The following is a 57,671-nucleotide window of genomic DNA, read 5'->3' on the forward strand; positions in this document are numbered from 1 at the left end:
CCTTGCCCTTAGCTAGTGATTCCGACTACATCGGCTCACAGAGGACTTTCACCTCCTAGTTAGCGCCCATGCCGGGCGCACCGCGGAACGGCCCGAGCCAAAGAGCGGTCTCGAACCTCGGTTGAAGCCTCGCAAAACCCGCGAGGCTCCAACACGTCCGGTGGTGTAATTGCTAAAGCAATAACGCCACTTTCGCTACAAATGAATACTCTCAGCTCTTCCAACTAGTTTTTTTATAATAGGAACGTCCAATTGTGATCTTTTTTTATTTAACTTAACTAAAGGTATCAGATACTTCCAAAATTTTTGGAAGTATCTGATACCTTTTTTTGATTCGTATTAAGATTTGCGACAATACATGTTACAATCGACATATGTTATATAAAGCATATGTATTGGAGGATTCAAATGAACTATTGGATTTTAGCTTTAACTTTTTTGAGTGTTAATTTAGACTTTTTCTTCATGCTGATTTTTCTACTAAAGAAGTACAAACTATCACACGTTATGATTGGCTATCTTTTAGGAAATATCATTTTGCTGACAGCAAGTTTTGTTATTGGAAAAACTCTTGCAGCCTTCCTTCCTGAATGGATCTTAGGGACTCTGGGAATTTTGCCCATCTATTTAGCTTTCCACGATAATGATGACGACAATAGTCAACATACCAATCACAATTCGGAGACTTGGAGTACTTTAGTTACCTATTTATCAGTCTGTGCCGGCTGTAATCTCTCCATTTTCTTGCCCGTTTTAGTTGGAGAAACAATTTCTAACTTTTTCATTACGTTATTATTTATCGGTGGCCTAACTGTTATGGTCGTTTTATTAATTAAACTTATCGCTAATATTCCAGCAGTCTCTACTATTATGGAAGCTCATGGTGAAAAATTAATGAAAGTTTGTTACGTATTGATTGGACTGTACGTCTTCTGGGACAGCGGTTTGATCAGTCACTTAATTGCTCTGTTTTAATGCTGTATACTATACTTAAATACTAAAAGGACATACAACAATGGATAAAAATGAACAAGTGAAATTGATTGATTCCAGAGATTTGATAGAATCCGAACGAATTTTTAAATTATTGAGCAATCCCAATCGATTACGAATGCTAAAGCTTTTGGAAGATAACAAATTAAACGTCAATGAAATTGGTCATATCTTGGATATTGAACAGTCCGTTGTTTCCCATCAGTTGGCAATTTTGAAAAAGCACCAACTGGTTAGTTCTGAAAAACAAGGGAAATTCAATTATTATCGCTTAGATGATCCGCACATTTTGGATGTTATAAATGAGATGTTGGAACATGCTGACCACGTTGTTCGTGGGAAAAAGCATGGTGAGTAGAAAATACCATTAATTCTAAATGAATTGATGGTATTTTTTTAGGTTATCAGCAATAAGTAATTACATATTCAAGTAAAAACATCTAATTTTATTAAGGCCACAGTTATATTCATTCACCAAATGTACATTATTTCAGCTTAAATCAGGCAAACATTGACTTTTTGTAAGCGCAAGCATATTATTCAATATGTAATTACTTAATAAATTATTTGGAGGGCTTAATTATGCTTGAATATACTTTAAATGAACTTGAAAGATTGGTTGATCACACTAACTTGCACGCCTTTGCTTCAGATGCTGACATGGTGCAACTTTGTGACGAAGCTAAGGAATATCACTTTAGAATGGTCGCTATTAATCAGGTACAATCCAAGGTTTGTTATAATGAATTGAAGGATACTGACATTGATATCGGTGCGGCCATTAGTTTTCCACTCGGCCAAACAACTGTTGAGTCTAAATTATTTGATATTAAAAATGCACTTGAGAATGGTGCTAACGAAATTGATTATGTAATTAATATTACGGAAGTTAAGAATGGAAACTTTGCATATGTCAAAGACGAGATGGAACGTATTGTTAAACTTTGCCACGATAATTCAGTCTTAATTAAGGTCATCTTTGAAAATACTTACCTGACAAAAGATGAAATCAGACATGTTGCCGAAATTGCTAAAGAAGTTAAGCCTGATTTTATTAAGACTTCAACTGGTTTTGGCCCTAGTGGTGCTAAAATTGCAGATGTTAAATTGATGAAAGAAGTTGTTGGCGATACCGTTTCTGTTAAAGCCGCTGGTGGTATCAGAAATTCTGACGACTTTTTGGCTATGATTGCTGCTGGTGCTGATAGAATTGGTACAAGTAGTGGGATCAAGATTATCGCTGCTATCAAACAACGAATGGAATTTGACCACGTCAGCTCAATCAAAATTGATAGAAAATATCAAAAAAATATGAAATAACAGGAGATTTGCCTCATGAATGGTGGGAATTTACCAAAACACACATTAATCGAAAATGATTTACTATCAAAAATCAGTGATGGTACTTACAAGCCAAACACCTTGATTCCCAAGGAAACTGAGCTTATGGAGATCTATGACGTTAGCCGCCCCACCGTTCGTCAAGCAATTCAAGCGTTGGTTGATAAGGGATTACTAGCAAAACGTAAGAAACGTGGCACGATTGTTAAGCAAAATAAAATTTCTCAAGAATTCACTCACACCATCGAAAGTTATGATGATGATGTAAAAAATAAGGGTCTAACTCCCAAAACTCACGTAATTTTATTACAGAAGGAATTGCCTAATAATGAGGTCTGCGAAAATTTAAAAATCGATAAAAAGGACTACGTTTTCAAACTAGTAAGATTACGTTATGCTGACAATCAGCCCGTTGTTTTAGTAACGAGTTATATTCCATACAAAGTCTTCCCTGATTTGGATAAATTCGATTTCAACGACGTTTCGTTGTATTCCACTTTGGATTCTCACGACTGCCCAATCATCCAAGTTCGTCGAAAACTTGAAGTATTATCAGCCGATGAAACGACCGCTGACTTGTTAAATATTGATGAGAATGATCCAATTTTCTACTTTCATACAACTGGTACAACTAAAAATGATATTCCCGCTGAATACTCAATTGCCAAATATCGTGGCGATATTAATTCGTTTGAAATTTTTATCAAGAGGTGAGAGTTTAGGTATGCCGTTTCCAAATCTGAGAGTATTCATCTGTTGCGCGGTACGGCCCGAGCCAAGGAGCGGTCTCGGACCTCGGTTGAAGCCTTACCAAAAACCGGTAAGTCTCCAACACGCCCGGTGGTGTAAGAGCTAAAGCTCTAACGCCACTTTCGCGACAGCTGAATACTCTCAGATCTTCTCCAACTAGTTTATTTTTTTTAGAAACAATAAAATACGAATCCATCGTTATATCGTTATTTACTTATTACTCAAAAAAGCAGAAGTTATTTTTTCACTTAGGAAATCTACCAAGTGAAAAATAACTTCTGCTTTCTTATTACCAATTTCTGAAATAAACAAATTAATCAAATTGCCTTAATACTCGGAAATTGTACCGTTTCGTTACGTTTTTTTTATAAATTTCCTAGAGCAAAAACAACTGGAATCGTTATTAAACTTAAAATGGTCGACAAACTCATCAGAGAAATAGCTGGTGCCGTATCTCCATTGGCCTGCAACGTGAACAAAACAACTAATCCAGCTGCTGGACATGCTGCCATTACAATCGTCGTGTAAAAGGCAACGCCAGATACACCGATAACTTTTAACAATACTATTCCAATGATTGGAAATAATAAATTTCGTAATAAAATTGTTAATCCTATTTCCTTATTTAACATGTCACGACTGAATTTGATATTGGCCAAACTGTTACCAATAACAATCATCGACAATGGCGTATTGATTGAGCCGACGTACTTGATAACTTGGTTAGGAACACTTGGTATCTTGATTGAAAAAATAAATATCAGGATTCCCAAAAAAATAGCAATAATATTCGGATTTAGAAGTACTTGTCGCCAATCAGTCTTTTCAACCGTCCCATTGTCACTGTCATTAAACAAAGAAACTCCTTGAGTCCAACTGAAAATATTGAACGCTGCCAAAGATACGACCGCAAAGAAAACTCCTTCGGAACCAAATAACGCACTGATCAAAGGAATCCCCATGAAACCCGCGTTTGAATAAATACTGCCATACTGCGTTATCCGTCGTAAATTCTTATCTTTTAAACGACCAAATATTAATTTGACCACAATAATTTCAATAATATAGAGTAAAAACACACCAGCAATCGCTAACAAAAATTGTTTGATTCGACTACCTGAATATGGTTGTTCAAACGCATTTATAATCAAACATGGTGAAACGATATATAGCAAAACGTTTGTCAGATCACTCGAAGTCTGTGAATGCATGAATTCTAATTTGTTAATTAAAACCCCCACCAGCATTAAGCAAAACATCAAGACGATTTGATTGATCAGTTGTCCAATATTCATATGTATACTCCCCTTAGTTAGTTCATTATACAAATATTTCATGCCAAAAAGATAGTTTGCTGAAAATTAATTAAGCATCCCGACTCCACTTAACCTAGGAATACTAAAAAAGCAGTTGTTTTTCACCCCATGGAATTTCCAAGTGAAAAACAACTGCTTTCTTATTACCAATTGTTGAAATAAACAAATTAATCGCATTACTAAAGGTTGAAAAATGAAAAATTAATATAGCCATTGTTGTTACAAACCTAAAGTTAATTTATTTAAATAAGCGGAAGTTTTCATTTTACTGTTCCGCTATTAAAAACAAACTAGTTGGAAGAGCTGAGAGTATTCATTTGCAGCGAAAGTGGCGTTATTGCTTCAGCAATTACACCACCGGGCGCGTTGAAGACTCGCGGGTTTTGCGAGTCTTCAACCGAGGTCCGAGACCGTACTTTGGCTCGGGACGTTCCGCGCAGCAATTGAATACTCTCAGCTCTGGAGACGGCATGGTTAAATTCTATACACGACGACGGCTAGTTGCTGGATATCCTAATTGTTCCCGATATTTAGCAACAGTTCTTCTGGCAATTTGCAGATTATCTGCCGTTAACATTTCAGATATTTTTTGATCACTAAGTGGTTTAGTTTTATCCTCATCATCCAAAATACCCTTAATCTTATTCTTAACTTGATCAACTGATTTTTCTTCACCAACAGTAACTTTACTTCTGCGTGAGAAGAATTGTTTCAACTCAAAGATACCAAAGTCAGTCTGGATATATTTTCCATTAATTGTTCGACTGACAGTTGACTCGCTCATTTGTAGTTTTTGGGCAACGTCACGAATCAACAGCGGTGCCAAAGAATCAGTCTCTTGCATAAAGAATTTATACTGTTCCTTAACGATACATCTACCGATAATTGAGACCGTTTCAATCCGTCTTTGCAAGTTATATTCCAGCGTTTTGTACTGATTGTATTTATCATGAATATACTTGTTTACGTCTTCATCAGTTGACTTAGCTAATCGATCGTATGTTTCCTCAGCAAAAATTAATTGTGGCTGACCATATTTTGTGATTGCCAAACTCAATTTATCGCCATTCTTCTTAACTGCTAGCTCGGGTACAACATATTGTTCATTTTGCGAAGTATAACGTTGGCCGGGATTAGCTGACAATGATTGGATAAAATTAACATCCTCTTGCAATTCCGAATTGGACAGTTTCAACGCACGTTTTAATTTCTTCCATTCATGTTTAGTAAATAATTCAAAATTATCGCTCAACATTGACATGACGGCTTTATCCGCATCATCGGCTTCAGCTTGTAAATACAAGCATTCTTGTAAATCACGGGCTCCAATCCCTGGAGGATCAAGTTGGTGCAAAAGTGTTTTCGCATCAAGCAACATGATTGGTGTAATATCGTCGACTTCCTCAAAAATTTCATCGTCCGATAAAGTCAGATAACCATTAGGATCAAGTTGTTCAATTAAATAAACTACTAAATCACGTAATGGTGTCTTACGCATAGTCAGCTGAACTTGATCAAGTAAATATTCAAATAATGACTGTTGTTCATCCTTGATTTGATAGCCATTACCACCCTCGTTATCGATAAATGGCATATCCAGATTTACATGTACATCGAAGAGTGGATTTTCCAAACTCTGTTCACTCAAATAATCGGCCAAATCAATTGCATCCGATTGTAAAATCAAAATTGATTGTCGCATTCCTTGTGTTAAAGACAACCCTTGAACTTGTTTTTGGTTTAAATTCTGTTTAAGTTCCATCAGGTTCCCTCCCCTCTATAAATTAATAAATTAAAAATCATAAGACAACTTATCTGTTTAATTAGTCGATAATTTCTGTAACCTAAAAGTTGAAATATAAAAAATTAATACAGTCGCTACTGTTACAGGCCTAGAGTCAATTTATTTAAATACTCAGAAATATTTGTTTTATTATCCCTGTTATTAAAAAAATAAATTAGTTGGAAGAGCTGAGAGTATTCATTTGCAGCGAAAGTGGAGTTATTGATTTAGCAATTACACCACCGGGCGCGTTGGAGACTCGCGGTTTTTGCGAGGCTTCAACCGAGGTTCGAGACCGCTTCCCAGGCTCGGGCCGTTCCGCGCAGCAAATGAATACTCTCAGCTCTGGAAACGGCATACTTAACTAAACTTTAGTTAGCTCTAAAAAAACGTTTTCATTACACTTACCACTATTATGATAGCGCTTTTTTATTAATTTGTATTTACTCTTCAAAAATTTTATTGTCTAATGTTACGTTTCACATCGATAAATGAACTGAGTCCACTGGAATCAAGGCGGATCAGGCGATCACGAAACTCATTTCGATCTAACGTCATCCGATTCTCATTATAAATTCGAAATAACATCAGCGTGTTGCGAATCAAGAAATTGGCACAGACGAAGGCATCCAATTTGGAAATATCAAATGTTTCAAAAATAGCTTGAGAAAATCCTTTTGCAACCTTAGTTTCGACCTTTCGTGACAAAAAGCTGTAATCATCTGAGGTCATCATAAGCGTATAGAATTCTCGTGACTCTTGAAAAAAATCCAGAATTTTATCAAATATATAACCTGGTTCCGCTAATCCTTGCCGCAGTGGCTTTTCAACCATCAACTGTAATAATTTCTCGGCAATTTCATCAACAACAGTATCCGAAAAGTCTTCAATCGAATCGTAGTGTAAATAAAATGTTTTGCGATTGATCTGTGCCTTTTCCGTCAATTCCTTCACGGTAATGTTGCGATAGCTTGTAGTACTAGCCAATTCCCGAAAGGCCTGTTGCAATGCTTGATTAGTTTTTTGAACTCGTAGATCAACTTTTTTCATTATTTTCATCCCTTCAAATTTTCGATTTTGATTTTATTACACACATTGTGTATTTATGTTGTGGACTTGATTTTTTATTGCGTTATTATTTAGTCCACAGTTGTGTATTATCTTTTTTCAAAGCAACTATAACATATTTTGCTTAGGAGATTAATAATGATTAAAGAAGAATGGAAATATTTACTCAAGCACAAATTAATGGTCATTGTCTTTGCAGTTATGATCTTTATTCCCTCGATTTATTCGGTCACTTTTTTAAAATCAATGTGGGACCCTTACGGAGAATTACAAAATCTACCCGTAGCCGTTGTTAATCATGACCAAGATTTGAACTATCAAGGAACTAAATTGGCCGTTGGTCACGATTTGGCTAAGAGTCTCGACAACTCCAAAGCTATGGATTTTCATGTTCTCGATTCTAGTGCCACGGCCAGTAAGGGGTTAAAAAATGGTAAATATTACATGGTCATCACCATCCCCAAGAATTTTTCTAAGAATGCAACTACCTTGTTAGATCGAAAACCCAAGAAAATGGTCTTAAATTATGAAACTAGTGCTGGACATAACTTTACCGCCTCAAAAATGACTGCTCAAGCTGCTCAAAAGGCCGCCCAATCAGTCTCAGAGCAAGTCACAAAAATTTACTCAAAAACGATGTTTACAACCATCAAACAACTGTCAAAAGGTATGACTAACGCCGCCAATGGTAGTCAAAAGTTGGTTGCTGGTAATACTAAAGTTGAAAGTGCCAATCAGCAAATCACTACTGGTTTGAACACATTAGCTAGTAGTTCTCTGACTTTTGCCAATGGAGCTCAAACCTTCAATCAAGGTCTCAATCAATATATTTCTGGCGTCAATCAGGCCGCTAGTGGTTCTTCATCCTTAACTAATGGTTTGACTGAACTAAATAATAATTCCACTAATTTAGTAACTGGTGTTAATCAATTGACCACTGGTAGTAATGCTTTAAGCACAGGACTTCAATCCTATACAAATGGTGTCTCTTCACTCGATTCAGCAACTAAAACAGTTAATTCTGATGTTAATGAGTTGGGACAAGGTACTACGAAATTAGCAACTAATTCTCAGACTCTTAGCTCTGGTTTGACCCAATTACACTCTGCCAGTCAAGAACTAACCGATAATCTTCAAAAAGTTAGTGCCGGTCTTAGCGACAATACTACTCAACTGAACAGTTCTATAACTAACTTGAAAAAGGAATTATCTGATAACAATACGACCCAAGCCCAAACAACTAAACAGGATTTAACCAATTTACAACAGGCAGTCAGTGATCAAAATGAATCTAGTTTATCTACTAAGGTATCCCAAGTGGCCGATCAGCAAGGCTTATCAGCCACTCAAAAAGCTGCTATTTTAACCGCTGTTAATAGTTCTAACAGTGACACCCTTACCAAAGCCACAGATGCCTTAAGTACTGACCTCAACAGCTTAATGACAACTCAAGCCACAACAATTAACCAACTGAATACTTTTCAAAACTCTGTCGGTGACTCTCAAAATAACTTATCCACAGTTATTGCACAACTTGGCAGTAGTTCTAATCAACTGACGAATCAACTAGGTACAGCTGAAAACGGTATGGCTCAGTTGACGACTGGCCTCGGTAATGTCAACACAAATACTTCCAAATTAGTTCAAGGTACGACTCAATTAAGTTCTGGTACGAATAGTTTAGTCACTAACGGTGTTGCCCTAACTAGTGGTGCCGATACATTAAACAATGGTCTTGGCGAAATGAATACTCAAATACCCAGCCTCACTTCTGGTGTAAGTCAGTTAAACAGCGGTGCCAAGGCCTTAAACAGTGGTTTGACTAAATTAACTGCAAACAGTTCTAGCTTGACTGGAGCTTCGCAGCAGTTAACTAATGGTGCTGATCAAATTGCGAATGGTTCCCAAACTTTAAGCACAGGTTCTACACAACTTGGATCAGGACTAACTCAAATCACTGCAGGTAATCAAGCGCTAACTCAGCAGCTTACTAAGGCGGGGCAAAAATCCAATCTAAAAACCTCCAAGTTAACTTACGCTCAAATGGCTCAACCAACCACGACAAAGCATACTGAACGTGACAAAGCCCCAAATAACGGTACCGGCATGGCGCCATACATGTTATCAGTTTCCTTATTTGTCGGTGCATTAGCCTTTAATTTAATATTTGATATTTATACACCACGTAAATTCCCTAGAACCGGTATTGCTTGGTGGGCAAGTAAATTTTCAATAACCAGTTTCTTTGCCTTAGGTGAATCAATTATCCTCTTCATCCTTCTAAATTTGATTGATGGTTTAACACCAATTCATCCACTAGCAACGTTTGGCGTCCTATTCTTAACAAGTTTAACTTTCATGTCGATTATCTACTGGTTAAATTTGGTCTTAGGGAAAGTTGGATCATTTTTCAGTATGATACTGTTGGTCTTCCAACTCGGCGGCTCAGCTGGTACTTATCCAATTCAATTATCCAATCATTTCTTCGAAGCAATCCATCCCTACTTACCAATGAGTTATAGTGTCGATGGTTTAAGACAAAGTCTCATGATCGGTGACTCCTCTCGACCAGATATGTTAGTACTTTTAGCCATCACCTTATGTTTCTCGATCTTTAGTGTTCTCTTCTTCATTAGAAGAAAATCACATCTAAATGAAATTGATTTCACCAAAGAGGCAGCCGAACATTCTATTGTTTAACTAAAGGTTGAAAGGTTAGATAAGGATGCCGTTTCCAGAGCTGAGAGTATTCAATTGCTGCGCGGAACGGCCCGAGCCAGAGAGCGGTCTAAGGCTGCTGAAAAACTCCTGAATTTTTAATTTTAAAAAATCAATTCCCATAAAACAGTTATTATTGAGTACAAAAGTGGGTGAAATTACCCAAAATAGTGCTTCAAATAAAACGAGAATGGTGGATTAAATTTCTCTAATTTAGTTTTTCAGCAGCCTCGAGCGGTCTCGAGCCTCGGTTGAAGCCTCGCAAAACCCACGAGTCTCCAACACGCCCGGTGGTGTAATTGCTGAAGCAATAACGCCACTTTCGCTGCAATTGAATACTCTCAGCTCTTCCAACTAATTTATTTCTTTAATAACAGGAACAATAAAACGAATATTTCTGATTATTTATAAATTAGCTCTACACCTGTAACAACAAAAGTCATATTAGTTTTTCACCTTTCAACCTTTAGTTGTTTAATTTAGTTTGAGGCATTGCCGTCCCCGGAATCGAGAAGAAGCTTTCGATTTTTAATCAATATCTCCTGAATGATAACCGGCACGCCTGATTCAATATATAAAAAGTCCTTAAATAACCAGATAACATGTCTAGTGATTTAAGGACTTTTTTCTTGCAAGTTTGAAATTGGTATATATTAAAAATACTATCATACCAGTATAAAATATTAAATGGTTCAGTTATTTTACTTTCCTATATATGCAGTCATATACTCTAGGCGTAATAACGAATAGCGTATTACATTTAAAATAATAATTTACTCCATTATTAACTGGAGGTCTGAAAGATGAAATCAATTAAAAGAGAATTTTTTGCTGCTACCTTGATAGCTATTGCCATTCTTGGTTTATTTACTGCCTTCCTACTTCTACTATCTCCCGGCTTACAAACAGCTAAAGCTGCCACGACTTCACCGCCAACTACAGCCACGACAATTTCGTCGCCGAAGGCAATTTCACAAGCAACCACTGGCACGCCGAAAAAAGAATTAAATGTCGCAGGTTTAACCGGTAATGATGCCACTATTACTGATATGAATGGCAATCCTGTCAAACCATCCGATAACTTATATGCTTGGATAAATTTCAATATTAGTTATGACTGGAGTATTCCAGATGGCGTTCCAATTGATTCAGGTGACACAGTTTCATTCGAATTACCTAGTGGTATTACTACACCTGGTGATATGTCATTTCCAATTTATGATTCCAACAACGTTGAAATTGGTGTTGCTACACTTAAGGCCGGAGCTAAAACTGGTACAATCACTTTCAACGATGCACTTGAATCAACCACCGCTAACCGTCACGGTACTATATCTTTAGTTGCTAAAGGTACTAATACCGGTGATGGCAACGAAGGAAACAACTGGATGTTTAACAAAAATGGTTGGATTGCAGGTTTTACTCCTAAACTAGCTCCTAGCGAGTTGGCCTGGAACCTTGCTTTTAACCCTAATGAACAAACTTTGCACAACGTCGTACTCACTGACACACTTGGTCCAAACCAAGAATACATCCCTGGTTCATTGACTGCTATGACCGGATACTTCGGTACTAGCGGCTTTGTCAGCAGTGGTGAGCCTCTATATCCTGTCGTGACAACCGAAGGTAACAAAGTCATCATTACATTCCCTGAGGATGTAACTACTGCTGTTGATATTTATTATCGTACTAAAGTTACTGGTACCAATCCTAACGGTACGACAACTTGGACTAACAGCGCTACTATGGGATCCAGCGAAGGTAATTATTCCGTTGACTCCTCAACTTCTTGGGGTGGTTCAGGTACCGGTGGTGGCGAGCTAAAAGTTGGTTCAATCACAATCACTAAAACTGATGCTACAACTAACCAAGCTTTGTCCGGTGCTGAATATGAACTAAAAGATGCCCGTGGTAAAGTCATAATTTCTAACGCCGTAACCGATGCAGATGGTAAAGTAACCATCAATGATTTACCATACGGTACTTATACGTTGCTAGAAGTTAGAGCTCCTGATGGCTATCTTCTAAATACCAACACACACGTCTTTACCATTCCTGACAATGGCTCCGTCAACCTGATGGCTAACGAAAAAGATGATGCTCCTACTGGTTCCGTTGTATTAAAGAAACTTGATCCTAATTCAAACGCTACAATTGCCGGCGCTACTTTCGAATTACAAGATAAAAATGGCAATGTTATTAAACAAGGTATCGTAACTGATGGTAATGGTGAACTAGCTGTCGAAGACTTGCCTGCGGGCGAATATCAATTTGTTGAAACTAGCCCAGCCGCAGGTTACCTTCTAAATAAAACTCCAATCGAATTCACTATTGTAGCTAATCAAACGACACCTGTTACTTTGGAAAAGTTTGACGATCCAACAACTGGTGTTTCTGACACTGGTAACGTTGTTTTAACAAAAGTTGATGCAACACTCAACAAGCTCTTACCTGGAGCTGTCTTTGATTTATTAGATAGCAATGGCAAAGTTATCCAAAGCAATTTGACTACTAATGAAAAGGGTCAAATCGTTGTTTCAAATCTTGAGGCTGGTGACTACTCATTCGTTGAAACCATTGCTCCTGAAGGTTATGAACTCGACAAAACTCCAATTAAATTCACTGTAACTAAAGATATGACTAACAATTTGGAAGCTAAGGATAAAAAAGAGCCTAGCAAACCTGGCGTAGTAGTACCACCTACTGAACCTGGTAAACCAAAACCACCTGTCGTTAATCCTGGTCCTGGTAAACCAAAGCCACCTGTTGTTAACCCTGGTCCTGGTAAACCAAAGCCACCTGTTGTTAACCCTGGTCCTGGTAAACCAAAGCCACCCGTTGTTAACCCTGGTCCCGGTAAGCCAAAGCCACCCGTTGTTAACCCTGGTCCCGGTAAACCAAAGCCACCCGTTGTTAACCCTGTGGAACCTGGCAAACCCGGCGTAACTACACCTCCTGTTGTTAACCCTGTAGAACCTGGCAAACCTGGCGTAACTACACCTCCTGTTGTTAATCCTGTAGAACCTGGTATTCCTTCCGTTACTATCCCTGGAGGATCAACCTCAACTACAAATCCTAACCCAAGTACTGAATTACCATCAACTGGCAATAGTTCTGGATCTGGTTATGGAGTCGGAAAATTCCCACAGACTGGTAACGAAAATGGTCTACTAATGATGCTCGGTGGTTTCTTTATCGCATTGTTTGTTTTATTAAGACATCTGATTAAGAAATTGGCCTAACCATTAAACAAACTATGATCAGTTCTAAGAATTAAGACAAAGAGACACTGTGATTCGATTTTGATCACAGTGTCTCTTTGTCTTAATCAAACACAATATATTTCACTGAACTTGCACTACGCTCTTGAAATATAAGGTCTGAATACTAACTAAAGGTTGAAAGGTGAAAAACTAATATAACCATTGTTGTTACAGGCCCAGAGCTAATTTATTTAAACAAATCAGAATCCTTCGTCTTATTTTTCCTGCCATAAACAAACTAGTTGGAAGAGCTGAGAGTATTCAGTTGCAGCGAAAGTGGCGTTAGGACTTTAGTCCTTACACCACCGGGCGTGTTGAAGACTCGAGGGTTTTGCGAGGCTTCAACCGAGGAACGAGTCCGCACTTTGACTCGAGCCGTTCCACGCAGCAATTGAATACTATCAACTTTGGAAACGGCATACTTAACTAAAATTTCACCCTTTAGATACTAAGGCTCAATTCACTATACTTAATGGCTACACAACATAGACGACTTTAGCGGTTTGATAAGTTATGATGTTTCTTGATAACAGGATATTAATAAGTCCTTATTATCGTTGAACATATTTTTTCTTCAATGACATCTAAATATCTAAGAAGGTAAATATTATGAAATCACTTAACAAAGTAATCCTATTCGCTTCATTGTTAGCAATTGGCACAGGTATAACAAGTATTCCTGCGGTTACCGGAACAGTTCAGGCAGCTTCGAATACTTCAACATTTAAAAATAAAACTCCGGACGGATTCTATTATCGTGTCGGTAAGAATGAACTAGTCAAAGCCAGCGATATTAAAATTGTAACTAAAAATGATCAGTCCGATGCAGATATGATTGAAACGGATACGCCCAACGATTTTCGTCTAGTGGTTACTACCCCCAAAACATCCGTATATAATCTCAAAGGCAAAAAATTAACCAAGCATCTGTCAGAAGGAACGGTCTACTCTATTGGCAATCAAGATGAATTCACCCAAATCACTTATTACAAATCCTCAAAAGATAAAATCGTTCAAGTAAACGACAGCACTTGGCTTTAATAAGATTAGCTAGTACCGATAAAACTTGGTCGGCTTCTGAGCATTAACCCAAAGAGACACTGCAAACCAGAATTGGATTGCAGTGTCTCTTTGGGTTCAACGAAAAAAGTAACGTTTTGTCATTACAAATCTAGAACTAATTATTTAAATAACCAGAAGTATTCGTTTTATTGTCCCCGTCAAAAAAAACTAGTTGGAAGAGCTGAGAGTATTCAGTTGCAGCGAAAGTGGCGTTATTGCTTTAGCAATTACACCACCGGACGTGTTGAAGACTCGCGGTTTTTGCGAGGCTTCAACCGAGGTCCGAGACCGCACTTTGGCTCGGGCCGTTCCGCGCAGCAGTTGAATACTCTCAGATCTGGAAACGGCATACTTAACTAAACTTTCAACCTTTAGCTTTCTAAAAATTAATCAATTTATAAGCAACCAAATTACAATTTTTTTAGAAAAATTTAATCGACTTATTTGCTCAAAATCTACAGTACGTATACAAATTCTGACCGTCAAATCTTTATAATTTAATCTTGTAATAATTTTATTAAAGGAGTTTCATTTTATGAAATATGTTCAAAAAGGTTTACTTGTAGCATCCCTTCTTGCTGTTGGAGCTAGCACTAGTAGCACGCTGACCACTACAGTAGTCCAAGCTCAAGATACTCGCATCAACACCGGTTTATCTGCTATCGGCGATGCAACAATCAAAATCACTTCGGTTCATGCACAGTTGTATGATCAAAATGGTCAGGCTATTTCTCGAACACTTAACTTTGATACTGAATGGAAAGCGGACTATCAAAATACCCTTGATAGTGGCGTTTACTATCGTGTTGCTACAAATGAATTTGTTAAAGCAGCCGATGTCCAAATCATTATCAATACGCCTGGAATCGCTGAAAATAATGATCAAGCTATGGGACAAATTCTTTTACGAGATCACACGGTAACAGTGGCCGCGGATACAGCCCAACTTTATGACATGAATGGTAACCCCATGACACGGGCCTTACCAAAGGATTCGGTTTGGAAAGTTGGAATTCAAAATAACCTCCCAAGTGGAACCTTCTACAGCATTTCAACTAACGAATTCGTCAAAGCCAACGATGTTTATCTTTTCAAGAATAGTCAACCAGTAGCGCAAAATGTTAATAAAGTGACCGTTAATACTGCTGGTCCAGCACAAGTTTACGATCAAACTGGTCAACCAATTGCTGGTTACGCATTAGGCCCTGCAACAGCTTGGATCACTGATAATTTTATTGTTATCGACAAAGTAGGCTATTATCGCGTCGCAAATAACGAATATGTTTGTATTACTGACGTTACGACTAACTAAAAAGTCCTAATTATAGTCTTTCAAAAAATAAAGTTTAGTTATGAGTGCCGTCTCCAGAGCTGAGAATATTAACCTGCTATGCGGACCGGACCGAGCCTGAAGAGCGGTCTCAATCCTCGGTTTGAAGCCTTACCATAAACCGGTAAGTCTCCAAACTCGCCCGGTGGTGTAACAGTAAAGTCCTAACGCCACACCCACAGCCGGTTAATACTCTCAGCTCTTCCGACTAATTTGGATAAAATATTTAAATAGTCAAATTATCTATAGATGAACCAAATTAGGATTTATTATGTTACATGTCTGTTTATGTAATTGGTGATAAGAACAAAGAAGTTGTTTTTACACTTGGAGTTGCGCAAAACCCCAAGTGAAGAACAGCTTCTTTTTTATGACCCTTATTTGCATATTGATACACCCGTAAAATTTTACATTTATAACCAATGTTGAAAGGTAAAAATTAATATAAGCGCTGTTGTTACAGGCCTCGAGCTAATTTATTTAAACAATTAAGGGTTTTCGCTTTATTATTCCCTTCCATCAACAAAACAAACTAGCTGGAATACTCTCGACTCTGGAAACCGCACAATTAATTATCACTTTACATAGCTCTTCATAATAATTTTAATATAGCCAAACTCGCAAAATTGAAATCAACTGATAAATAGGGTAACTTATAATGTAGCAAAGGAGAGTCACCATGACCCAAGAAGAAAACACGTCATTATTAGTAGATTTGGCTCAAGATTATTATTTAAAGCATTTGAACTTGGGTGACATCTCGAAAAAATACAATATTAGTCGCTATAAAATATCAAAATATTTGTCAGAAGCAATCGACAAAAAAATAGTTACTATAAATATTAGTTCCCCCTTTTCACGAAGTTCTGACTTGGAAAGTAAACTCCGCCTGAATTTTCCGCATCATAATTTTTACGTTTTGAAAAATACTGAAGATATTGCTCACGAAAACGATCGATTTTATTCCTTCGCTGCCAAGTATCTCCAAGATTTAATTGATGGTAAGAAAACAATTGGTTTAACTTGGGGCGATACTATTTATCACGTAATCGATTCATTTCAAACTACCGCCAGAGATAACGTAGTCTTCACGCAATTCATCGGTGAGAACGGTAAGCGTAACTCATTATCAGGTACAACGCCCTTAGTTCAAAAAGCTGCCTCCCGCTACAACGGTAAATATAGGACTATTGAAGCACCACTTTACATTCTCAGCTCAGATGTCAGAAATCTATTGGCACAAGAGCCGGCCATCCAACCGACACTTACTGCAGCCCAAGGGCTTGATTTAATTTTCACTAGCGTTGGTACTCTGGATTCTGTTAACAGCATTGGGGCCTGGAATAATAGTCGAGAAATACTCTTTCCAAATGTTGCTCCTGATAAAGTTGCAGCCATGGCTTATGGTCGTCCAATTGATAAATCAGGTAAGTTATTGGTTGATGAGGATAATGATAAAGTTTTTGGATTAAGTCTTAAGAAAATTTTGACAATTCCAAATCGTGTAACAATCGTCAATGACAAGTTCAAATCTTCAGCACTATGCGCAACATTAAAGGGAAACTATTTCACTGACATAATTTTAAACGAACCCACTGCAAACAAATTGTTAGCTGAATTATGATTTACAATTAATAATAAGAAAAAAAGGCTGCCTATTCACTTTCATTTCAAGTGGAAGACAGCCTCTTTTTTGACTCTAAAATGTAGATATTTAATTTACTTAAGTTCTTTTGGAGATTTAAAACACATCAAATCATATGTTCTGCGATTCTACTGCATAAATGTACGTCCAATTCAGTAAATCCATTCTATTTTTCTATACTTTTACCGCCATAAATTCGACTCGCAATATACCCTACAACTAATCCAATCAGCGAGGGAACCACCCAACCAAGGCTCATTTCGGCCAGTGGCAAGTGACTGTTCCAAACTAAAATCTGCTGAACAAAACCATTAGTTTGCAAATTCTTTGGTAAGGCTTCAATTCCGGCAAATAACGCTGGAATAATTGTAAATAACGTTGCTAACCCAAAAATCCACTTTGAATCACCTAGTAAAGGTGTCAAAACTGCAATGATAATCAATACCATCGCTAGTGGATATAAGAACATTAAAACTGGCGTTGAATAATTGATCAGGCGTGTCAATCCAATATTGGCAACTAAAAATGACACAATCCCTGCCACAATCAAGACAACTAGATAGTTGAATTTCGGAAACATTTCTTTGGCCGTTTCACCAACAGATGAGGTCAACCCAATAGACGTTTTCAAACAAGCAATAATCGCAATCAATGCCAATAGGATACTACCAAATGATCCGAAGTAGTAGTTGAAAACCTGTGCTAAAGTCACCCCTCCATTAGTAGCTAAAGGCAATTTATTCACACTCATCGTTCCTATCAATGCTAAGCAAGCATAAATGATTCCCATTAAAATTACGCAAATAAAACCTGAACGAATAGTATCCTTCGCAATTTGACCTGGGTGCTTCACGCCTAATGACTTAATCGTATCAATCACTACTACCCCAAATGCTAGTGAGGCCAAAGCATCCATCGTATTATAACCTTCAGTAAAACCAGCCAAAACCGGACTCTTTGCATATTGCCCATGCGGAACAGCATGCAAACCACCCATAGGTTTTATCATAGCAGTAACAATCAATATTCCTAACAAAACTAAAAATATCGGAGTCAACCATTTACCAACATAAACCATCAGTTTACTTGGCTTTCTAGCTAACCACAATGTGACGATGAAAAAGACAGCTGAGAATATTAACAAACTGATACTTTGCTTCGACTTATCCACAAAAGGTGCCAATCCCAGTTGAAAAGATATTGTCGCCAACCGTGGAATCGCAAATAAGGGGCCCATAGTTAGATAAAGCAGGATTGTAAAAATGTAGGCGAACGGCCGATTAACTTTGCCGGCAAGATCAAAGACACTGTTGCTTCCAGTCATACCCATACTTGCAACTCCAAGCAGAGGTAATCCGACACCAGTTATCAACAGCCCTATAATTGCATAAATAACGTTACTACCCGCCTGTTGCCCTAAGAAGACCGGGAAAATTAAGTTTCCCGCTCCAAAAAACAATCCAAATAGCATTGATCCTATAAAAAATAAATTTCTCCAAGTTAGTTTTTCATTCATTAATTTCACTCTCTTAATTAAAAGTCCATCTAAATATAATAAGCGAGTCTGGCCGTTAGGACAACTGTTATATTCAAATATATTCTGTCGCCTGCCGCATCAGACCGTCAGTAATGCAGTACCGCTATGAGGACCGGTTCGAGCCTGAGGTACGGTCTCGAATCTCGCCTTTGAGCCGAAAACCGCGTCTCAAAGATCGTCCTGTGGAGTAAGCGCTAAAGCGCCAACTCCACTTTCACAGCGGTCTGCATTACTGACGTTCTGAGGCTAGTGTATTTTAAATTAAAATTGTTCACTTATTATTGATATATCCATTTACTGCTTTAAAATTTCTGATTGATGATATTAAGAATGAAAGGCAAACACAAAACTTATCCACAGCATAAACTTTATTCTTTTCCTTAAATATCTAAAGGTTGAAAGGTGAAAAATTAATCTAACAATTGCTATTACAGGCCTGAAGCTAATTTATTTAAATACTCAGAAATCTTCATTTTATTGTTCCGCCCATAAAAAACTAGTTGGAAGAGCTGAGAGTATTCATTTGCAGCGAAAGTGGCGTTATTGCTTCAGCAATTACACCACCGGGCGCGTTGAAGACTCGCGGGTTTTGCGAGGCTTCAACCGAGGTTCGAGACCGAACTTTGGCTCGAGCCGTTCCGCGCAGCAATTGAATGCTCTCAGCTCTGGAAACGGCATACTTCAATACCAATCAATTAAGACTCTAGCCGGAGGGGACGAGGGATGTTGACCTGCTGTGCAAGTGGAGTTAGGGATTTATCCCTTACTCCACCGACGCATTTTGAGATTCGCGGGCTTTGCGAAGCTCAAAATCGAGGCGCGAGACCTTGGCTCGCACCGGTCGCATAGCGGTCAACATCCCTCGTCCCCTCCGGCGGCATTAAAAAAAGACATCCTCATCGTAAAGAGAATGTCTTAGTATTGCCAAAATATATTTAGGCCAAATATGTATCTTCAACCCATTCGTTTGTAGCAACACGGTAATATGTGTGACCGTTATATGTCTTTGTTTGATCAGTATACCAAGGTGTTTTGTTAGCTAAACCACGGTTTGTAACAGTTGTTGGTGTGCCATCGCTACCAAATGCGAAAAGTTTTACATAGTTTCCATTTGTGTTGTTAACAGTAATAACACTACTTTGAGCACCACCGTTTGTTTCAGCGTTGCCATCATATTGAGTCAGGTTGTATGTTTGAATCAAGTTGTTCAATGATGATGCATAGTTAGGAGCTGTTGCATATCTTCCTTGTAGCCAAGCAGTAGCGTCCTTATATGACTTAGTATTTTCTGTCCATGTACCACTGTAATAACTTGAGTTCCATGAAACACCGTTACGCAACTTATCTCCGTTGTCAGCGAATGATTCATAGTAACTTGGGTACTTTCTAAAGTTGGCATTAATTGTATACCAGCCTTGTGAAGCACTCCATTCAGAAGTTGGCATTGTTACATAGGCACCGTTATAGTCACCCTTAATACCAAACAAGTTATGACCTTGTGTAGCCAAAGTTGAAGTACCCCAGCCACTTTCAAGGATAGCTTGTGCCAACATAACTGAAGTATAAAGGCCATATTGTGAAGCAGCCTTTTGAGCCATTGGAACAGCTGAACTCAAGAATGCTTGTTGTTGTGCCGTTGTTGCCCCTGTAGCAGCTTGAATAACTGCGGTTGTATTTAGTGCGTTATTTAGTGATTCACTGGCAGCTTGAACAGTGGCTGAAGTAGCAACTGTTGTATCAGCTTTTTGGGCTGAGCCGGCAATGACATTTGAACTATTATCTTGTGATTTATTATTTACTTGTTCGGTACTTGTTTGTGCTGCAGTAGAGTCTGCATCATTTGTTGTTGCAGCAGACACGATTGAAGGTGTCGCAGTTGCAGCTAATGTGCCAAGTACTAATGCACTAGTTAGTAGATTTTTTTTAGACATAGAATGGTTTCCCCTTAATAAATAATCTAGTTATAGACTACTATTTAAAAAAAGTAGTTTCAACAAAACCTGGAATTTGTAACAAGAATTAAACATTCGAAAATAAATTGTAATTTTTTGCCACTTGACTTTAAGAATTCCTTAAGAACCTAAAGATTTCTTATAGTTAGTTACGGAAAGAAATCTAAATTTAGTCAAAATTCCAGCAATAATCACAAAAGTATTTCAATGTATAACAAATAAAATAATCGGTAGTTGGAATTATATTGTTATATTATTTGAGAAAATCCCCTTATAGCACGCCATCTAGGCCTTATTGAACGTATTTGTCGCCTCCTTTTATTTTGTGAGTTTTTACACTACCACTAAAATTTTACAATAAAAAAAACCGCCATTCAGCGATTTTCTATAATTTTGAAGTTAACTTAACATCTGGATATTTGTTAGCAAACCAGTTTTCCGCAAATCTATTTTCAAATAAGAATAGTGGCTTGTCATCCAAATCTTTCACTAGCATATTTCTAGTTGAAGACATTGATTGATCCAACTGTTCAGGATCGACCCAACGAGCAATTCTAGAGCCAATAGGTTTCATAACAACATCACAATTATATTCATTTTTCATTCTAAACTGGAATACTTCGAATTGAAGTTGTCCAACTGCACCCAAGATGTAGTCATTAGTTGTATATTTCTTGTAAAGTTGTACTGCACCCTCTTGAACTAGTTGTTGCATACCTTTATGGAATGATTTCTGCTTCATAACATTCTTAGCTTGAACTTCCATAAACATTTCAGGTGTAAATTGTGGCAAATCTTCAAATTGAACTGACTTTTTACCTTCGTAAATTGTATCGCCAATTTGGAAATTACCAGTATCATATAAACCTACAATATCACCGGCAACGGCTGACTTAACAGTTTCTCTTTGGTCAGACATAAATTCAGTCGCATTGTTCAAACGCATAACCTTACCAGTTCTTTGCAATGTTACATCCATACCTCGAACAAATTCACCGGAACAGATTCTGACAAAAGCAATTCTATCACGATGATTTGGATTCATATTAGCTTGAATTTTGAAGACAAAGGCAGAGAATTCTGGATCATCTGGTTTAACAATATCAGTGCCATCTTTTTCCATATGTTCAGCAGGAGCTGGCGCCATATCTAGGAAGGTATTCAAGAAGGTTTCAACACCAAAGTTTGTCAAAGCTGAGCCGAAGAAAACTGGAGTTTGATTACCGGCCTGAACCTTCGCCAAGTCAAACTTATTACCAGCTTCTTTGATCAAATCAACTTCACCAAGAGCTTGTTCGTAAACGCCCTCTTCTTCGATCGGATTGTGTTCAGCCAATTGACCATCGTCGTTTAATGACAAGAAACGGTCATCGCCATCTTTTCGATAAAGTTCCAAACGGTTATTACTGATATCATAGAGACCCTTCAGTTCCTTACCCATACCGATAGGCCAATTCATTGCGCAACCTTCGATATTAAGTAATTCTTCAAGTTCAGCTATCAAGTCAAGTGGATCACGTCCATCACGATCCAATTTATTCATGAATGTAAAGATTGGAATGCCACGTTTTTTAACAACTTTAAATAATTTCTTAGTCTGAGGTTCGATACCTTTAGCAGAATCAATAACCATGACCGCTGCATCAACAGCCATCAAAGTCCGATAAGTATCTTCAGAGAAATCCTCGTGTCCTGGGGTATCCAAAATATTGATATCCTTGTCGTGATAATGAAACTGCATTACAGAACTGGTAACAGAAATACCACGTTTCTTTTCAATTTCCATCCAATCACTAGTTGCAAATTGACCAGATTTTTTAGCTTTAACGGTACCGGCAGAACGAATTACACCACCGAAATAAAGCATTTGTTCTGTAATAGTTGTTTTACCAGCATCCGGGTGAGAGATGATAGCAAAGGTTCTTCGTTTGTTAACTTCTTGTTCTAATTGTTTTTGATCCATATTAATTTATTGAAGTTCCTTTCTTTTTTGGTTGTCATAAATTTAAGGATTTTTTGTTATTGGGATATGCCGCCGGAGGGAGCCAGAAAATTAAGCCTGCTGTGAGGACCGGTCTGAGCCATAGTACGGTCTCAGACCTCGATTTTGAGCTTCGCAAAGTACGCGAATCTCAAAACTCGTCCTGTGGTGTAATGGCTAAAGCCATAACGCCACCTTCACTGCTGGCTCAATTTCTGGCTCCCTCCGGCTAGTTTTAAGTTTCCTACTGGATTATACACAATAGTCAAAGGTTTCTTGCATGTAGCTTACATGACAAATCCACATCATATTTTAACGTATTGCATTCATTACACGAATTAATGAATGTTAATAACACCATTCATCTATTATATTATAGAAAACATTATTAAAGGCGATTAATATTTATAACTAAAGGTTGAAAGGTGAAAAATCAATCTAACCATTGTTATTACAGCTTAGAGTTAATTTATTTAAATAATCAGAAATCTTAATTCCGTTACCAACATTAAAAAACTAGTTGGAAGAGCTGAGAGTATTCATTTTGCAGCGAAAGTGGCGTTAGTGCTTTAAATTACATCACCGGTCTGGAAACGGCATACTTAACTAAACTTTCATCCTTCAGTTTATAATCTAAATCAACACAAAATACATTACGGAGGTGTCGAGTGATGGAGACCTGCTGTGCAAGTGGAGTTAGGGATTTATCCCTTACTCCACCGACGTATTTTGAGATTCGCGGTCTTTGCGAAGCTCAAAATCGAGGCGCGAGACCTTGGCTCGCACCAGTCGCATAGCGGGCTCCATCACTCGACACCTCCGGCGGCCTCCATCATAAAAAAAAGAAATACTGTTAGTATTTCTCTTTATACATGTTAGTAGTAACATTCTTCAATTTGCTGTCAGGTACTGTCACGATAACATTTTCAATTCTCGAACCATTCAATTCACCTGACGTAATAACCGTACCATCACTTAATTCAAATGATTGAGGATGTTTAGCATCTGGAATTTCACCCAGATTCATTATTAAATATCCCGCAATCGTATCAACATAATCAACGTGGATCTCTTCTTCAAAGAGTTCATCGAAATCTTCAATTGTCATTAAACCGACAACTGAAAATTTGTTGGCTCCGAGTCTTTGGAAATTCTTCGTTACGGGATCGTATTCATCATCAATTTCACCAACAATTTCTTCAAGAATATCTTCAATTGTTGCCAAACCGACGATTCCACCATACTCATCAACGACCATGGCAATTTGTGTCTGGGTACTTCGCATTTTCAAAAGTAAACTATCAATGTTAGTAGCTTCCGGAACAAACAACGGATCTTTCATAATTGACTTCAAATTAATATTGTCAAAACCGACCTCACGAGAACGCTTCAACAAATCTTTAATATGGATAATACCTATCACATTATCCTTGTCGCCACCATAAACAGGAATTCTTGAATATGGCTGACTTAGAATAGAATCGATATTCTTATCGACTGAATCATTGATATCCAACATGAAAGTATCGGTTCTTGGAACCATAATTTCACGAGCGGTCTTATCACCAAATCGGATAATTCCTTGTAACATCTGATACTCATCAGAATTGATAGTCCCGGTATTACGAGACTTTTTCAGCGTTGCAATCATTTCATTTCTAGTAATCGGTTCGTCTTTTTTACTGAAATCAATTGGTGTGATTTTCATCAACACATCGATAGTTGAATCTAGTAACCAGACAAAAGGCTTCAAGATTCAGCCGAACAAACTGATCATTGGTTGCGTGAAACTTGCCACCTCATATGGCCGTTGTAACGCTATCCTCTTCGGATACAATTCCCCTAAAACTAAAGTAATAAACGATAAAATCACCGTTATAATTACTATTGAAACTTCCCGGCTACCAGGAAAATCTCCTATAATACCTTCCATCCAAACACTCAATGTCGTAGCGGCACTAGCAGATGATAAAAATCCTGCTAAAGTAATTGCCACTTGAATCGTTGACAGAAATTTATTTGGTTCGTTGATCATTTGAAGAATTTTCTTAGCTCCACGGCTATGTTTAGCCTTTTCCTCAACGGACGTCTTATTAACAGAAACAATCGCCATCTCGCCTGCTGCAAAAAAAGCATTTAATATTGTCAAAACAATTATTAAAATCAGCTGCCCGGAAAGCGACGCTCCAGAAGAGTCACCACTCATTTAACTCGCACTCTCTTTCATATGTAAACTTAAATACCTAACTGGTTTGTTAACTCCAGAAACGAGTATTTCCAACTGCAATAAAAACGATTCACTGCACGTGGAAATATTCGTTTCTTCTGGATAATTTCAACTTTTCAAAGTAAATCCAAAACTAACAATTCTTGAGTTAAGTATAAACAAAACAATTATAACAGGTGTTCAAACATTCAACAATAAGTGTTAGATGTTTATACTGAATAAAACAGGCTTATATTTATCTCTATCATTGGTTTCTCAATCTCAAATAGATTACGTTTAGCTTTCAGCTTAATCGATGAAAACTGTCATAGACTTATGGCTTTTCATTTTTTTCATATAGTACTGGCTCATGGTTAGTTTTGATTTTTAAGGCCCTGAGGATTTCAAACTTCAGTTCTATTTTATTATCCCAGTCATTAATCCCATCAATCTTAAATTACGACATATTTTCAACTCTGATATAACTAAGAGTAAAAAAAACAATAAATAAACTTGAATCTGGTTATATATCATCAACATACATACATCGAATCTTCTCGTCATTAATGATAGAATAGACCTATCAGTATATAGGGAGTATCTTAATATGTCTAACAAAAAAATTGCTGTGATCTACCTGTTCTTTTTCATCATCCCTTACATTCTCTGTTTATCAATCATCGGAGTCTCGTACAACTCCTTGGTTTTGCACGCTTTAACGTGGAGAATTGTGGTCGGTGGTGTTGTTGGAGCTTTTGGAATGTTTGCAGTCAAGGTTATCGCCCAGCGTCCTGTGTTGATCATGTATCGTAGTTCGACTGGAAAATTGTTAAAAGATTTACTTAATTTCTTTATTTTGGAAAGAAGTAGATTGGTAATCGGCGCCAATTTGGTTGTTGATTTCTTCTTTTCAGTTGCCAGCATTTATTTAGTTGCTAAATTTATGCCATTAACAATTATCTTAGGCAGAACCTTAGGTTGGTTAGTACTGATCCTAGTAATATCACTAACTTTGGCATCATATCTTGAATTTGAATCCTTATCGATTTATACCGAAAAGAAAAAATAACACTTGACTTATTTAATTAGTCATTGTAAATTTGAAACAACTTAATTGCAGGAGGAATCGGACATGTTGAATTTTAATCAAAAACAAGTTGAATCATGTTGTTGTGTAGTAATGGAAAAACATTACTATACTTTTTCAACATGCCTAATACCACTCAATTGATAATCAAGTAGTGAAAACTAAAATTATCAAGCGGAGTTGACATTAGTCAGCTCCGCTTTTTTGTGTTCTTAGCTGCTTAGAAAGGAGTTACTTGTGGAACATATCAAAATTGGAATCTTAAATTTAATGCAGAACAAAACCGAAACTATGGACAATTTCCAAACTATTCTAGGCAATCAAGTAGAATTAAAATTCTACTACTCTGCTACCCGTTACGTCGACCGAAGTCTTAATTCTAAGGTCACTTCGCAGATGTCCCCACTAGATTTAAACGATATCCCAAACTTGGATGGATTTATTATTACGGGAAGTCCCGTTGAAAAATTAGATTTTCCTCAAGTTTCATACTTTGATGAAATCAATGAATTGATCGATTTACTCGACCAATTAAACATCCCCCAGCTCTATGTCTGTTGGGGCGCCATGGCTGCCCTTAATCGTTTATATGACATCGACAAAAAAATTCTGCCACACAAGACATTCGGTATTTTTCAAAATCAAATCTTAACCGATTCAGACTTATTAAAAAATGTTTCTGACAATTTCCCATCACCTCACGCACGTTATGCTGAAATGAGTCACGAACAACTGAACAATGAACCAAATTTAAAAATTTCTGCTGTCAGTCAGAACGGTCTGCTGACTTTGGTTGAATCAACAAATATGAAACATCAAACCTTTCTCTTCTCACATTTGGAATATCAGCGTGACGGTCTGGACAAAGAATATCACCGTGAACTCAATAGTTCCAAAGTCATTGACCCATTGCCTGCTAGCAATTACTATTCTCCACTTGATCATCAACCAACATTTGCTTGGCAACAGACACAATCACAATTCTACAATAACTGGTTAAAAACCGTTACATCACACAAACTAACTACATGTTAAGGAGTATTTTATTATGACAAAAATTGTACAAAATATTACTGAATTAATTGGTGACACACCAATCGTTAAATTAAACAACGTCGTACCAGATGATGCAGCTGATGTTTACGTTAAACTTGAATTTTTCAATCCTGGTAGTTCCATTAAGGATCGCATCGCCCTTGCAATGATTGAAGCTGCTGAAAAAGCTGGCAAGATCAAACCTGGTGACACTTTAGTTGAACCAACATCAGGTAATACAGGTATTGGCCTTTCACTTGTTGCTGCTGCCAAAGGTTATCATCTAATAATCACTATGCCTGAAACAATGAGTATCGAGCGTCGCAAGTTGATGCAAGGTTATGGTACCGAGTTAATTTTGACTCCCGGTAAAGGTGGTATGAAGGCTGCAATTCAAAAGGCTACTGATTTAGCTAAAGAAAATGGTTACTTCATGCCTATGCAATTTCAAAATCCAGCTAACCCCGCTATTCATGAGGCTACAACTGGTAAAGAGATAGTTGATGCTTTTGGTGACACAAACGTTGATGCTTTCGTCGCCGGTGTTGGTACTGGTGGAACTCTTTCAGGTGTCAGTCATGCGCTAACTAAGGTCTATCCTGATGTAAAAGTCTACGCTTTGGAAGCTGCGGAATCTCCTCTATTAAAGGAAGGAAAAACTGGAGCTCACAAAATTCAGGGAATTAGTGCTGGTTTCATTCCAGATACGCTAGACAAACAATCTTATTCGGATATTATAGAAGTTACAAGTGATCAAGCTATCAATATGGCACAAGCAGTTAGTCACCAAGAAGGATTTCTACCCGGTATTTCTGCCGGAGCTAATATCTTTGGTGCGATTGAGATTGCTAAGCAGCTTGGCAAAGGTAGAACTGTCGTAACCGTTGCACCAGATAATGGTGAAAGATATCTTTCAACCGATTTATTTAAGTTTTAGGAGACATATTCTTTTTAACCAAACTTATTTTATGCGAAAATAGACAGTGATGATTTTTTAATAGGGGGATTTATTATAATGAAAAAGCGAATTGCTTTAATTTTAACTACAATTGTGGCCTTGGTATTGGTACTAACAGGCTGCTCAAGTAACAAGACTGCCAGTGATACTAAGACATCTGGCACACTAACTATCGGTCTTGAGGGAACTTATGCTCCATATTCATATCGTGATAATGGTCAATTAAAGGGGTTTGAGGTTGACCTTGGTAAAGCTATTGCTAAAAAGCTTGATTTAAAAGCTAAATTTGTTCCAACAAAGTGGGATTCACTAATTGCTGGTTTGAACTCAAACACATTTGATGTCGTTTTGAACAACGTTGCTATCAATCCTGCTCGTGAGAAACACTACATCTTCTCAACACCTTATATTTATTCAAAATCAGTAATCATTACTAAACCAGGTTCTGGTATTAACTCAGTTGATGATATTAAAGGTAAGAAAATTTCTGCCGGTACTGGTACTGACAACTATAATCACGCCGAAAAATTTGGTGCCACTGTAGTTCCTGCAGCTGATTTCCAAACTGACATGTCAATGATCGACCAAGGACGTGTTGCTGGTGCTTTCAACTCTAAAGAAGCTTTCTTATATTGGAAAGAAAGTCACAAGAATACTGATTTGAAATACATTACTATTCCTGACAATAAACTTGCATCATCAAAAATTGCTCCAATCTACAACAAGAAATCAACTCACCTACGTGGCCGTGTTAACAAAGCTATCAAAGAACTTTACAAAGACGGTACAATGAAGAAGCTTTCAATTAAGTACTTCGGTGAAGATATTACTAAAAAATAATTTTTAAACTAATTGAGGGGGTTTAAACTTCATGTGGCACATTATCATTACGTCATTGCCAGAAATGATCTCTGCAATGTTGCAGTTTACCATTCCACTGGCAATCATTTCATTTATATTTGGTTTGATTCTAGCCGTATTAACAGCATTAATTAAATTTATCAAACCGAGTGAAAACAAAGTAATCAGATATCCATGGCTTGTACTTCGTGCAATTGCTAACTTTTATGTTTGGTTATTCCGTTCCACTCCACTGCTAGTTCAATTGTTCATCATTTTCTTTGGTCTTCCAAGTGCTGGCATTCAACTTTCACCATTCATCGCAGCCGTAATAGGCTTCTCCTTGAATACTGGGGCTTACGCTTCAGAAACAATTCGTTCAGCCTTGATGTCAGTTCCACAGGATCAATGGGATGCAGCTTTCACATTGAACTTTACGACTAAACAAACTTTAATGAAGATCGTGCTGCCACAGGCTGTTAGAATCGCCTTACCACCGCTATCCAATTCATTTATTGGCTTAGTTAAAGATACATCGCTAGCCAGTTCCATCACTATTTTGGAAATGTTCCAAGTCAGTCAACAGATTACTGCCAAAAACTTCCAACCACTTTTGATGTACTCATTGGCTGCTTTCTTATATGCTGTCATTTGCTCATTATTGACACTTCTACAACATTATCTAGAACGCAGAACTTCCAAATATGTTAAAGGAAGTGAAGCCTAATGATTTCATTAAAGAATATTGTTAAAAAATATGATGATAAAGAAGTTTTGAAAAACTTATCCGTCGACTTTCCTGAGGGTAAAACAACAGTTATCTTAGGACCTTCTGGCTCCGGTAAATCAACCTTGTTACGTTCGCTTGATCTTTTAGTTAGACCAGAGAGCGGTACAATTAGCTTTTCCGATTTAACACTGGATTATTCCGAACCACTCACAAAGAAGAAAAGTTTTGACATTCGTAAGAAAACTAGCATGGTCTTTCAAAATTGGAACCTCTTCCCTAACCTAACTGTTCTTCAAAATATCACCACTGCTCCAGAAACCGTTTTGAAGGCTCCTAAGAAAGCAACTGAGGATCAAGCTCGTCAATTACTTTCACAAGTTGGTCTCAGCGAATATGCTGACCGTTATCCGAGTCAACTATCAGGTGGTCAACAACAGCGTATTTCAATCTGTCGTGCTTTAGCAATGAATCCTGAGTATATCTTGTTGGATGAACCAACCAGTGCCCTTGATCCTGAGCTAGAAACTCAAGTCTTGTTGATTCTGGAAGAACTTAGCAAGATGGACCAATCAATGATAATCGTGACGCACAACATGCAATTTGCCCGTTCAGTGGCTGATAAAATTGTCTTCGTTGAGAATGGGGACATCCTTTTCGATGGCACACCTGACGATTTCTTTAATCATCCAACAACTAGAATTAAGGACTTTTTATCCGGAATTACATTTGATGATAGTCAGTTGAAGAAATAAACCTCAAAAAGAATCTCGACCAATTAAGGTTCTTTCTTAAAGTTGGTTAAGTGTTTGCCGTCTCCAGGGCTGAGAATATTCACCTGCTATGCGGACCGATTCGAGCCTGAGAAGCGGTCTCGAATCTCGGTTTGAATCCTTGCACAAACCAGCAAGTATCCAAACGCGCCCGGTGGTGTAACAGCTAAAGCTGTAACGCCACACCCACAGCGGGTAAATATTCTCAGCCCTTCCGACTAATTTTATTAGTCAAAATGACTTCTGATGAATTCGGATTTTTAATTATAGATAAATTGAACACAAAACAGAGTTGAATCACACTTAAATAACCAAATAATCAGGTGTGATTCAACTCTGTTTTATTAGTTTTAATATTAAAAATAATTATTGAAATGCTTCTTATAACCAAACTTAAGAAAGAGCCCCGATTAATCGGGGTTCTTTCTTTGTAACTAAAGGTTGAAAGGTAAAAAATTAATCTAACGATTGCTATTACAGGCCTTGAGCTATTCTATTTAAATACTCAGAAATTTTGTTTTATTGTTGAGGCTATTTAAAAAAACTAGTTGGAAGAGCTGAGAGTATTCATTTGCAAATTTCAAAAAATGCCGTCACTAGAAATCAAAATATTCTCGTGACGGCATTTCTATTAAATATGTTTTGCCTTATAAAATAACATCCACTGCTCTAACAAACTGATTATTAGCTACACGATAGTATATTGAACCATCAATTGTTTGGAATCTATCAACTTTGTATGATGCATTTGCTGGCAATTGCTCAGTCAGTAGTTGGCCCTTCTCATCATATAAATTGGCTGTATTTTTAGTAGTTATTGTTGCGGAAGCTTTGGTATATTCATAAACTTCATTAGCACTGACAAATTCATTCGTTGCTACGCGATAATACTTTTGTCCATTCATTTCGACATAACGGTCACTAAACCAGTCACTTGATGGTGACAATTCACGATTAGTTGTGGCTTGTCCATGGGCATCTAATAGATGACCAAAGTTATCGTGATAAACTCGGATAAGTGTGTCGTTCGCCGTATAGATGTAAACATCATCTGCATTGGCCCATTCATCAGTTGCCACACGATAATATTTTTGTCCGTTTAGTTCCATTGATTCATCGTTATACCAACTAGAATCTGGACTTAAGAAGAGGTTCGTTATAGGCTCTCCTTTTGCATCGTATAACTTAGCTTTAGGACGATCACTGAACGTTGCGGAAGTTTGTTTAATATCCTTTATAACACCATTTTCTTCTGAGGTTGAATCTCCACTACTGCTGCCGCCACTACTTGGGTGAGTAACAGCTGGAGCTTCATATTTAGTATAAACAGCATCCACAAAGATAGGTTGGTTATTATATCCTGATAAAACAGTCTCATCATACCCATAGTCGTTAATTAAACTACCTAACAATTTATTTATCACAGACTTTAAATCACTAGTATTATCAAACTCAAAATAGTCGTTATCAATTAAATATTGAAGAGAATCCGTTTCAAAGTTACCATCATAATCCGAAGGTATTGTTATTTTTGTATTATTCAAATCTAAGGTTTCATTGTAGTTTGGTAAGTTATCTAACGCTTTTTGAAAATCCGTCGCCCCAGAAACATCAGTTGTTCTAGCTGGTAAATCGGCAGTTTCTGAAGATGAATTATCTGGATTATCACCATAACTGACATTTATTTTAAGACTATAGGGAGCGAGCGCTGTTACAATGACATTTACTATTCCAGATTTTGGAATTTCTACAGTTGTAGGAGATGGGTCAGAATAGCCTGGAATAACTGAGACTGTTAGTGTACTGCCAATATATTGTTGTGCTAATTTTCTTGACGCAACTGGCTTATCTTTTGATTGGTCCTGATTTGCCGTCCAATAATTAATTGTAGCATCAATTTTATCGCGCTCCTTCAATTTCCAAGTGGTATTTCCATTAGCATCGGCATGAGTGTCGGAATTAGTCGTATCACCATTATACAAATTCATCATTTGAGCACTAGTTAGTGGTGTATCCCCATCATTAATAATCCATCCTTCATACTTATTAGTATCATATGAGAAGTTTGTATTTTTAAACCCACTATTGATGTACGTCTGATCCAAGAAATCAGTGGAATTATTAACCGTTAAAGTAAATGGAACCTTCTGATCATCATATCCTTCATAATTAAAGTTCACTGCATTTGCCGCATCATTAACATTCTTAAACGCTGATAAGTCCAGTGAATCCAGTGAACTATTGTTAGAAAACATATCTTCATTTTGAGGAATATTAGGTCCAATATTAATACCACTCATATTAATATTTCTTAACTTTGTATCACCTGAAAACATACCATTAAAATCGCTTCCATCTGCAGCCGTAAAGCCACTTAAATCAGCACTTGTTAATTCTGCACACTCACTAAATAATCCTGAATAGTTTGTAATAGATGGTATATTCATGTCCTTCAAACTGGCACTAGTTATTGCAGTACCGAGATACATATCAGAAATATTTTTGGCCTTCGACAAATTTGGAAGAACAAACTGATCCAACTTCTTATCACCTAGAAAAAGTTGTGTGAAATTTTCAGTATTTGACGTATCAAAATAGTCAAAATTTTCGATACTAGTTACTCCAGACATTTGTCTAAATAACTCAGAGATATTTTTTCCAGCTACTACTTTACCGTCAAAAACAATTTTTGTTACTGCACTAGGAATTGAATTATAATGTTCATCATAATACATACCATACCAAAAAGAATTATCTCTAAGAGGTATTGCCGCCCATTCACCGGCTTCAATGTGTAGCTCTCCGTCCTTATTTAAGTACCAATCACTCCCGGAAAGAGTAGTCTTACCATCATCAGATTGTCCGGACCCAACTTTACCAAATTTTGTACTTGACGCAAGATTACTAGGGTCATTTAATCCTTGAGTAGTCACTGTACCTGAACCAACTGTGGATGGCGCATTTAATGGTTGTAAAGTCTCACTAGAAGGCTCAGCAGTTGCTTTGACAGTTTTACTTAAAGATGCCGGAGCCATAGCAGTACTTTGGCTTTTTGGTGTGGTATCCTCATTTGCAACACTAGATTGACCTTGAATCTGCTGAGCATCCGTCTGCTTTTTCTCACTTACACTTGGATCAGCAGTTCCAACGCTCGCCTCTGCACCACTGGAATCAGTTTTAGATGGCATCTGCTGTGTACTTTCGGTTTGTGGTGTATTAGATGTCGATTTCACGTCGTCCGCCTTAACGACCATCGAAGAAGTCCCAATGGCAATACCCTCAGCTAATAATAAGCTAGTCGCTACCACCCAGTTCTTACCTGATTTATACAATTTTTTCTTTAAAATTGTATTTGGATATCTTTTCAATTGTTCAAATCTCATATTTTTCACCCACCCTTATGAATATAATAATATACCTTTTTAATTTATATAAATATTCAAATATTATTATCTTGCTTAACAAAAAAATCCAGCCAACTTTTAACGTTGACTGGATTTCTTCGTATTGATCAGAACAAATAATAAAATAATTATAGCCATTGGCAATAACAGGCGAACCATATCGTACAATAAATTAAATCCTATCAGTCCCACTAACATTGCCGCTAAAAAATTCCAAAAGCCTAATTCTGCGCGAAAACTTGTTACCATTTGTTGAAAAGAAATATTTGTCCGTACAAGAATCACTAAAAATAGTACGAGCCATAAATTATAGCCCATCATTGACCATGGTTGCAGCAGTTTGAGGATAAACGTTAATGCAATTAAACCATAAGTCACAATACCTTTAGCATCCCTTGTTCTCAGACGTCCATCACTTGTCAACATCAGAACAGCAAGCAGAAGCACATTTGATACCACATTAATTATACTCACAACAATTCCCCTTAATTGAAATCATGTTTTCTAGTATAACAAGAAATCAGTTACTGAGGATTGTTAATATGCAAAACTTAATTATTTTGTATAACTTCTTCAAAAGTAAACTTTTCATCTTCAAAAGTCAGCTTTACAACCGCACAATTATGTAATCTAACTTTCTCATCCATAACATTCCAATCCATCCATTTCAACAAAAAGGCATGAATTGCACCGCCGTGACTCACTGCCAATATGCTTTGACCATCATCAGCCTGTTGCATAATCCTTGTTAAGGTTTCATTCATTCGATTCTGAACGTCATAATCTGATTCGCCATGATATTGCACGAAGAAATCACCATAAGAATGACGTTCTGGTTGATTTTTGGGATTGAGAAACTCCGGTTGTGCTTCAAAGACACCAAAGTCCCACTCCTTCAAACCCTTCAATCGCTGATATGGTTGATCTGTAATCAATTCCAAAGTATCCGCGGCACGTTCTTGTGTTGATGAATAAGCATGATCAAATTTAATTCCAGCATCCTTAAAATACTTTCCAGCTACTTTAGCGGAGTCGATACCTTCTTCTGTTAAAGGTGAATCACAGGATCCTTGAATTAGATGTAATTGATTGAACAATGTCTGTCCATGAAGCATCAAATAGAGTGTCTTTGACATTTTATCACCTCATCATTTTTAAAATATTCTTACTATAAATAGCCTCTTTTGCTGCTTGAGAAATATCCATCTGTTCAATCGCTTCAATAATTTCATTTGTAGCCCCACTGGGCATGATTGCAAATGGTGCATCTGTTCCTAAGACAACGTGGCTTTCACCAAAAAAATCCACTGTCGATTCCAAAGCCTTGGGATTACCCAAAATAGCAGTATCAACATAAAACTTTTTAAAGTCTTCAAATTCTTGAGCTGTCATTGTATATTTGATTCTTCCTGCAAAGAACGGAATCATTGCTCCAGCATGATGAACAATAATTTTCAAATTAGGATATTTCTCAAAATAACCCGCCTTAACAATTTGATACATGGCTTGGGTCAATTCATATTCCCAACTAAAAGTTATATTGTTATCAGGCTTTCTTTCATCGAATACGGGATGCAAAAAAATTGGCAGATTCGACTTGGACATTTCAGCAAAAATTGGTTCAAATTCTTTGTCAGCAATCGACTTACCCAGTGCCATAGTAAACAGTTGAATACCAATGAAATTTTTAGTCACTTGCTGCTCAATGATTTCTACAGCTTTAGGCAGATTATTCATTGGCACCATTGCCACAGCCGCTGTAAAAATATCAGGATTATCTTGGACTAACTTTAATAATTCTTCATTACCGACCGAACACAATTCAGCCGACTTAGCACCAGAAAAGTAATCTTCTGGATTCAAATTAACATTTGAAATTATTTGTTTAACGCCATCTGGATAATTTTCTCGTCTAATTTTTAAGTCAGTTAACGCTGGAATTTGTAAAAAAGCATTTTGTTCAATAATATTGGGTACTGATTCTTGAATTGCCCGCAATAAACCTACAGGTAAAACATGCGCAAAGACATCAATTTTCATAAATTATTCCTCACTTATTTCTCCAAAAGATTTGATACGATACCTTTAGTATGCAACTAAATTTGTTACTTGTATAATACCTACTTTGAATTAAATAACATGTCAAAAACGTATAATATGTCTGAGCATATTTAACTACTGATCTTTTGGTATTAGGTAAGTATGCCGTTTCCAGAGCTGAAAGTATTCATATGCTGCGCGGTACGATTCGAGCCAAAGGGCGGTCTCGAATCTCGGTTGAAGCCTTACCAAAAACCGGTAAGTCTCCAACACGCCCGGTGGTGTAAGGACTAAAGTCCTAACGCCACTTTCGCGGCAAATGAATACTTTCAGCTCTTCCAACTAGTTTTTTTATAATAAGAATGTCCAACTGTAATCTCTTGCCATTTAACTAAATTGGTAAATAAATTGAATTTAAATCTGTCACAGCAATGTTTATATCACTTTTTCGCCTTTCAACCTTTAGGTATTTAATTAAATTGGCTCTAGAACTCTGTAATAATAATGGTTATATTAATTTTTCACTTCTAGATTTTTAGTTAATAAAATAATTTTAAGCAAAAAGACTATCATGAGAAATCGAAATGATTTTTCATGATAGTCTTTTTGCTTTTAGCCTAACAGTAGTAACTGTTAGAACATGTTTCAATGCTTAAATTGCATTGAGTTCATTCGGTTTTAAATAGTATCCGATAAATTCCAATAAATGGTTCCGTTATACTTACCTCGATTTACCAAGCCGGAATTAACGTGCAAAAGCACACCCTGGTTCTTTGGCCAATTACCAGATACATCTGTTGTTTCTGACGTTGCACTAGCAGTTGTATCCTTCGCAATCAAAACGGGTCCAGCTTGTAAGGATGATGTATCACCAATATTATTGGTAAACGTTAATTCACCATTGAAGGTATTACCACTACTATCAACTAGTGAACTGCTATTAGCAGTTAAAGTCCAAGTTGAATTAGTACTATTAACTGTAACACCCCAATCACTCTGACGAGAAATTGTTTGTGCTTTATCAGTGGAACGAATAAATTGGAAATCATATTCAGTTTTACTTTCCATAGACAATTCTTTATCAATTACATCTACTGAATATTCTTGCGAATTGGATTTGCGACCATGGACGTCGGTAACATATAAGGTAATTGTATGTTTCCCAACACCTAAATCGGATCCAGCAAAAACTTTCTCGAAACTATTGGTTGCGGCATTGGTTTCACCAGTCAATTTTTCAGTAGCTTGATCAGTTCCATCAACGTTTACATGCAAAGTCATATCAGAGTTTTTGAATTCAGTTTCTGCATCGGCATAACTTAACTCACCTGTCAAAGTGGCATTATCTTTCACAAATGTTTGAATATCAGTCTTCTCTGTCGATAAATTCAACGCTGTATCTGGAACGGTTACATTATATGACAAGGTGTTTGATTTAAGTGGTGTTGTGGATCCATCAGTTAAATAAACGTCAACTGTATTAGTTTTGTTAGCTTCAATTAAATTAGCTGGAATATTAACCGTAAACTTACCACTCGTAATTGTGTCATCACCAGTCAATTTGGTTGTCGTCTCGGTTCCATTAATTACTGTATGAAGTGTCATATCAGAATTTTTGAAATCGCTATCATCGTTATAATTATCTGTAGCATCAATTGACAAATCAGTATTACCAACTGCAACTAAATCACTAGGACTATCAGAGGCTATTTGTAATGCTTTATCAGATATATTAACTGTATACGTCAATGTATTTGAAGCAATGGTATCTTTGACTCCATCTGAACTGACATAATTAGGATCAATAGCTTGAACAGTAATCGTATGTTTTCCAATATCTGAACTACTGAACGGAATTGAAAAACTACCATTAGCACTGTCGGTATCATTAATAGTTTCAGTCTTACCATCAATCGATACGTTAAAGTTAATATCACTATTGTCAACTGTAGTCTGTTTGTCAAACTTCATAGTACCAGTTAAATTAACTGTTTTATTTTGTGAAGTTGTAACTGGATCTTTAGAAGTTTTAGTAAGTGTTAAATTATCTCTAGCTTCTTGAATCAAAAATGGTGGTGTTTGCACATCAGTCTTGTAATTGTCACCTTCCAAAGTTGCATGAGAAAGTGGAACTTGTAAAGCACTGCTTGCGTCTGGTACTTGATTAGCTGTAGCGTTAAGTTCAATATTTGACCAAGGATTATCCACATTCAAGGATTCTTTGAGCGTATAAGTTAACTTAGACCCATTGATATCACTGTATGGAATTTCCTCAGTGTCACCATTTTTATAAACGACCTTACCAATATTACCATCACTGTCCTTAGTGATAGTGACATTATCCGGCAAATCTATCGAAGCTGTGATAGGTTTCATATCTTGGTTACCTGAATCATAATTCAACATGTAATTTAAACGTAGTTTGTCATTAGGATGTACAGTTGTTGTTTCAGCCAAAGCCTTATCAGCAGTCGTCATAACATCCGTGCTAGAGCTTACTTTAGTCTGATTGGTTTCATCAACAACATAAGCGTTACCATAAGCATTAACCAATGATGGCAAGGTTTCAAAAACAACCGCATTTGTTGTCGTATGACCCACACTATTAGCAGCTGTAAATCCATAGTACAAAGGATCACCCTTAGTTACACCTAATCTTGACAACTTCAAATTTACAGTACCAGATTGGAGATGTTGTCCAGTTGCGCCAGTATTAACACGACCATCAATTGTCTTATCATTGAGATCATATCTCAAAGTTGCGACAGTGGGATCAGCTGCAGTCGGTGGCGTATAGGTTATAAGTAAATGATGCCATGCCATGGCTGGTGTTGATGGCGATGAAAAGGTATTTTCTTCAATACCATTATGATTCAATTCATAATACGGTGTCGTACCTTTTTTACCAATCTGTGTATAAGATCCACTGTACCCAGGGTAAGCCCATGCCAAATGTTGAGCTGGTAGGCTTCTAGCAGGAGTATTTCCACTGTCATCTGTACCAATTTGATAACTATCAAGTGTTTGTCCCAAAGTACCTCCGGAACCATTATAAACATCTGAACTGCCCAAACCTGAACCATTAGAATCGAATTCCAAAGCCCAACTATTTTGAATAGCCGATCCTGCCATAGCTGCAGTAGTAGCTTTTCTTTGCAGATCACTTCCCCAAACGCCTAAAGTCTCACCACCAGCAATTGAGTTACCATCCTTAGCAATGGCACTATAACCTGAGTTCTGTAAAACAAAGGCCATTCCCTCAGAGCCAGAAGACGATCCACCTAAGTAGACCCACATTGATAGGGTTTGTTTATTTCCAGTATCAAAATAATTATCCTGCTCTTTATTACTCCAAACTGAAGAAACTTGAGTTGGATTATTTTGAATAACTTCAATAACTCTATTATTATCAATAGTCGCTGGCAAAGTATTTGATCCTTGAACAAATAAAGAACTATTCGAAAGAGCATCACCGATTGTAACTCCTGACGGAGCAGCAGCTAAGCCATCAGCATCACTAACATCTGCTTTTGTAGTTGTAATATTTGTCCCCAGCAATATCAATAAAAAGATTATTGAGGAAATAATCCATATATTTGCTTTTTTCAAAAATAGCACCCCCAAAAAATGATTACTTACTATCTTTAGTATAGTCGCAAGTATATGTTCATACATGTCATAAACGGAAAAGATTTTTATCATTAAATCAAATATTTTATAAAAAGAAACAAATGTATGATATATACACATTTTGAAACTAAAGGTTGAAAGACGAATAATTGATATAACCGTTGTCGTTATAGACTTAGTGTTAATTTATTTAAATAATCAGGAGTTTTCGTTTTATTATTCCTGCCATTAAAAAAATAAACTAGTTGGAAGAGCTGAGAGTATTCATTTGCAACGAAAGTGGCGTTATTGCTTCAGCAATTACACCACCGGGCGCGTTGAAGACTCGCGGGTTTTGCGAGGCTTCAACCGAGGTCCGAGACCGCTTCCCAGACTCGGGCCGTTCCGCGCAGCAATTGAATACTCTCAGCTCTGGAAACGGCAAATTTAATTAGACTTTCAACCTTTAATTTTAAAATAAAAAAAGACCGCCAAAAGGCAGTCTAGTCTAATCAGGATATAGCAATCCTAATGGTGTGACAGTTCTTTATATCTTTGCATCCAAAGATCAACATAAGCCTGTGAAAATGGTCCCTTGCCCTTATCGATCCAATCAATTAAAACGTCGACATTATCATGTAGAATAGTATCTATTTCAGGTGGGTAATTCCACATTTTACTGTGCGCAGCATACTCATCCACGTCCAATAGTCTTTTCTCCCCATCTGGAAAAACTTTAACATCTAAATCATAATCAATATATTTGATGGCCTCTTTGTCTAAAGCGAATGGTGTCGCCAAATTGCAGTAATAAGATACTCCGCTATCTCTAATCATAGTAATAATATTAAACCAATATTTTTTATGAAAGTAGACTAGTGCTGGTTCCCTTGTTACCCAACGACGTCCATCAGCCTCTGTGACAAGAGTATTCTCGTTACAACCAATAATTTCGTTTTCACTTGTCTTTAGCACCATTGTTTCACGCCAAGTACGATGTAAATGACCATCATGCTTATAACTCTGGATTGCTACGTAATCCCCTTCTCTAGGAATCTGCATAACTTACCAGCTTTCTTCTAAAACCTAATTCTTATCCAAAAAAAGTATACCAGAGCTGTGAAACTAATAAAAGCTATCGTTATCAAAAGTTCTCAATTAACATTAAACTCTAACAAATTGATCAGTCGCCACGCGATAATAACTCAATCCGTTGATAAACTGAAATCTATCCGTCTTATATGATGACTTAGCAGGCAATGTTTGGGGAAGCATCTTACCTTTCTCATCATATAATTTTGCCGAATTTTTAGTTGTGATCACTGAACTAGAATAAGTATATTCATATACCTGATTAGCGCTAACAAACTCGTTTGTTGCTACACGATAGTATTTTTGACCATTAAATTCAGTATACCTATCGCTATACCAATCACTCGCAGGTGCTAATTCTCGTGTAACCGTTTGGTCATGTGCATTAACAATTTTTCCAATATTATCTTGGTAGACTCGCACATAAGTACTATTGGCAACATAAATATACACATCATTTGCTTTGACCCACTCATCAGTTGCCACACGATAATATGCTACACCATTAAGATCCATGGATTTATCGTTGTACCAACTGGAATCTGGTTGCAAGAACAAATCGGTTATGACTGATCCATCCGTTTGATAAACTTGAACCTTTGGACGGTCACTAAAGGTTGCTGACGTTTGATCAATATCCTTAGTTGTCACAGTATCCACTGTGGAACCAGTTGAAGTTCCACTACTATGGTTTGAATTACTGATTGCAGGTGACTTGCCGTAGTGAGCATCGACCAAATCCTTGGGAGTGGTGGTTCTTAATCCAGAAAAGGGATTAATTTTATTAGTCATAAAATACTGTATGACATCATTAATTATGGCCTGCAGATTTTTCTTATCCTTATCAGGTATTATATTTGATACTACGAGGCCAGTAACTGAAACAGGTCCTCCTTGTCCATCAGTCGTCAACGCTCCTAAATTAATCATCGTACTATCTAAATTCAAACTATCATTATTCTCGTTCGGTAATTGACTCAAATCATTCTGAAAAGCTGTTGCACTTTTAATGTCGGTGGTACCAACTGGTATTGTAGCAATCACAGGGTTAATTGTTTTATGCGTGTCATCATAAGTAACATTAATCTTAAAATTATACGGTTCAATTTTTTGTACAACAACATTGATTGGCCCACTTTTAGAAACTAAAAAGGTATCAGGTTCTGGAGTATAATATCCTGCCAGATTGGGAATTGGGGTCCTTCCGCCAATATACGAGGTAAATGGAGGTGTAGTATAAATAGGCTTATCTTTGGCCTGATTCTGATCGGCAGTCCAATACTGAATAGTTGACTGAACCTCTGGTCTCTCTACCAACGTCCAAGTGGTATTGCCATTGGCATCACCTGGTAAAACGGCATCTGGTTTATCACTTACACAATACAAACTAGCCAATTTCTCACCATCTATCGGCACTTTTATCGGTACTTTTTGGTCGTCATTAACCCAACCGCTATATTTATTATCATCGTACGTAAGATGTGCTTGCAAATAATTAGTAGTATTATTCAAAGTTATCGTGTTGATTTGAATACCAGATACTCCGTCACCCTCAAATCCTTGAAAATCGAGTATATACCGAACAGTATCTCCATTCATATTACGAATACTTGATAGATCTAGTTTTTTAAGATTTCTACATCCTTCAAACCAAGGACCCATTTCATAACCATTCGGATCTGGAGTATGCAATCCTGTCACATTAATACTTTCCAGGCCACTAAAATAGAATAGCCCATACATATTAGTACTATTTTGAGGATTATATCCTATTGTCATATTACTTAAATCGGCTGTTTTTAAGTCTTTTGTAAAATTAAACATACTTGTATAGTCCGTAATAGTCGATACATTAAAATTATGCATATCAATACTAGTTAGACCACTATAAGAAAACATTGAATCGACCATCTGGGCACTGCTTAGATCAAGGCTATCTATATCAAACTGAGTTAGGCCCGTATCTTTAAAAAACAAAAAGCCAAAATCTATTGTTTTAGAGGTATCAAGTTTATCTAAATTATCAATTTCGCTCAAACTACTCAATCCACCAAAAGCTCCATAAATACTAGATCCCGCAGTGACATCGCCATCAAATATAATCTTTTTAACTTTATTAGCGTTTGGAGCGGTGTTCCATGTTGTAGTACGATTTGTAATTTGGGGTAGTGGTGCCCAAGAACCTGATTCCACGTGTAGTTCACCAGCTTGATTGATATACCAATCACTTCCGGAATATACTTTGCCACTTATTGTATCCTCGCCCGGAGCAAACTTACCATTAGTTATACTTGAAGCAAGATTACTAGGATCGTTTAGTCCAGTTGTACTGTTCTCAACAGCTGGTGCTTCTGGTATTTCTGGTGTTGCTGCATCGGATTGATTATTTTTGTCAGCAGTTTTATATAATTGATTGGATTTCAAATTATTCGTGGGTTGAACTGGTGTTGCACTTTTTTTATTATCTGGCGTGACGGGATCCTTTATCGAATCAGTACCGTTACCCGCTGTTCCAGATGAAGTTTTGGAAGTAGTAGCAGTGTCTTGTGTACTTGTATCAACTGGACCCGTAGCCTGATCATTCTCAGTTTGTGGCACATTATCTCCTGTTCCAACATTATCAGCCTTCACTATTAGTGGTGACGCACCTAAAATAATGCCTCCAGTCAAGGCCAAAGTAGTCGCTACTATCCAGTTTTTACCAGATTTATACAACTTCTTTCTCAGAATCACATTGGATTTCCGCTTTAGCTGTTCAAATCTCATACATATCACCCTTCCCCTTACGATTCCAATAATATACTTTTTAATTCTCAACTTACGGCAAAAATATAAATTAAGTTAAAAATTTTGTCTATCCAGAAAAAGGTACTTGTTGGACATTAAAGCAAACAGGCACTGTAATCTATTTTTGATTACAGTGCCTGTTTGCTTTCACATAATTATGTAATTGAGATTTTCCCATTAACACGTTGTGTTAGTTAATAAAAAAATTTAATAAAGAACTAAAGGTGAAAAATTAGTATATCTATCGTTGTTACAGGCCTAGAGCTAATTTATTTAAGCAACCAGAAATCTTCATTTTATTGTATAAAATACACTCAGCTCTGGAAACGGCATACATAATTAAATCCTTAACCTTTAGCTAACTATCCCAAATGGAAGCACACCCTTTTTAATCTTCAGAACCAAGTACTTTCTTTATTTCATCAAACCGGTACCCCTTAGTCATCAAATAATTGATCAACTTAGCTGGCTTGTCATAACGGTGCTGTACCTTACTGACAAGTTTACGGAGTTTCTCCAGTTCTTCATCTTCATCTGGTTCCAAATCCAATGCTTTAATAGTCGCCTCGATTATTTCATTATCAAAGCCCTTTTGATACAAACTGGATCTGAGTTTAGTCACCATCTGCTTAAACGAAGTTCGACTTTGTTTACGAACTTGTTTTTTTGCAAAGTCGATTGCATTTTCCAATAAAGTATCGGAGTCAATTTCAAACAACGCATCTTGAATAACATTGTCTGGTACTCCCTTTTGTGCCATCTTCTGCTGAATAATCTTAGGGCCATTTGCTGTCATTCGAAGCTGATCATGAACAAAACTTTTTGCATAAGAAGCATCATCTATATAATGAAGTCTTTCTAAACGTTCTATTACTTCATCAACCGCATCACGATGATATTCTTTCTTATATAGGTAGTCTTTGATTTCTTTTTTGGTACGCAACTGATAGCTCAAATAGTTAACGGCATCCCCATAAGCCTTGTTAATATTCTCAGAATCTTGAATTTCTTTGATTTTTTCATCAGTCAACTCAACGTCATTCATTAATCTAAAATCAATCAAAGTTTGCTCTGCAACAGGAAATGCATACTTGCCATCAAGGAAAACATTGTAGCGTCCCTTACGCTTCTGTGCCTGAATTTTCGTGATCTTTGCCAATTTATTATTACCTCACCATGTTATACTCTAATATGAGTTTATCGCAAAAACATTCAAAGGAAAAATTTATGCCTACAAATAATATTACGCAAGATTTAAAAGTTGGTGACCGATTTCCACTAACTATTAAAAGAATTGGAATCAACGGTGAAGGAATTGGTTTCTTCAAACACGTTATCGTCTTCGTACCAAAAGCTGTTCCTGAAGACATCATTGTTTGTGAATTAACTGATGTCCACGAAAGATTCTTAAATGGTCGTATCCATACAATCAGAAAACCTAGTCGTTTTAGAAATCCCGAAACACCAGAATTAGCAAATGAAGTTGGCGGACTAGAATTTGCTCACATCAATTACAAAGATCAATTACACTTTAAGTCAAACATTCTTCGCGAGTCATTAGATAAGTACAAGCCATATGCTCACGAAAAATACATGATCAAACCAACCGCCGGTTCAGTTCAACAAGAAAAGTATCGCAACAAAGCACAATTTCCTATTCAAGAAGTTGATGGCGAGATTCGTTGTGGACTCTACAAAACTGGAACTCAAGAACTGGTTGATTTGACTGAAATGCCTACACAAATGGATTTAACCATGAGTGCCATGCGTAAAATTGTTCAAATGGTTAAAGACTTAGGAATCCCTGTCTTCAATCCTGAGAAAAAATCTGGTATTTTAAGTATGATCGTCATTCGTGAGTCAGTTGAATTTAACCAACTTCAAGTTACTTTCATCACCCGTTCACCTAAATTCATCAAGGAACACCAGTTAATTGAACGCATCCAAAAGGAAATTCCTGAAGTTAGTTCAATTTCTCAAAATATCAATAAAGAAGACAAAGGTGCGGTTTGGGGTGACGAAACTAAGTTACTCTGGGGTGACGAATATCTTCAAGAAGATATCAATGGCTACACATTCAACTTTTCACCAAGAGCTTTCTTACAGTTGAACTCCCTTCAAACTGATAAATTGTATGACCTAGTCGCTCAAGCGCTTGAGCCTAACAAGCGTGACGTCTTATTAGATGCTTACTGTGGTGTCGGTACGATTGGTATTACTATGGCTGACAAAGTAAAACAAATTTATGGTATCGAAATCATTCCCGAAGCTATTGAAGATGCTAAGGTCAACGCTAAATTAAATGAGGTCGACAACGCTGAATACTTCGTTGGTTCAACTGATGAAATTTATCCTAAGTTATTAGAAGATGGCAAAACAGTCAACGCTGTAGTTGTCGATCCTCCACGTACTGGTTTGGATAACAAGTTGATTGCTGCCTTGAATCGTAATCCGGTTAACAAACTGGTTTATGTTTCATGCAACCCATCTACTTTGGCAAAAGACTTGGTAACTTTGACTAAGGAATATCGGGTTATCTACTTACAACCAGTTGATATGTTCCCACAGACACCACATGTTGAAACTATCGTTAAATTGGTAAGAAGATAGTTTCCGTCTCCAGGGCTGAGAACATTTACCTGCTATGCGGACCGATTCGAGCCTGGGAAGCGGTCTCGAATCTCGGTTTGAAGGCTTTCCAAAAACCGGAAAGTCTCCAAACTCGCCCGGTGGTGTAACGGCTAAAGTCGTAACGCCACACCCACAGCAGGTAAATATTCTCAGCCCTTCCGACTAGTTTTATTAATCCAGACAAATTACATAAAACAGATCGAGTTTAACATTTAAAATTAAGGTTCTTTTTCTAGTCTGGTTATAAAATCATCCATATTTGAATTACTTGTCAAAAGAGACTGTCTTCCACTTGGAATAAAGCGAGAGACAGCCTCTTTTTATCATAACCAAGCTAACAAAAAAGAGATGTATCATACTTAATCTTTTGATTCATTAAGTGTGATACATCTCTTTTCTTATCTAATTTACCCATAATTAATTAAAAATTTAAATTAATACTGTCTAATAAAACAGACAAATTAGTCGGAAGAGCTGAGAGTATTCATTTTGCAGCGAAAGTGGCGTTATTGCTTCAGCAATTACACCACCGGGCGTGTGTTTAAGACTCGCGGGTTTTGCGAGGCTTAAACCGAGGGTCGAGACCGCTCTTTGGCTCGAGCCGTTCCGCGCAGCAAATGAATACTCTCAGCTCTGGAGACGGGAAGAAAAACAAACTAAATGGTAGTAACACCTGTTATGAGCTTTACTGGCAATGTATAGGTACTTTCCAGTTCACACTCAGAATCATCAATTCGTCTCAACAACAAATCAATCATCATTGTGACAATATCAACAATTGGCTGCTTGATAGTCGTCAATTCAGGATGATAATTTTGTATAAAATCAGTCCCGTCATAACCGATCAATTTTAAATCTTCTGGAATTCTGATACCTAATTCTCTGGCCTGTTGCATAACCAATAGCGCTGTTAAATCATCGGTACAGAATATTCCATCGATTGTCTTTTTTAACAATAGTTCTCTGATTTTCAAACCTTTAATATTTGGTGATGAGCTAAATGGTATCTCCAAAAGTTTAAAGTCCAAGCTTTGTTGATCAAGGACTTCTTTGAAGCCAACCAAACGATTATTTGTCGGACTATTTGGACGATTTGCTCCAGTAATAATTTGTAGATTTTTACTTCCAGCGGCTAACAACGATTGGGCTGCTAATTGACCACCATGGTAATTATCAGAACTGACAATTGGAATTGTTTCTGACAAATAACGATCAAACGAAATAATGGGTAACCCAACTTTTTGATATTCCTCAATATTCAAATTATGCGCACCTGCAATTATTCCGTCAACGCGATTAGCCATTAACATTCTTAAATAGGCTCGTTCCTTATTGGCGTCATTACCTGCATTACAAAGAATGATTCGAAAGCCCTTTTTGAAAAGTTGATCTTCAATTTCTTGAACCATCTGACCAAAGAAAGGATTGCTTACACCTGGTAAAATTATGCCAATCAATTGTGTCTTCTTTCCCTTCAATGAACGAGCCAAACTATTGGGCTGATAATTCAATTCCTTCATCGCAGCAAAAACTTTTGTCTTAGTTTTTTCTGAAAGGGATCCATAATTATTAATTACCCGCGAAACAGTCGTTGGTGAAACTCCCGCCATCTTTGCAATATCATCTAACGTTGCCATATCTTACCTCATTAATAAATCTTCTCTAGTTGAACCTTTTGCAGTTGGACATTTTTAGAATCGACAAAGAACTGTTGTCCTTTTGGAAAAATTCTACCAGTGATAACTTTTTTACCACCATTTATGTACAATTCAAAGACAGTATTGTCCAAATATAATTCAGCTGTAATTTTACCCTGACCAACATTCGTCTCACGGATGGTTCCATGATCAACGGCAACTGCCACACCTGTATTGGTTCGGTCTACTAATATATTACCATTTGTTGCATTGAGCTGAATTTGTAATTCTTCACCCAACTCGGTTTTAACAGAAACTTGTCCACTTTGATTTTCGTCTAAATTAATTGAAATTTTAGACTGTGGTGTAATTTCTGAAGTCGTAATTTCATTCCTCATTAAATGATTATTTTCCACTACTGGTATTTGATAAAGCTCATTATCCTCAAGATGTAATTCTTTTACTAGGCTATAACAGTTTGCCCAGCCCTCAATATCAGATGGATAGTTTGTATCTGGTAATCCGATCCAACTGACTGTCAGAGCACGTCCATCAGGTGCATTCAAAACCTCAGTCGCATAAACATCAAAACCATCATCCAAATTCTTAATTTCTGAAGGTTCGATAAATTCAAATTTTTCCCAATCAAATCCTTTTCCAATAATATAAGCGTTAGGATAAATATTCTTATAGGACAAAACATCTTGTGCGATTCCTTGTGGACAAAAAATCAATACGGGTTGACCATCAACAAAAACTAAATTTGGACATTCAATCATATAGCCCATTTTCTGATCCGTAAATTTTAATTCAGTTTTATATTGCCATGGTCCGGTCACTGAATCAGCTTGATACACTAATACATGACCTGTATCATCTTTTTTTCGAGCTCCTATCAAGCAATAGTATTTGCCATCATGCTTCAAAATCTGGGGGTCGCGGAAATGATCTGTAAAACCAGCCTTAGGTTCCTCAATCAATGGTGTGGAAATTTTGGTCAATTTATTTTCAGTATCCACCCAAGCACCGTCCTGTTTAGGATGGCGTACCCAAGCTTTATCACGAACATTTCCGGTATATATTAGAAAGAGTTTGTCGTCAACTGGGATTGCTGACCCAGAATAAGCGCCATGACTATCCTGTTTGTCACCTGGCAATAATAGTGGGCCATGATCTTTCCAATGTACCAAATCATCTGAAGTTAGATGGGTCCAATTCTTCAAACCATGAACTGGTCCATAAGGAAATGATTGATAAAACAAATGCCACTGACCATTAAAATATGAAAAACCATTCGGATCATTCAACAAACCAGTTGAAGGTTGAATATGATATCCCAGTCTCCAATGAGAATTGGCTATTTTTTGTTCTATGTCAATAATCTGTTGGTCAGACCAATCTTTATATGGTAAATATCTTAATTTAGTTGTCCATTCTGTAATCATTTTCTTAACTCATACTTTCCTTGAATGTCTGTATTGTAACTTCTTTAGTAGTCAAATGTCAAACGTATAACATTTCGAAAAATCTTTTATCCATAGTATGTTAAGCGATTACGAAAATATAGTCCATTTTGTTTTGTTAAACGTTTGACAATTTAAAAAATCCATGTATTATTAAGTTATCGAAACGCTTACATTGAATTCTGGAGGGGATATATATGAATCATGAACAAGTCGCGGACCGAGTTATCAAATATGTGGGTAAAGACAATTTAATTGCTGCTGCTCACTGTGCAACTCGATTAAGATTAGTCGTAAAAGACGAAAAGAAAATTGATCAAAATGGTCTTGACAATGATGATGACGTCAAAGGTACTTTCAGTATCAATGGTCAGTATCAAATCATTATCGGACCCGGAGATGTTGATAAGGTTTACGATTTCTTAATTCAAAAAACAGGTCTCAAGGGCGTTACTCCCGATGACCTCAAGAACCTAGCTTCAAATGGTAAAAAAGACAATCCAATTATGGCTTTTGTAAAAGTTCTTTCTGATATTTTTGTTCCTTTAATTCCTGCCTTAGTTGCTGGTGGTCTATTAATGGCCTTGAACAATGTCTTAACTTCACCAAATCTATTCGGATCATTATCGGTCGTTCAAATGTACCCTGGTATGAAAGGTGTCGCCGAATTAATTAACCTTTTGGCCTCAGCTCCATTTACTTTTATGCCTGTTCTAATCGGTTTCTCAGCTACTAAACGTTTTGGTGGTAATCCTTATCTAGGTGCTACTATTGGTATGGCAATGGTTATGCCAGCCTTAGTCAATGGTTACGACGTAGCTAACGTTATGGCCGCTGGCAAGATGACTTACTGGAACATCTTCGGTATGAAGGTTGCTCAGGCTGGTTATCAAGGTCAAGTTCTTCCTGTTTTAGCAGTATCTTGGATCTTAGCTAAAATCGAAAAATGGCTTCACAATCACATGCCAGCAACACTTGATTTTATCTTCACACCATTGATTGCTGTTATCATAACTGGTCTTTTAACTTTCATCGGTGTTGGACCTATTATGAGAATCATCTCTGACGGTTTAACTAACGGGATTGTTTGGCTCTACAATACAACCGGCTTCGTCGGAACTGCCTTATTTGGTACTTTCTACTCACCTATTGTTATTACTGGATTGCACCAAAGTTTCCCTGCTATCGAAACTCAACTCTTAACTAATATTGCTAAAACTGGCGGGGATTTCTTCTTCCCAATCGCTTCGATGGCTAATGCAGCTCAAGGTGCCGCTTGTTTGGCAGTCTTCTTCCTTTCTAAAGATGAAAAACAAAAAGGTTTGGCATCATCAGCTGGACTTTCGGCTTTACTAGGTATTACTGAACCCGCAATCTTTGGTGTTAACTTGAAATTACGCTACCCATTCATCTGTGCCATGATTGCTTCAGGTATTTCATGTATCTTCATCGGCATCTTCCATGTGCTATCAAGTGCCTTGGGTGCTGCTGGTATCATTGGTTTCATCTCATTACCACCTAAGTTTTACTTACCATTCTTCATTAGTATCGCTATCAGTATTGCCTTAGGATTTGTTTTGACATATGCCTACGGTTTGAAATTTGACAAAGTTACAACTGCTAAACCAGTTGTTAAAAATGATGAAAAAATTATCGACGTTGCTGACGAAATGATTGCCGCTCCAGTTTCTGGTGAATTGATCAATTTATCAGATGTTAACGATCAAGTTTTCTCCGCTGAAATTATGGGTAAAGGTGCTGCTATCAGACCTAATGACAACAAAGTTTATGCTGTTGCTGATGGTACTTTGACCGTTGCCTACGAAACAAAACACGCTTACGGAATCAAAACAACTGACGGGGCTGAGGTTTTAATCCACTTAGGCCTCGATACAGTTAATTTAAAAGGTCAATACTTCACTTCAAACGTTAAACAAGGCGATGAAGTTAAAAAAGGTGACCTTCTTGGAACATTCGATATTGGTAAGTTAAAAGAGGCTGGCTATGATACGACAGTTATGATTGTTGTAACCAACACGATGTCTTACGGCGATGTCGATAAATTAAATAAGACCGCAGTTAAATCTGGCGATGACATTGTAGCTTTAACTGAATTAACTCCTGACTACTCTGCTGCTGCAGCTGGTATTTAAACTCTTTCTCCCCTTCATAACTCTTTTGCACATCAAAAAAACAAACCCAGACAATCCTTTGATTGGATCATCTGGGTTTGTTTATTTTGTATGACATATTTGAGAAGCATTATGTAAAGGAGACTTTACGAACTAAAGGTTGAAAGGTGAAAAAGTGATATAAATATTGCTGTGACAGTCCTAGAGTTAATTTATTTATATATTCAGAAATCTTCATTTTATTATTTCTACCATCAAGAAATAAACTAGTTGGAAGAGCTGAGAGTATTCATTTGCAGCGAAAGTGGCGTTATTGCTTCAGCAATTACACCACCGGACGTGGAAAACTCGCGGGTTTTGCGAGGCTTCAACCGAGGTCCGAGACCGCTTGGCTCGGGCCGTTCCGAGCAGCAATTGAATACTCTCAGCTCCGGAAACGGCATACTTAACTAAACTTTCAGCCTATTTTATTCTTCTACATCATGTCTGACATGGTAACCAAATTCATCACTCCGAGCGGTACTCAGCGTAAATTCAATCAAATGCTTTTGCATGTCATACGTCTTGCGTTTTAACAGTAGGCATGGTGCTCCTTCTGGCAATCCCATCACTTTACTGTCAATATCACTGATAACTCCAGATGAAAAATACTCATCAGCGTAATCAACATTTTCATGAAATTCATCCCTGAAAACATCATACATTGACTGATCCTGTAACATGTTCACACTCAGAGTTGAAAAATACTTCAATGGTAAATAAGTCCGTTCAAACATCATCGATTCACCATCTGCCAGTCGAAGTCGTTCAACTTTAATAATAATTTCACCGTCCGTTAAATTCATATTTTCGGCAAAATAGGCGTTAACTTCTTTTTTCTCAAAGCTAATTATTTGAGTCGTCGGAACTCGACCAAGTCTTCGCATCTGTTGACCAAATTTATAACAACTACTGAGATCATTATCAAGATTAGTTCGATTAACAAAAGTTCCTTTTCCATGAATTCTCCGAACCAATCCAATCGTTTCCAAATCAAATAAGGCAGCTCGCACAGTATTACGAGACACTTCATACTTGTCTGCTAATTGGCGCTCCGATAGCAATTTAGCGTTAGGGGCAAGATTTTGCACGTAAATGGTAAGCTGATTGATCAACTGTTCTTGAAGGCTAATTTTCATAAGAAATTGTCCTTTCTCATACTTATAAATTAATTCTATTAACTACCAAAATAGCATGCAACTTTTTGAAATTTACATTTTGTCAATGTTTTGAATCGAACTAGTAAGGCCATTCTTCTTTTTTCTCTGTATAACCGCAATCATTAATAAATTACGTTAAAATAATCGACAATTCCAAAATTAATGACAGAAAAAAAGATTAGACATCCCTGTAAATCCAGGGCTATCTAATCTTTAGTGTCAAAACCTGAAGGTTGAAAGATGAAAAGGTGATATAAGCATTGCTGTTACAGTCCTAAATTCAATTTATTTACCAATTTAGTTAAATGGCAAGAGATCACAGTTAGACATTCTTATTATAAAAAAACTAGTTGGAAGAGCTGAAAGTATTCATTTGCCGCGAAAGTGGCGTTAGGACTTTAGTCCTTACACCACCGGGCGTGTTGGAGACTTACCGGTTTTTGGTAAGGCTTCAACCGAGATTTGAGACCGCCTTTTGGCTCAAATCGTACCGCGCAGCAAATGAATACTTTCAGCTCTGGAAACGGCATAATTAATTAAACTTTCAACCTTTAGTAAAAACCCAAAGGCTGAAAGGTGAAAAATCAATCTAACGATTGCTATTACACGCCTAGAGCTAATTTATTTAAATACTCAGAAATCTTTGTTTTATTGTTCCAGCTATTAAAAAAATTAGTTGGAAGAGCTGAGAGTATTCATTTGCAGCGAAAGTGGCGTTATTGCTTCAGCAATTACACCACCGGGCGTGTTGAAGACTCGCGAATTTTGCGAGGCTTCAACCGAGGTTCGAGACCGCTCCTTGGCTCGGGCCGTTCCGCGCAGCAATTGAATACTCTCAGCTCTGGAAACGGCATACTTAAACTATTCTACATCCTTAGCAACAACAAAATAATTGCCTTCAGGATCAGTAAAGTTAAATGTCAAAACACCGTTTACTTCAGTGATTTCACCAGCATCAAGTAATTCATCATGTAGCTTATCGAAATCTTTTGAGAAGAACATCAATGAAGGTACATTCTCAGCCACTTCTGGTGAATAGATTCTTATGTAATCGCGTGGAAAAATCGACAGTTCAACCTCACTGGAAATACCCACAATCACATTTTGATAGCCACCATTTAAAGTTTGACGGGCAACTACTTGAGCACCAAATTCATCAGTCCAAAATGCAACACTCATATCAACGTCCTCGACGTAAATCATAATCCTAGTTTTCATCTAAAAAGTCCTTATCCCAAACGACACCCATCGTCTTTTCACCAGTATGGACACTGATTGCTGGTCCTAAATGACTCTTGGAAACTCGAGCTTCAGGAAAATTATTTTGGAAATCAGCAACCCACTTATCTAACAATTCACGGTTATTGGAATCAACCACCGTGATGTGTAATTTCCAATCTGGATGGGCGTCCGTGTATTTTTGAATTTCTGTTTGAATCATTCGATAGGCACGACGCATCGTTCTTTCTTTGCCAATCGCATAAATTTTACCATCTTTAAATGTTAAAATTGGCTTCACATCTAACAAACTTCCAATAATAGCGGAATGATTACTCAAACGACCGGTACGACTAAGATGTTTCAAGTCATTTACCGCAAAATAAATATCTGTCGAATCACGTAAATCAGACAATTGTTTGACAATTTCTTCGGGATCGACGTTCTTTTGAGCCAAGGAGCCAGCCAACATCACGAGGTCAGCCTCAGCCGCACTCGCAGCCATTGAATCGAATGGATAAACTTTGGCTTTGTCATAGTCCTTCACAAACATACGTAAGTTATCCATAAATGACGTTATTCCTAATGACAAGTGAATGGATATGATTGTATCGTATCCCTCAGAAACTAGACGATCATAGGCTTCTTGAATTTGACCCATTGATACTTGCGCCGTCGTTGGCAACTCAGGTTCATTAGCCAAGTAGTCGTAAAATTTATCATCTGTTAACTCTTCTGTTTCTTTATACTGGTTCTCCCCCAAAATTACGGTAATTGGCAAAACAGTAATATTATATTTTTTAATTTGTTCCGGTGTTAAGTAAGATGCTGTATCAGTAACCACTGCGGTTTTCATGGCATTCTCCTCTGTTCCCGTTGCGGGCATTCATGCTTATAATAATAACATTTTATAGAAATTATTAAATCTATAGACCTTGTTTTAATTATTAGAAAGCGCTATCATTTTGTTAAGTAAATATTTAGTAAATATGGAGAATGATTATGAACACTAAAGAAGTTTTGCACGGATTTAAAAAGATTTTTAACGAACCAGCGGAAAAACTATTTTTCTCACCCGGAAGAATTAACTTAATCGGTGAGCATACTGATTACAATGGTGGCAATGTCTTTCCTTGTGCTATCAGTTTGGGAACGTACGCAGCATATTTAAGCCGTGAAGACTTGATGATCAAAGTTTATTCTGAAAACTTGCCTGATAATGGCGTTGTAACTTTTTTCATCGATTCAATTCATGGAGTTGAATATAATGAGAAACACGGTTGGGCAAACTATGTCAAAGGTATGATTTATTTGATGATGAAGGCCGGCTACAATATTGATCATGGCTTTGAAATATACTTCCACGGTAATTTACCCGATGGCGCTGGTCTTTCATCATCCGCTTCGATTGAATTATTAATGGGTAATATTTTAAATGACGCCTTTTATTTAGGCATAGATCAATTAGATATCGTTAAAATGGGACAACAAAACGAAAACAATTATATCGGCGTTAACTCCGGTATTATGGATGAATTTGCCGTCGGAATGGGTAAAAAGGACCAAGCTATCTTGCTTGATACGAATACGATGGAATATCACTACGCTCCAGTTGAATTAGGTGACCACGTAATTGTGATCATGAATACTAACAAGCACCGTGCTTTGGCTGATTCTAAATATAATGAACGTCGCAGTCAATGTGAACAAGCTCTCGCCCTCTTACAAAAGAAATTGGATATTAAATCATTAGGTGAACTTTCAATTGACGAATTCGACCGCAATTCTTACTTGATAAATGATGATATCTTGATTCGTCGTGCCCGTCACGCAGTCTTTGAAAATCAAAGAACCCTTAAGGCCATCAAGTATTTGCAAGAAAATAATCTCGTAGAATTCGGCAAGCTTGTCAATGCCTCACACATCTCACTTCACTATGATTACGAAGTTACCGGCATTGAATTAGATACTCTCGTTGAGGCTGCTTGGAAACAACCTGGTGTTCTCGGTGCACGAATGGTCGGAGCTGGTTTTGGCGGCTGTGCAATTGCCTTTGTTGAAAAAGATCAAGTTGAAAGTTTCAAACAAAATGTTGGTCAAATATATCAAGATAAAATCGGCTATGCGGCAGACTTTTACATTGCTGAAATTTCTGACGGACCTCGTCAACTTAAAATTACAGAGGAGAATAGATAATGTCTTGTGTCGATGAATTTGTTAATCAAATTATTGCTGCCGATAACGATTATCAAGAACTCGATCGTATCTATTTGTACAATCGTATCTGTGCACTTGTTGGTGACGACAATCATCAATCAAACGATGACGTAAAAATTGCGCTAATTGAAACAGCTATCATAAACAAAAAAATTGATGGCAGCCAAACTTCCAAAGAAATTCTCAATGACCAATTGATGGATTTTGTTACACCCCTACCTTCAAAAATTAATGATAAATTCTGGAATCTTTATCAACGGAGTCCTGAAAAAGCTACAAATTACTTCTATCAATTGAGCCAAGAGAACGACTATATCAAAACTAAAGCTATTGCCAAGAATATTTCTTATTCCGTCAAAACAAATTACGGAGATTTGGAAATTACTATCAACCTTTCTAAACCTGAAAAAGATCCCAAAGCTATTGCTGCAGCTGGTAAGCAAGTTCAAAATGGTTATCCTAAATGTCAGCTTTGTATGGAGAACGAAGGCTATCTTGGTAGATTAGGTTATCCTGCCAGAAGCAATCATCGTGTCATTCGTTTTACTCTGGGTGGTCAAACTTGGGGGTTCCAATACTCGCCTTATGCCTATTTTAGTGAACATGCCATTTTCCTTAATCGCATTCACCAACCAATGGTGATCAATCAACATACTTTCAATAATTTGCTCGAAATTATCCGTATTTTTCCGCAATATTTTGTCGGTAGTAATGCTGATTTGCCAATTGTCGGTGGCTCAATGCTCAGTCATGACCACTATCAAGGTGGACGTCATGACTTTCCAATGATGAAAGCTCCAATCGAACGAGACATCGAAATTCCCGTCTCTAATGTTAAAGCTGGTATCGTGAAGTGGCCATTATCAACGATTCGTTTAACAAGTAGTGATCCTGAAGAATTGGTTAAAGCAGCAACATTAATTCATGAGAATTGGATGAACTATACTGATGAAAAAGTTGATGTCAGAGCTTATACAAATGAAACACGCCATCACACTGTCACTCCAATTGCCTATCGTAAAGGTGTTGATTACGTTTTAGACATTGTTTTACGTGACAATCAAACCTCAACTAAATATCCTGATGGAATCTTCCATCCCCATCAAGATGTCCAACATATTAAGAAAGAAAATATTGGTTTGATTGAAGTCATGGGTCGTGCAATTTTACCAGCTCGTTTAAAAACTGAATTAAAAGAAGTCGAAAGATATCTCTTAAAACAACCAAACAAAATGGCCGCATATCACAAAACTTGGGCCGATGAGTTACAGACTAAATATGATCTCACTGCCGACAATGTTTCAGAAATCGTTGATAAAGAAACTGGCTTAGTTTTTGCAAGAGTCCTCGAAGATGCTGGTGTCTTCAAGTGGGATGAAAAGGGACAAAATGCCTTTGATAAATTCATTGAAAGCCTCAAATAATGGCAACTTTACGTGATATTGCAAAAAGAGCAAATGTTTCACCAGCAACAGTTTCTCGTGTTCTTAACAATGATTTAACGCTCTCTGTAACCGATCAAACTAGAACAAATATTCTAAAAATTGCGACGGAATTGAACTATCGCAAAGCTAATCGTCGCAACACTCGTTTTCAAAAGCATATCGCCCTTGTCCAATGGTATTCTGAATCCAAAGAGCAAGATGACCTTTATTATATGTCCGTTCGTGAAGGCATCGAGCAACAGGCCCCAACGTATGGTTTCGAAGTCAGTCGAATCTTCCATAATGATTTAGCAGAGATACCCGCTGATATTGACGGTATTATTGCCATTGGAAAATATAGCCAGTCTCAAGTAGATCAGATGTCAGAAATCAGTCACAACCTTGTTTTTATTGATGATGATCAATTTTCTCAAGGGTTTGATACCGTTATAA

The 57,671-nt window shown here is 37.1% G+C and carries 41 protein-coding genes (1 of these 41 running past the window's edge); 20 read left to right on the forward strand and 21 right to left on the reverse strand.

Annotated elements, in window-relative coordinates:
• Positions 1-408: 408 nt before the first annotated feature.
• The 4 genes from FFM71_RS03140 (at position 409) to FFM71_RS03155 (ending at position 3,048) form a co-directional block, all read left to right on the forward strand.
• Entirely contained in the window at positions 409-975 is a 567-nt protein-coding gene (locus FFM71_RS03140) for a cadmium resistance transporter (protein WP_137610743.1), read from the forward strand.
• A 40-nt stretch (positions 976-1,015) separates the two neighbouring features.
• The gene (locus tag FFM71_RS03145; RefSeq protein WP_137610744.1) at positions 1,016-1,351 is read left to right on the forward strand and encodes an ArsR/SmtB family transcription factor; all 336 of its coding nucleotides are present in this window, start codon (positions 1,016-1,018) and stop codon (positions 1,349-1,351) included.
• 224 nt (positions 1,352-1,575) lie between these two features.
• Positions 1,576-2,313, forward strand: a complete 738-nt coding sequence (deoC, locus tag FFM71_RS03150) for a deoxyribose-phosphate aldolase (protein WP_137610745.1) — start codon at positions 1,576-1,578, stop codon at positions 2,311-2,313.
• Between the two features lie 15 nt (positions 2,314-2,328).
• Entirely contained in the window at positions 2,329-3,048 is a 720-nt protein-coding gene (locus FFM71_RS03155; RefSeq protein WP_137610746.1) for a GntR family transcriptional regulator, read from the forward strand.
• A gap of 401 nt (positions 3,049-3,449) precedes the next feature.
• Here FFM71_RS03155 and FFM71_RS03160 read toward each other — a convergent pair whose 3' ends face one another.
• The 3 genes from FFM71_RS03160 to FFM71_RS03170 all read right to left on the reverse strand — a co-directional run bounded on the left by FFM71_RS03160 (position 3,450) and on the right by FFM71_RS03170 (position 7,233).
• Positions 3,450-4,379 (reverse strand): AEC family transporter, encoded by a 930-nt coding sequence (locus FFM71_RS03160; RefSeq protein ID WP_137610747.1) that lies wholly within the window; start codon positions 4,377-4,379, stop codon positions 3,450-3,452.
• Between the two features lie 502 nt (positions 4,380-4,881).
• A complete protein-coding gene (rpoN, locus tag FFM71_RS03165) occupies positions 4,882-6,162 on the reverse strand; it encodes an RNA polymerase factor sigma-54 (protein ID WP_137610748.1) in 1,281 nt (426 codons plus the stop codon).
• Positions 6,163-6,642: 480 nt separating this feature from the next.
• Positions 6,643-7,233 (reverse strand): TetR/AcrR family transcriptional regulator, encoded by a 591-nt coding sequence (locus FFM71_RS03170; RefSeq protein WP_137610749.1) that lies wholly within the window; start codon positions 7,231-7,233, stop codon positions 6,643-6,645.
• A gap of 156 nt (positions 7,234-7,389) precedes the next feature.
• Between FFM71_RS03170 and FFM71_RS03175 the strand changes: the two genes are divergently transcribed.
• From FFM71_RS03175 to FFM71_RS03195, 5 genes are all read left to right on the forward strand, one after another.
• The gene (locus tag FFM71_RS03175) at positions 7,390-9,951 is read left to right on the forward strand and encodes a YhgE/Pip domain-containing protein (protein WP_137610750.1); all 2,562 of its coding nucleotides are present in this window, start codon (positions 7,390-7,392) and stop codon (positions 9,949-9,951) included.
• Between the two features lie 821 nt (positions 9,952-10,772).
• Positions 10,773-13,211: a SpaA isopeptide-forming pilin-related protein gene (locus FFM71_RS03180; protein WP_137610751.1), complete on the forward strand. Its 2,439-nt coding sequence runs from the start codon at positions 10,773-10,775 to the stop codon at positions 13,209-13,211.
• 630 nt (positions 13,212-13,841) lie between these two features.
• On the forward strand, positions 13,842-14,273 hold the full coding sequence (locus tag FFM71_RS03185) for a hypothetical protein (protein ID WP_137610752.1): 432 nt from the start codon (positions 13,842-13,844) through the stop codon (positions 14,271-14,273).
• Positions 14,274-14,829: 556 nt separating this feature from the next.
• Positions 14,830-15,606 (forward strand): SLAP domain-containing protein, encoded by a 777-nt coding sequence (locus FFM71_RS03190; RefSeq protein ID WP_137610753.1) that lies wholly within the window; start codon positions 14,830-14,832, stop codon positions 15,604-15,606.
• 697 nt (positions 15,607-16,303) lie between these two features.
• A complete protein-coding gene (locus FFM71_RS03195; RefSeq protein WP_137610754.1) occupies positions 16,304-17,248 on the forward strand; it encodes a sugar-binding transcriptional regulator in 945 nt (314 codons plus the stop codon).
• Positions 17,249-17,435: 187 nt separating this feature from the next.
• Here FFM71_RS03195 and brnQ read toward each other — a convergent pair whose 3' ends face one another.
• The 5 genes from brnQ to FFM71_RS13590 form a co-directional block, all read right to left on the reverse strand.
• Positions 17,436-18,785 (reverse strand): branched-chain amino acid transport system II carrier protein, encoded by a 1,350-nt coding sequence (brnQ, locus tag FFM71_RS03200; RefSeq protein WP_137610755.1) that lies wholly within the window; start codon positions 18,783-18,785, stop codon positions 17,436-17,438.
• A 956-nt stretch (positions 18,786-19,741) separates the two neighbouring features.
• On the reverse strand, positions 19,742-20,737 hold the full coding sequence (locus FFM71_RS03205; RefSeq protein WP_137610756.1) for a glycoside hydrolase family 73 protein: 996 nt from the start codon (positions 20,735-20,737) through the stop codon (positions 19,742-19,744).
• Between the two features lie 406 nt (positions 20,738-21,143).
• The gene (locus tag FFM71_RS03210; RefSeq protein WP_137610757.1) at positions 21,144-22,721 is read right to left on the reverse strand and encodes a peptide chain release factor 3; all 1,578 of its coding nucleotides are present in this window, start codon (positions 22,719-22,721) and stop codon (positions 21,144-21,146) included.
• 871 nt (positions 22,722-23,592) lie between these two features.
• Positions 23,593-24,492, reverse strand: a complete 900-nt coding sequence (locus FFM71_RS03215) for a hemolysin family protein (RefSeq protein ID WP_223876467.1) — start codon at positions 24,490-24,492, stop codon at positions 23,593-23,595.
• 3 nt (positions 24,493-24,495) lie between these two features.
• Entirely contained in the window at positions 24,496-24,945 is a 450-nt protein-coding gene (locus FFM71_RS13590) for a CNNM domain-containing protein (RefSeq protein ID WP_223876468.1), read from the reverse strand.
• Between the two features lie 607 nt (positions 24,946-25,552).
• Here FFM71_RS13590 and FFM71_RS03220 point away from each other — a divergent pair.
• The 6 genes from FFM71_RS03220 (at position 25,553) to FFM71_RS03245 (ending at position 30,347) form a co-directional block, all read left to right on the forward strand.
• Positions 25,553-26,014, forward strand: coding sequence for a hypothetical protein (locus tag FFM71_RS03220; RefSeq protein ID WP_137610758.1), 462 nt, complete (start codon positions 25,553-25,555; stop codon positions 26,012-26,014).
• Between the two features lie 255 nt (positions 26,015-26,269).
• On the forward strand, positions 26,270-27,067 hold the full coding sequence (locus FFM71_RS03225) for a homoserine O-acetyltransferase/O-succinyltransferase family protein (RefSeq protein WP_137610759.1): 798 nt from the start codon (positions 26,270-26,272) through the stop codon (positions 27,065-27,067).
• Between the two features lie 13 nt (positions 27,068-27,080).
• Positions 27,081-28,004 (forward strand): cysteine synthase A, encoded by a 924-nt coding sequence (gene cysK, locus FFM71_RS03230; protein WP_137610760.1) that lies wholly within the window; start codon positions 27,081-27,083, stop codon positions 28,002-28,004.
• Positions 28,005-28,082: 78 nt separating this feature from the next.
• Complete coding sequence (locus FFM71_RS03235; RefSeq protein WP_137610761.1) at positions 28,083-28,865, forward strand: transporter substrate-binding domain-containing protein; 783 nt, start codon at positions 28,083-28,085, stop codon at positions 28,863-28,865.
• Positions 28,866-28,896: 31 nt separating this feature from the next.
• The gene (locus tag FFM71_RS03240) at positions 28,897-29,592 is read left to right on the forward strand and encodes an amino acid ABC transporter permease (protein WP_137610762.1); all 696 of its coding nucleotides are present in this window, start codon (positions 28,897-28,899) and stop codon (positions 29,590-29,592) included.
• Positions 29,592-30,347, forward strand: a complete 756-nt coding sequence (locus tag FFM71_RS03245; protein WP_137610763.1) for an amino acid ABC transporter ATP-binding protein — start codon at positions 29,592-29,594, stop codon at positions 30,345-30,347. The genes FFM71_RS03240 and FFM71_RS03245 overlap by 1 nt, the downstream gene beginning before the upstream one ends.
• A gap of 665 nt (positions 30,348-31,012) precedes the next feature.
• On the opposite strand, the gene FFM71_RS03250 is transcribed toward FFM71_RS03245, so the two are convergent.
• The 8 genes from FFM71_RS03250 to recX all read right to left on the reverse strand — a co-directional run bounded on the left by FFM71_RS03250 (position 31,013) and on the right by recX (position 44,456).
• A complete protein-coding gene (locus tag FFM71_RS03250; protein ID WP_137610764.1) occupies positions 31,013-33,748 on the reverse strand; it encodes a BspA family leucine-rich repeat surface protein in 2,736 nt (911 codons plus the stop codon).
• Positions 33,749-33,847: 99 nt separating this feature from the next.
• Positions 33,848-34,243: a hypothetical protein gene (locus FFM71_RS03255; protein ID WP_137610765.1), complete on the reverse strand. Its 396-nt coding sequence runs from the start codon at positions 34,241-34,243 to the stop codon at positions 33,848-33,850.
• A 77-nt stretch (positions 34,244-34,320) separates the two neighbouring features.
• Positions 34,321-34,905 (reverse strand): histidine phosphatase family protein, encoded by a 585-nt coding sequence (locus FFM71_RS03260; RefSeq protein ID WP_137610766.1) that lies wholly within the window; start codon positions 34,903-34,905, stop codon positions 34,321-34,323.
• A gap of 4 nt (positions 34,906-34,909) precedes the next feature.
• The gene (locus FFM71_RS03265) at positions 34,910-35,809 is read right to left on the reverse strand and encodes an amidohydrolase family protein (RefSeq protein ID WP_137610767.1); all 900 of its coding nucleotides are present in this window, start codon (positions 35,807-35,809) and stop codon (positions 34,910-34,912) included.
• Positions 35,810-36,487: 678 nt separating this feature from the next.
• Positions 36,488-39,418, reverse strand: a complete 2,931-nt coding sequence (locus FFM71_RS03270) for a hypothetical protein (protein ID WP_137610768.1) — start codon at positions 39,416-39,418, stop codon at positions 36,488-36,490.
• 528 nt (positions 39,419-39,946) lie between these two features.
• On the reverse strand, positions 39,947-40,480 hold the full coding sequence (gene ntdP / locus FFM71_RS03275) for a nucleoside tri-diphosphate phosphatase (protein ID WP_102195809.1): 534 nt from the start codon (positions 40,478-40,480) through the stop codon (positions 39,947-39,949).
• Positions 40,481-40,582: 102 nt separating this feature from the next.
• Positions 40,583-43,276: an SLAP domain-containing protein gene (locus FFM71_RS03280; protein ID WP_137610769.1), complete on the reverse strand. Its 2,694-nt coding sequence runs from the start codon at positions 43,274-43,276 to the stop codon at positions 40,583-40,585.
• 409 nt (positions 43,277-43,685) lie between these two features.
• Positions 43,686-44,456, reverse strand: coding sequence for a recombination regulator RecX (recX, locus tag FFM71_RS03285; protein ID WP_137610770.1), 771 nt, complete (start codon positions 44,454-44,456; stop codon positions 43,686-43,688).
• A 68-nt stretch (positions 44,457-44,524) separates the two neighbouring features.
• On the opposite strand from recX, the gene rlmD reads away from it, so the two are divergent.
• Positions 44,525-45,907: a 23S rRNA (uracil(1939)-C(5))-methyltransferase RlmD gene (rlmD, locus tag FFM71_RS03290; protein ID WP_137610771.1), complete on the forward strand. Its 1,383-nt coding sequence runs from the start codon at positions 44,525-44,527 to the stop codon at positions 45,905-45,907.
• Positions 45,908-46,584: 677 nt separating this feature from the next.
• On the opposite strand, the gene FFM71_RS03295 is transcribed toward rlmD, so the two are convergent.
• Complete coding sequence (locus FFM71_RS03295) at positions 46,585-47,565, reverse strand: LacI family DNA-binding transcriptional regulator (protein ID WP_137610772.1); 981 nt, start codon at positions 47,563-47,565, stop codon at positions 46,585-46,587.
• Positions 47,566-47,576: 11 nt separating this feature from the next.
• Entirely contained in the window at positions 47,577-49,010 is a 1,434-nt protein-coding gene (locus FFM71_RS03300) for a sucrose-6-phosphate hydrolase (protein WP_137610773.1), read from the reverse strand.
• A 215-nt stretch (positions 49,011-49,225) separates the two neighbouring features.
• Here FFM71_RS03300 and FFM71_RS03305 point away from each other — a divergent pair, with 215 nt between their 5' ends.
• Positions 49,226-51,181 (forward strand): sucrose-specific PTS transporter subunit IIBC, encoded by a 1,956-nt coding sequence (locus FFM71_RS03305; protein ID WP_137610774.1) that lies wholly within the window; start codon positions 49,226-49,228, stop codon positions 51,179-51,181.
• Positions 51,182-51,627: 446 nt separating this feature from the next.
• Here the strand turns inward: FFM71_RS03305 and FFM71_RS03310 are convergent, their stop codons facing one another.
• From FFM71_RS03310 to FFM71_RS03320, 3 genes are all read right to left on the reverse strand, one after another.
• Complete coding sequence (locus FFM71_RS03310) at positions 51,628-52,338, reverse strand: GntR family transcriptional regulator (RefSeq protein ID WP_137610775.1); 711 nt, start codon at positions 52,336-52,338, stop codon at positions 51,628-51,630.
• An 882-nt stretch (positions 52,339-53,220) separates the two neighbouring features.
• Entirely contained in the window at positions 53,221-53,577 is a 357-nt protein-coding gene (locus tag FFM71_RS03315) for a VOC family protein (protein ID WP_137610776.1), read from the reverse strand.
• Entirely contained in the window at positions 53,567-54,433 is an 867-nt protein-coding gene (locus tag FFM71_RS03320) for a DegV family protein (protein ID WP_137610777.1), read from the reverse strand. Before FFM71_RS03320 ends, FFM71_RS03315 begins: the two co-directional genes overlap by 11 nt.
• Before the next feature lie 146 nt (positions 54,434-54,579).
• On the opposite strand from FFM71_RS03320, the gene FFM71_RS03325 reads away from it, so the two are divergent.
• The 3 genes in view from FFM71_RS03325 to FFM71_RS03335 are tightly spaced (each overlapping or abutting the next) and all read left to right on the forward strand, a layout consistent with a single transcriptional unit that may run on beyond the window.
• Positions 54,580-55,773: a galactokinase gene (locus FFM71_RS03325; RefSeq protein WP_137610778.1), complete on the forward strand. Its 1,194-nt coding sequence runs from the start codon at positions 54,580-54,582 to the stop codon at positions 55,771-55,773.
• Complete coding sequence (locus FFM71_RS03330; protein ID WP_137610779.1) at positions 55,773-57,218, forward strand: UDP-glucose--hexose-1-phosphate uridylyltransferase; 1,446 nt, start codon at positions 55,773-55,775, stop codon at positions 57,216-57,218. The genes FFM71_RS03325 and FFM71_RS03330 overlap by 1 nt, the downstream gene beginning before the upstream one ends.
• A protein-coding gene (locus FFM71_RS03335) for a LacI family DNA-binding transcriptional regulator (protein ID WP_171000462.1) crosses the window boundary here: on the forward strand, positions 57,215-57,671 show its beginning. 536 nt of this gene lie beyond the right edge of the window; 457 of the gene's 993 nt are visible here — the first part of the coding sequence; it begins with the start codon at positions 57,215-57,217; its stop codon lies beyond the right edge, outside the window. The genes FFM71_RS03330 and FFM71_RS03335 overlap by 4 nt, the downstream gene beginning before the upstream one ends.

This window comes from Companilactobacillus huachuanensis (assembly GCF_005404815.1).
Classification (GTDB): Bacteria; Bacillota; Bacilli; order Lactobacillales; family Lactobacillaceae; genus Companilactobacillus; species Companilactobacillus huachuanensis.

Bases quoted from the DNA above. Each gene is read 5' to 3' on its own strand.
- FFM71_RS03280 (WP_137610769.1), bottom strand. From the start codon at position 43,276: ATGAGATTTGAACAGCTAAAGCGGAAATCCAATGTGATTCTGAGAAAG.
- FFM71_RS03310 (WP_137610775.1), bottom strand. From the start codon at position 52,338: ATGAAAATTAGCCTTCAAGAACAGTTGATCAATCAGCTTACCATTTAC.
- FFM71_RS03195 (WP_137610754.1), top strand. From the start codon at position 16,304: ATGACCCAAGAAGAAAACACGTCATTATTAGTAGATTTGGCTCAAGAT.
- FFM71_RS03170 (WP_137610749.1), bottom strand. From the start codon at position 7,233: ATGAAAAAAGTTGATCTACGAGTTCAAAAAACTAATCAAGCATTGCAA.
- FFM71_RS03145 (WP_137610744.1), top strand. From the start codon at position 1,016: ATGGATAAAAATGAACAAGTGAAATTGATTGATTCCAGAGATTTGATA.
- ntdP (WP_102195809.1), bottom strand. From the start codon at position 40,480: ATGCAGATTCCTAGAGAAGGGGATTACGTAGCAATCCAGAGTTATAAG.
- rlmD (WP_137610771.1), top strand. From the start codon at position 44,525: ATGCCTACAAATAATATTACGCAAGATTTAAAAGTTGGTGACCGATTT.
- FFM71_RS03220 (WP_137610758.1), top strand. From the start codon at position 25,553: ATGTCTAACAAAAAAATTGCTGTGATCTACCTGTTCTTTTTCATCATC.
- FFM71_RS03140 (WP_137610743.1), top strand. From the start codon at position 409: ATGAACTATTGGATTTTAGCTTTAACTTTTTTGAGTGTTAATTTAGAC.
- FFM71_RS03245 (WP_137610763.1), top strand. From the start codon at position 29,592: ATGATTTCATTAAAGAATATTGTTAAAAAATATGATGATAAAGAAGTT.
- FFM71_RS03325 (WP_137610778.1), top strand. From the start codon at position 54,580: ATGAACACTAAAGAAGTTTTGCACGGATTTAAAAAGATTTTTAACGAA.
- deoC (WP_137610745.1), top strand. From the start codon at position 1,576: ATGCTTGAATATACTTTAAATGAACTTGAAAGATTGGTTGATCACACT.
- rpoN (WP_137610748.1), bottom strand. From the start codon at position 6,162: ATGGAACTTAAACAGAATTTAAACCAAAAACAAGTTCAAGGGTTGTCT.
- FFM71_RS03330 (WP_137610779.1), top strand. From the start codon at position 55,773: ATGTCTTGTGTCGATGAATTTGTTAATCAAATTATTGCTGCCGATAAC.
- FFM71_RS03155 (WP_137610746.1), top strand. From the start codon at position 2,329: ATGAATGGTGGGAATTTACCAAAACACACATTAATCGAAAATGATTTA.
- FFM71_RS03305 (WP_137610774.1), top strand. From the start codon at position 49,226: ATGAATCATGAACAAGTCGCGGACCGAGTTATCAAATATGTGGGTAAA.
- FFM71_RS03300 (WP_137610773.1), bottom strand. From the start codon at position 49,010: ATGATTACAGAATGGACAACTAAATTAAGATATTTACCATATAAAGAT.
- FFM71_RS03190 (WP_137610753.1), top strand. From the start codon at position 14,830: ATGAAATATGTTCAAAAAGGTTTACTTGTAGCATCCCTTCTTGCTGTT.
- FFM71_RS03205 (WP_137610756.1), bottom strand. From the start codon at position 20,737: ATGTCTAAAAAAAATCTACTAACTAGTGCATTAGTACTTGGCACATTA.
- FFM71_RS13590 (WP_223876468.1), bottom strand. From the start codon at position 24,945: ATGAGTGGTGACTCTTCTGGAGCGTCGCTTTCCGGGCAGCTGATTTTA.
- FFM71_RS03160 (WP_137610747.1), bottom strand. From the start codon at position 4,379: ATGAATATTGGACAACTGATCAATCAAATCGTCTTGATGTTTTGCTTA.
- brnQ (WP_137610755.1), bottom strand. From the start codon at position 18,785: ATGAATGAAAAACTAACTTGGAGAAATTTATTTTTTATAGGATCAATG.
- FFM71_RS03180 (WP_137610751.1), top strand. From the start codon at position 10,773: ATGAAATCAATTAAAAGAGAATTTTTTGCTGCTACCTTGATAGCTATT.
- FFM71_RS03210 (WP_137610757.1), bottom strand. From the start codon at position 22,721: ATGGATCAAAAACAATTAGAACAAGAAGTTAACAAACGAAGAACCTTT.
- FFM71_RS03265 (WP_137610767.1), bottom strand. From the start codon at position 35,809: ATGAAAATTGATGTCTTTGCGCATGTTTTACCTGTAGGTTTATTGCGG.
- FFM71_RS03185 (WP_137610752.1), top strand. From the start codon at position 13,842: ATGAAATCACTTAACAAAGTAATCCTATTCGCTTCATTGTTAGCAATT.
- FFM71_RS03250 (WP_137610764.1), bottom strand. From the start codon at position 33,748: ATGAGATTTGAACAATTGAAAAGATATCCAAATACAATTTTAAAGAAA.
- FFM71_RS03260 (WP_137610766.1), bottom strand. From the start codon at position 34,905: ATGTCAAAGACACTCTATTTGATGCTTCATGGACAGACATTGTTCAAT.
- FFM71_RS03240 (WP_137610762.1), top strand. From the start codon at position 28,897: ATGTGGCACATTATCATTACGTCATTGCCAGAAATGATCTCTGCAATG.
- FFM71_RS03175 (WP_137610750.1), top strand. From the start codon at position 7,390: ATGATTAAAGAAGAATGGAAATATTTACTCAAGCACAAATTAATGGTC.
- FFM71_RS03235 (WP_137610761.1), top strand. From the start codon at position 28,083: ATGAAAAAGCGAATTGCTTTAATTTTAACTACAATTGTGGCCTTGGTA.
- FFM71_RS03295 (WP_137610772.1), bottom strand. From the start codon at position 47,565: ATGGCAACGTTAGATGATATTGCAAAGATGGCGGGAGTTTCACCAACG.
- FFM71_RS03315 (WP_137610776.1), bottom strand. From the start codon at position 53,577: ATGAAAACTAGGATTATGATTTACGTCGAGGACGTTGATATGAGTGTT.
- cysK (WP_137610760.1), top strand. From the start codon at position 27,081: ATGACAAAAATTGTACAAAATATTACTGAATTAATTGGTGACACACCA.
- FFM71_RS03320 (WP_137610777.1), bottom strand. From the start codon at position 54,433: ATGAAAACCGCAGTGGTTACTGATACAGCATCTTACTTAACACCGGAA.